Annotated in this window: 47 protein-coding genes and 4 pseudogenes (1 of these 51 only partly in view); 11 read left to right on the top strand and 40 right to left on the bottom strand. The window is 65.9% G+C overall.

What is annotated here, in order from left to right; translation table 11 throughout:
* The 4 genes from rbbA to HZY77_RS07195 form a co-directional block, all read right to left on the bottom strand.
* Positions 1–837, bottom strand: the start of a protein-coding gene (gene rbbA / locus HZY77_RS07180; protein WP_296820165.1) for a ribosome-associated ATPase/putative transporter RbbA. It extends 1953 nt beyond the left edge of the window; 837 of the gene's 2790 nt are visible here — the first part of the coding sequence; its start codon is at positions 835–837; its stop codon lies off the left edge, out of view.
* Positions 834–1907, bottom strand: a complete 1074-nt coding sequence (locus tag HZY77_RS07185) for an HlyD family efflux transporter periplasmic adaptor subunit (RefSeq protein WP_296820168.1) — start codon at positions 1905–1907, stop codon at positions 834–836. The genes rbbA and HZY77_RS07185 overlap by 4 nt, the downstream gene beginning before the upstream one ends.
* A gap of 62 nt (positions 1908–1969) precedes the next feature.
* Positions 1970–2608: a TetR family transcriptional regulator gene (locus HZY77_RS07190; RefSeq protein WP_296820170.1), complete on the bottom strand. Its 639-nt coding sequence runs from the start codon at positions 2606–2608 to the stop codon at positions 1970–1972.
* A gap of 2 nt (positions 2609–2610) precedes the next feature.
* Positions 2611–2997: a hypothetical protein gene (locus HZY77_RS07195; RefSeq protein WP_296820172.1), complete on the bottom strand. Its 387-nt coding sequence runs from the start codon at positions 2995–2997 to the stop codon at positions 2611–2613.
* Between the two features lie 179 nt (positions 2998–3176).
* Between HZY77_RS07195 and HZY77_RS07200 the strand changes: the two genes are divergently transcribed.
* From HZY77_RS07200 to HZY77_RS07215, 4 genes are all read left to right on the top strand, one after another.
* A complete protein-coding gene (locus tag HZY77_RS07200; RefSeq protein WP_296820174.1) occupies positions 3177–3779 on the top strand; it encodes a TetR/AcrR family transcriptional regulator in 603 nt (200 codons plus the stop codon).
* 10 nt (positions 3780–3789) lie between these two features.
* Entirely contained in the window at positions 3790–5076 is a 1287-nt protein-coding gene (locus HZY77_RS07205; RefSeq protein WP_296820176.1) for an efflux RND transporter periplasmic adaptor subunit, read from the top strand.
* Positions 5031–8180, top strand: coding sequence for an efflux RND transporter permease subunit (locus HZY77_RS07210; RefSeq protein WP_296820178.1), 3150 nt, complete (start codon positions 5031–5033; stop codon positions 8178–8180). The genes HZY77_RS07205 and HZY77_RS07210 overlap by 46 nt, the downstream gene beginning before the upstream one ends.
* Positions 8173–9582 carry an efflux transporter outer membrane subunit gene (locus HZY77_RS07215; RefSeq protein WP_296820180.1) on the top strand — a complete coding sequence of 470 codons (1410 nt, stop codon included), beginning with the start codon at positions 8173–8175 and terminating at the stop codon, positions 9580–9582. Before HZY77_RS07210 ends, HZY77_RS07215 begins: the two co-directional genes overlap by 8 nt.
* 221 nt (positions 9583–9803) lie before the next feature.
* On the opposite strand, the gene HZY77_RS07220 is transcribed toward HZY77_RS07215, so the two are convergent.
* Together HZY77_RS07220 and HZY77_RS07225 are read right to left on the bottom strand one after the other, a co-directional pair.
* The gene (locus HZY77_RS07220; protein WP_296820183.1) at positions 9804–10895 is read right to left on the bottom strand and encodes an alkene reductase; all 1092 of its coding nucleotides are present in this window, start codon (positions 10893–10895) and stop codon (positions 9804–9806) included.
* Positions 10896–10927: 32 nt separating this feature from the next.
* The gene (locus HZY77_RS07225) at positions 10928–11770 is read right to left on the bottom strand and encodes a class III extradiol ring-cleavage dioxygenase (protein WP_296820185.1); all 843 of its coding nucleotides are present in this window, start codon (positions 11768–11770) and stop codon (positions 10928–10930) included.
* Between the two features lie 77 nt (positions 11771–11847).
* Between HZY77_RS07225 and HZY77_RS07230 the strand changes: the two genes are divergently transcribed.
* Positions 11848–12282, top strand: coding sequence for a helix-turn-helix domain-containing protein (locus HZY77_RS07230; protein ID WP_296820187.1), 435 nt, complete (start codon positions 11848–11850; stop codon positions 12280–12282).
* Positions 12283–12405: 123 nt separating this feature from the next.
* On the opposite strand, the gene HZY77_RS07235 is transcribed toward HZY77_RS07230, so the two are convergent.
* From HZY77_RS07235 to HZY77_RS17775, 15 genes and pseudogenes are all read right to left on the bottom strand, one after another.
* Positions 12406–13554, bottom strand: a complete 1149-nt coding sequence (locus HZY77_RS07235) for an ABC transporter permease (protein ID WP_296820189.1) — start codon at positions 13552–13554, stop codon at positions 12406–12408.
* Entirely contained in the window at positions 13551–14705 is a 1155-nt protein-coding gene (locus tag HZY77_RS07240; RefSeq protein WP_296820191.1) for an ABC transporter permease, read from the bottom strand. Before HZY77_RS07240 ends, HZY77_RS07235 begins: the two co-directional genes overlap by 4 nt.
* A complete protein-coding gene (locus HZY77_RS07245; protein ID WP_296820193.1) occupies positions 14671–16662 on the bottom strand; it encodes an ATP-binding cassette domain-containing protein in 1992 nt (663 codons plus the stop codon). The genes HZY77_RS07240 and HZY77_RS07245 overlap by 35 nt, the downstream gene beginning before the upstream one ends.
* Positions 16641–17060, bottom strand: a complete 420-nt coding sequence (locus tag HZY77_RS07250; RefSeq protein ID WP_296820194.1) for an HlyD family efflux transporter periplasmic adaptor subunit — start codon at positions 17058–17060, stop codon at positions 16641–16643. The genes HZY77_RS07245 and HZY77_RS07250 overlap by 22 nt, the downstream gene beginning before the upstream one ends.
* A gap of 54 nt (positions 17061–17114) precedes the next feature.
* The gene (locus HZY77_RS07255; protein WP_296820196.1) at positions 17115–17747 is read right to left on the bottom strand and encodes a biotin/lipoyl-binding protein; all 633 of its coding nucleotides are present in this window, start codon (positions 17745–17747) and stop codon (positions 17115–17117) included.
* A gap of 13 nt (positions 17748–17760) precedes the next feature.
* Positions 17761–18636 carry a TolC family protein gene (locus HZY77_RS07260; protein ID WP_363154494.1) on the bottom strand — a complete coding sequence of 292 codons (876 nt, stop codon included), beginning with the start codon at positions 18634–18636 and terminating at the stop codon, positions 17761–17763.
* Positions 18570–18938 carry a TolC family protein gene (locus tag HZY77_RS07265; protein ID WP_296820863.1) on the bottom strand — a complete coding sequence of 123 codons (369 nt, stop codon included), beginning with the start codon at positions 18936–18938 and terminating at the stop codon, positions 18570–18572. Before HZY77_RS07265 ends, HZY77_RS07260 begins: the two co-directional genes overlap by 67 nt.
* Before the next feature lie 120 nt (positions 18939–19058).
* Positions 19059–22337, bottom strand: a complete 3279-nt coding sequence (locus HZY77_RS07270) for an efflux RND transporter permease subunit (protein ID WP_296820198.1) — start codon at positions 22335–22337, stop codon at positions 19059–19061.
* A complete protein-coding gene (locus HZY77_RS07275; RefSeq protein WP_296820201.1) occupies positions 22337–23416 on the bottom strand; it encodes an efflux RND transporter periplasmic adaptor subunit in 1080 nt (359 codons plus the stop codon). The genes HZY77_RS07270 and HZY77_RS07275 overlap by 1 nt, the downstream gene beginning before the upstream one ends.
* Positions 23346–26210: a glycosyltransferase gene (locus tag HZY77_RS07280; RefSeq protein WP_296820203.1), complete on the bottom strand. Its 2865-nt coding sequence runs from the start codon at positions 26208–26210 to the stop codon at positions 23346–23348. Before HZY77_RS07280 ends, HZY77_RS07275 begins: the two co-directional genes overlap by 71 nt.
* Before the next feature lie 2 nt (positions 26211–26212).
* Positions 26213–26887, bottom strand: coding sequence for a hypothetical protein (locus tag HZY77_RS07285; RefSeq protein WP_296820206.1), 675 nt, complete (start codon positions 26885–26887; stop codon positions 26213–26215).
* 95 nt (positions 26888–26982) lie between these two features.
* A complete protein-coding gene (locus HZY77_RS07290; protein WP_076600375.1) occupies positions 26983–27930 on the bottom strand; it encodes a patatin-like phospholipase family protein in 948 nt (315 codons plus the stop codon).
* A 2-nt stretch (positions 27931–27932) separates the two neighbouring features.
* A complete protein-coding gene (locus tag HZY77_RS07295) occupies positions 27933–29603 on the bottom strand; it encodes an AarF/UbiB family protein (RefSeq protein ID WP_296820210.1) in 1671 nt (556 codons plus the stop codon).
* Entirely contained in the window at positions 29603–30469 is an 867-nt protein-coding gene (locus tag HZY77_RS07300; protein WP_296820212.1) for a DUF2934 domain-containing protein, read from the bottom strand. The genes HZY77_RS07295 and HZY77_RS07300 overlap by 1 nt, the downstream gene beginning before the upstream one ends.
* A 589-nt stretch (positions 30470–31058) precedes the next feature.
* Positions 31059–31184, bottom strand: a pseudogene (locus HZY77_RS17775) (TetR family transcriptional regulator); the annotation flags it as partial.
* Positions 31185–31322: 138 nt separating this feature from the next.
* On the opposite strand from HZY77_RS17775, the gene HZY77_RS07305 reads away from it, so the two are divergent.
* Positions 31323–31484 (top strand): universal stress protein, encoded by a 162-nt coding sequence (locus HZY77_RS07305; RefSeq protein ID WP_296820214.1) that lies wholly within the window; start codon positions 31323–31325, stop codon positions 31482–31484.
* Between the two features lie 36 nt (positions 31485–31520).
* Here the strand turns inward: HZY77_RS07305 and HZY77_RS07310 are convergent, their stop codons facing one another.
* The 9 genes and pseudogenes from HZY77_RS07310 to HZY77_RS07350 form a co-directional block, all read right to left on the bottom strand.
* Positions 31521–33482, bottom strand: a complete 1962-nt coding sequence (locus HZY77_RS07310) for a relaxase/mobilization nuclease and DUF3363 domain-containing protein (protein WP_296820216.1) — start codon at positions 33480–33482, stop codon at positions 31521–31523.
* A 450-nt stretch (positions 33483–33932) separates the two neighbouring features.
* Positions 33933–34533: pseudogene (locus tag HZY77_RS07315) on the bottom strand (S26 family signal peptidase).
* Positions 34530–35051 (bottom strand): DUF2840 domain-containing protein, encoded by a 522-nt coding sequence (locus HZY77_RS07320; RefSeq protein ID WP_296820865.1) that lies wholly within the window; start codon positions 35049–35051, stop codon positions 34530–34532. Before HZY77_RS07320 ends, HZY77_RS07315 begins: the two are co-directional and overlap by 4 nt.
* 20 nt (positions 35052–35071) lie before the next feature.
* A pseudogene (locus tag HZY77_RS07325) lies at positions 35072–35318 on the bottom strand (chromosome partitioning protein ParB).
* A 12-nt stretch (positions 35319–35330) separates the two neighbouring features.
* On the bottom strand, positions 35331–35969 hold the full coding sequence (parA, locus tag HZY77_RS07330; RefSeq protein WP_296820218.1) for a ParA family partition ATPase: 639 nt from the start codon (positions 35967–35969) through the stop codon (positions 35331–35333).
* Between the two features lie 265 nt (positions 35970–36234).
* On the bottom strand, positions 36235–37101 hold the full coding sequence (locus HZY77_RS07335; protein ID WP_296820221.1) for a replication initiator protein A: 867 nt from the start codon (positions 37099–37101) through the stop codon (positions 36235–36237).
* Between the two features lie 26 nt (positions 37102–37127).
* On the bottom strand, positions 37128–37424 hold the full coding sequence (locus tag HZY77_RS07340; RefSeq protein ID WP_296820224.1) for a helix-turn-helix domain-containing protein: 297 nt from the start codon (positions 37422–37424) through the stop codon (positions 37128–37130).
* A 128-nt stretch (positions 37425–37552) separates the two neighbouring features.
* A pseudogene (locus tag HZY77_RS07345) lies at positions 37553–38309 on the bottom strand (DUF2285 domain-containing protein).
* A gap of 369 nt (positions 38310–38678) precedes the next feature.
* On the bottom strand, positions 38679–39029 hold the full coding sequence (locus tag HZY77_RS07350; RefSeq protein ID WP_296820866.1) for a DUF2958 domain-containing protein: 351 nt from the start codon (positions 39027–39029) through the stop codon (positions 38679–38681).
* Between the two features lie 298 nt (positions 39030–39327).
* Between HZY77_RS07350 and HZY77_RS07355 the strand changes: the two genes are divergently transcribed.
* Positions 39328–39618: a helix-turn-helix transcriptional regulator gene (locus tag HZY77_RS07355; protein WP_296820228.1), complete on the top strand. Its 291-nt coding sequence runs from the start codon at positions 39328–39330 to the stop codon at positions 39616–39618.
* A gap of 65 nt (positions 39619–39683) precedes the next feature.
* On the opposite strand, the gene HZY77_RS07360 is transcribed toward HZY77_RS07355, so the two are convergent.
* The 5 genes from HZY77_RS07360 to radC all read right to left on the bottom strand — a co-directional run bounded on the left by HZY77_RS07360 (position 39684) and on the right by radC (position 45252).
* Positions 39684–39998: a DUF736 domain-containing protein gene (locus HZY77_RS07360; protein WP_296820231.1), complete on the bottom strand. Its 315-nt coding sequence runs from the start codon at positions 39996–39998 to the stop codon at positions 39684–39686.
* A gap of 774 nt (positions 39999–40772) precedes the next feature.
* Positions 40773–40985: a hypothetical protein gene (locus HZY77_RS07365; RefSeq protein ID WP_296820234.1), complete on the bottom strand. Its 213-nt coding sequence runs from the start codon at positions 40983–40985 to the stop codon at positions 40773–40775.
* 67 nt (positions 40986–41052) lie between these two features.
* The gene (locus tag HZY77_RS07370) at positions 41053–43107 is read right to left on the bottom strand and encodes a ParB/RepB/Spo0J family partition protein (RefSeq protein WP_296820236.1); all 2055 of its coding nucleotides are present in this window, start codon (positions 43105–43107) and stop codon (positions 41053–41055) included.
* Between the two features lie 93 nt (positions 43108–43200).
* On the bottom strand, positions 43201–44025 hold the full coding sequence (locus HZY77_RS07375; protein ID WP_296820239.1) for a DUF932 domain-containing protein: 825 nt from the start codon (positions 44023–44025) through the stop codon (positions 43201–43203).
* A 720-nt stretch (positions 44026–44745) separates the two neighbouring features.
* Entirely contained in the window at positions 44746–45252 is a 507-nt protein-coding gene (gene radC, locus HZY77_RS07380; protein ID WP_296820241.1) for a DNA repair protein RadC, read from the bottom strand.
* 401 nt (positions 45253–45653) lie between these two features.
* Between radC and HZY77_RS07385 the strand changes: the two genes are divergently transcribed.
* A complete protein-coding gene (locus tag HZY77_RS07385) occupies positions 45654–48302 on the top strand; it encodes an AAA family ATPase (protein WP_296820243.1) in 2649 nt (882 codons plus the stop codon).
* A gap of 114 nt (positions 48303–48416) precedes the next feature.
* Here the strand turns inward: HZY77_RS07385 and HZY77_RS07390 are convergent, their stop codons facing one another.
* From HZY77_RS07390 to HZY77_RS07410, 5 genes are all read right to left on the bottom strand, one after another.
* The gene (locus HZY77_RS07390) at positions 48417–49700 is read right to left on the bottom strand and encodes a hypothetical protein (RefSeq protein ID WP_296820245.1); all 1284 of its coding nucleotides are present in this window, start codon (positions 49698–49700) and stop codon (positions 48417–48419) included.
* A 13-nt stretch (positions 49701–49713) separates the two neighbouring features.
* Complete coding sequence (locus tag HZY77_RS07395) at positions 49714–50478, bottom strand: TIGR02391 family protein (protein WP_296820248.1); 765 nt, start codon at positions 50476–50478, stop codon at positions 49714–49716.
* A gap of 75 nt (positions 50479–50553) precedes the next feature.
* On the bottom strand, positions 50554–50856 hold the full coding sequence (locus tag HZY77_RS07400) for a DNA-binding transcriptional regulator (RefSeq protein ID WP_296820250.1): 303 nt from the start codon (positions 50854–50856) through the stop codon (positions 50554–50556).
* The gene (locus tag HZY77_RS07405; RefSeq protein ID WP_296820252.1) at positions 50840–51220 is read right to left on the bottom strand and encodes a type II toxin-antitoxin system RelE/ParE family toxin; all 381 of its coding nucleotides are present in this window, start codon (positions 51218–51220) and stop codon (positions 50840–50842) included. The genes HZY77_RS07400 and HZY77_RS07405 overlap by 17 nt, the downstream gene beginning before the upstream one ends.
* A 139-nt stretch (positions 51221–51359) precedes the next feature.
* Positions 51360–52562, bottom strand: a complete 1203-nt coding sequence (locus tag HZY77_RS07410) for a site-specific integrase (RefSeq protein WP_296820255.1) — start codon at positions 52560–52562, stop codon at positions 51360–51362.
* Between the two features lie 361 nt (positions 52563–52923).
* Between HZY77_RS07410 and rimP the strand changes: the two genes are divergently transcribed.
* The 3 genes from rimP to infB are packed head-to-tail and all read left to right on the top strand — an operon-like array spanning position 52924 to position 57629.
* Positions 52924–53352, top strand: coding sequence for a ribosome maturation factor RimP (gene rimP, locus HZY77_RS07415; RefSeq protein WP_296636833.1), 429 nt, complete (start codon positions 52924–52926; stop codon positions 53350–53352).
* Between the two features lie 21 nt (positions 53353–53373).
* The gene (gene nusA, locus HZY77_RS07420; protein ID WP_296661222.1) at positions 53374–54852 is read left to right on the top strand and encodes a transcription termination factor NusA; all 1479 of its coding nucleotides are present in this window, start codon (positions 53374–53376) and stop codon (positions 54850–54852) included.
* A 17-nt stretch (positions 54853–54869) separates the two neighbouring features.
* On the top strand, positions 54870–57629 hold the full coding sequence (gene infB / locus HZY77_RS07425) for a translation initiation factor IF-2 (protein ID WP_296820257.1): 2760 nt from the start codon (positions 54870–54872) through the stop codon (positions 57627–57629).
* Positions 57630–57671: the final 42 nt, after the last annotated feature.

Here is a 57671-nt window from a genome sequence, read left to right on the forward strand (position 1 = left end):
GCCGTCGGCCTCGGCGGGGCGCGGCGGGATCTCCACTTCCCGATAGTCCCGGCGCTTGTCTTCCGGCAACAGGCGGATGAAGGCGGCTTCCAGAGAGGCGGCGCCGGTGCGTTCGAGCAGCGTCGGCGGGGCGCCGGTCGCCAGTACCCGCCCGCCGTCCATCGCCGCCAGCCAGTCGAAGCGCGCCGCCTCCTCCATGTAGGCGGTGGCCACCAGCACGCTCATGCCGGGCTGGTTCGCGCGGATGGCGTCGATCAGCTCCCAGAACTGCCGCCGCGAGAGCGGATCGACGCCGGTGGTGGGCTCGTCCAGGATCAGCAGTTCGGGGTCGTGAATCAGCGCGCAGCACAGGCCGAGCTTCTGCTTCATGCCGCCCGAGAGCTTGCCGGCCGGGCGATACAGAAACGGGAACAGGCCGGTGGCACGGGTCAGCGCCTCGATGCGCCGCCGGCGTTCGCCGCCATCGTGGCCGAACAGCCGGGCGAAGAAATCGAGGTTTTCGCGCACCGACAGCGTGGGATAGAGGTTGCGGCCCAGCCCTTGCGGCATGTAGGCGATGCGCGGGCAGGTTGTGCGGCGATGGCCCGCATCGGCCATGTCGCCGCCGAGCACCTCGACCCGGCCGGTCTGGATGGCGCGCGCGCCGGCGATGAGCGCCAGCAGGCTGGACTTGCCCACCCCGTCCGGGCCGATCAGCCCGGCCATGCAGCCGGCCGGGACATCGAGGCTGATCGCATCGAGCGCGCGGGTCTTGCCATAGCGCAAGCCCACCTCTCGCAGTCGCGCCACCGGCGGGGCTGCCGGCCCGCTCTCCATCACGCGCCGATTCGCGTTCATTGCGGCAACCGGACCTGCATGTCAGGGGGCCAGTCGGCCTGCGGGTCGAGCCGCACGTAGGCCATGCCTGGCAGGCCGGTCTTGACCTGGTGCAGATGCCGCGCGAGCAGATCCGGGTCGATGCGCGCCTTGATGCGGAACGTCAGCTTCTGCCGCTCCTCCGCCGTTTCCACCGTCTTGGGCGTGAACTGGGCGACGTCGGCGACGAAGGAGATTTTGGCCGGGATCACGTATTGCGGGGCGGCATCGAGCACGAGCCGCGCTTCGGCGCCGAGCGCGACGCGGCCGGCCTGTTCCGTCGGCAGGAAGAAGGTCATATAGACATCGGTCAGGTCGACCATGTTCAGCACCACGCCGCCGGGTGACAGCACCTCGCCGGGCTGGGCGACGCGGTACTGGACTCGGCCGTCGCGCGGCGCCTTGAGCACGCTGTCGTCGAGATCGGCCCGGATGCGCTGAATGGTCGCCGCCACGGCATCCACCGCCGCCTCGGCGGCGATGACATCGGACCTGGCCCGTCCCAAGGCGGCTTGCGCGGCGGCCGCCTGCGCCTGCACGGCGCTTGCCGCCGCCGTGGCCGCCTGAAACGCGGCACGGTCATCGTCCAGCTTCGACACGGGAATAAAGTCTTTTGACGCGAGTTCCTCGCTGCGCGCGACCCGCCTTTGCGTGGCGTCGAGCTCGGCCTTGCGCTGCGCGATCAAGGCCTCGGCGGCCCGGTGCTCGGCTGCACGCTGGGCCACTTGGCTGCGCGCGGTCTCGACGCCGATGCGCCCCCGTTGCATCTGCGCCTCCGCTTCGCGCAACTGCGCCTCCAGAACGGCCGTGTCCATTCTCGCCAGTTCCTGCCCGGCTTGGACGAAATCGCCCTCCTTGACCCGTATCTCCCGGATCCGTCCGGCGGTCTTGGCCGCGATATCGATCTCGACCGCTTCGATCCGGCCGTTGCCCGCGGCAATCCCAGTCGGCAGGCCCTGCGGCTGGAGGAACTTCCAGACGAAGAAAGCGGCGGCGGCAAGCGCGGCAACGACCGCGATTCTCAAGGCCCACGTTCTGATTTTCGTTGTCATGGCTTGCCCCCTTCATTCATCTCATAAGCAACTCAGTTCGACGCGGATTCCGGCACCGCTGGTTAGCGGCTGTCCCGATCCGTGTCTCGCCCGCTGGCGATCGATCCGAACCATTGGTCGAGCAGGCGACCTCCCTTTTCCGACAGCGAAAAGGCGTGCGACTCCACATGCCATGTATACACCAGGCCGCGCACGAGACAGTGGAACTGTTCGTTGGCGGTGGTGGCATCAATCTCCGGCCGCAACTCGCCGGCCGCCTCGGCGCGGCGGAATCGCCGCAGGGTTTGGGCAGAGGCCGAGGCAAACATCTCCCGCATCATCGCGACCGGGTCGATGTGGCCGAAGACCTCGCAGCGATGGAACAGAATGCCATGCACGCGGCGAAAACGCGGTTCTTCCATGCGCCTGATGGCGAGCAGGCCGGCCCGGCGTATCGTTTCCAGCTCTCTTGCTGGCCGTTCGTTTTCCGGGATTGCCTCGACCAGTTCCTCGAAGGGCAAGCGCACGCGATCGAGCATGGCGCGGAAGAGTTCGCCCTTGTCCTTGAAATGCCAATAGAAGGCGCCGTGGGTCACGCCTGCCGCGCAGGCGATTTCCTGCAGCGTCGCGCGCGCCACGCCTTTTTCGTAGAACACGCGCTCGGCGGCGTCGATCATTGCCTCGCGGGTGAGGGCAGCCTGTTCAGNGGTACGGCGCGCCACGGCTACGGCTCCCTCGACCACCCGCCGCCCAGCGCCTTCAACAAGGTGGCGGCGGCCGTCAGCTGTTCGCGTCGGGCCTTGCTGAGCGCGAGTTCTGCATCCAGCGGGGTGCGCCGGGCGTCGAGCAGTTCGATGAAGCTGATCAGCCCCTCCTGGTAGCGAATGCTCAGGTTCTCGCTGGCGGCACGCTCGGTCATCGCCTCGAGCTTGGGGTCGCCGAAACGCTGCCACCATCGAGTCAATTGGCGCTGATGATCGAGGGTCATCGCGGCAGTGACCGGCACCGGCGCATCAATCTGAGGGCGTTTGTAGTCGGGTCCGATGGCACAGCCGGCAACCAGCACGCCGGCCAAAACGGTGACCCCGGGACTCGGGCTACGAAAGGACATACCTGTTCCTCCGCAAGGTTCTTTATTGGCTGCGGCCCACTCTTGACCGGCACCCATACATACCACACATACATTTACGTATGTATAATAGTATACATTGTCGATCACGAATCCAGTTAGCATTTCCGCCGCATATTTGACACTCGATACAGATCTATTCCGTAAAACCGCCCTCAATCATGAGCAACGACACCCACGAACGCATTCTCGAAGCCGCCGTCCAGGCGTTCGCGGAGGACGGCTACCGAATCTCCGTCGACGACATCGCACGCCGTGCCGGCGTCGCCAAGCAGACGCTTTATCACCATTTTTCCGGCAAAGATGAGCTGTTCGCCGAGGCCATCAAGCAGATGGCCGGCGAAATTCTCGTCTCGCTCGACCTCAGGGACGACGACCTGCGCCAGTCGCTGCTGCGCTTCGCCGAAGTGTTCCGCGAGAAGCTCCTCGGCGATCATGGCAGTGCCTTTCATCGCATGCTGATTGCCGAGGCGGGCCGCATGCCGCAGCTGATCCCAGCGGTTTACGCCGCGGGAACCGAGGAGACGCGGCGGATTCTNCCAACAAGCCAACAAGTGATCCGCGATGCAATGTCCGCCGGCCGGCTGCGCGAGGACGACCCTGCCTTCGCCACCGACATGCTGCTGAGCATGCTCACCGGTATGGAGCGCACCCGTCGCCTGCTCGCCGCCCGCAACCCCGAAGACGATGCGCCGGACCGTGCGGCCCGCATCGTCGATTGTTTCCTGCGGGCCTTTGCGCCCACCCCTGACACGCTTGATTGAGGACTTGCCAATGATCCCCCGCCTTCCGCGCCCCCGACTCCTCGCCGCCTTGATGATGGCCGCACTGGCCGCGGCCTGCGGCGACGACGCCAAGAACGCCGCCGCTCCCAAGGGTCAGGCCGGCGGCGCTCCTCCGCCACCGGAAGTGGCGGTAATGGCCGTCAGCTACGGCGATGCTACGCTCACGCAGGACCTGCCGGGCCGCCTGCAAGCCTGGCGCACGGCTCAGGTCCGTGCGCGGGTCGAAGGCATCGTCGAAAAACGCGAATTCACCGAGGGCTCTGACGTGCAGGCCGGGCAGGTGCTGTACCGCATCGACCCGCGCACCTACCAGACCGCGTTCGATGCCGCCAAGGCCGATGTTGCGGCAGCCAGGCTGCTGGTCGATCGCTACAAGCCGCTGCTGGAGATCAAGGCCGTCAGCCAGCAAGATTTCGACACGGCTTCGGCCCGACTGAAGCAGGCCGAAGCCGCCCTCGCCCGGGCGCAACTCGACCTGGAGAACACCCGGGTACCGGCGCCGATCGCCGGGCGCATCGGCCGCTCCCAGGTCACCGAAGGCGCGCTGGTCGGCCGCGGCGAAGCGACGCCGCTCGCCACCATCGAACAGATCGATCCCATCTACGCCAACTTCACGCGGCCGGGTGCGGAACTCGCCGCCCTGCGCGACGCCGTCAAGAGCGGCCAATGGAAGGAAGCCGAGCGCGACAGGGTGGAACTGGTGCTGGAAAACGGCACCGTCTATCCCCTGCCCGGCAAGCTACTCTTCTCCGACCTGGCCGTCGACCCGAACACTGGCGCGGTGTCGCTGCGGGCACGATTCCCGAACCCGAAGAAAGAACTTCTGCCGGGGATGTTCGTGCGCGTGCGCTTCGCGCAGGCCACGGCCGAGCGCGTCTTCCGTATTCCCCAGCGCGCCATCCAGATGAGCCCAGCGGGTCCGGCGGTGCTGATCGTCGACAAGGAGGGAAAGGTTCAACCGCGCCCGGTCACGACGGGCGGCATGAGCGGCAACGCGTGGATCGTCACCGATGGCCTGACCGAAGGCGACCAGGTGATCATCGAGGGCCACATGAAGGCGCGCCCCGATAGCACGGTAAAGCCGGTGCCATGGAGAGCCATGCCCGCCGGGGCCGGCGTGAAGGCACCCACCGCCTCCGCCACGCCCGCAGCAGCTGCCGATACCTCCGCGAAGCGCCGCGACGCGGCCACCGAAGCGCCCAAACCAACGCACTCCGGGGGAAATAAGCCGTGTTCGCCAAATTCTTCATCGACCGCCCGGTTTTCGCCTGGGTAATCGCCATTGTCATCCTGCTCGCGGGCGTCCTGGCCGTGCGGCAATTGCCGGTTGCGCAGTATCCCGAAGTGGCGCCGCCGGCGCTGGCCATCACGGCCAACTACCCCGGCGCGTCCGCCAAGGTGATGGAAGACACCGTGGTCGCCCTGATCGAACAGGAGATGAACGGCATCGAGAACCTGCTCTACATGGACTCCGCCTCCGAGCAGGGCGTCGGCACGATCAACCTCACCTTCCGCACCGGCACCAACCTCGACATCGCCTCGGTCGAGGCGCAGAACCGCATCAAGCGCGTCGAAGCCCGCCTCCCCGACGACGTCCGGCGCCTGGGCGTGACCGTCACCAAGACCCGGCGCAACTACCTGCTGATCTTTGCGCTCTATTCGCCCGACGAGAGCCTGAAGCGCGTCGATCTGGCGAGCTACGCGGCCGCGAACGTGCTCGATCCGATCCGCCGCGTTCCCGGTATCGGCGAAGCCCAGTTGTTCGGCTCGGAATACTCGATGCGCCTATGGGTGCACCCGGAGAAGCTCGACGGCCTCAAGCTCACGCCCGGCGACGTCATCCAGGCGGTCAGGAGCCAGAACGTGCAGCTGGCGGTCGGCGAGGTGAATCAGCCGCCGGCCAAGCAGGGCATGGAGTTTGCCGCGTCCATCGTCACGCGCGGCCGGCTGAGCACGGCCGAGGAGTTCGGCGACATCATCGTGCGCGCGCAGGCCGACGGTTCGACGGTTCGGGTCAAGGACGTGGCCGAGGTGGAGTTGGGCGCGCAGGACTACGCCATCAACGCCCGCCTGGACGGCAAGCCGACCGCCGCCATCGGCATCAAGCTGCAGCCGGGCGCGAACGCGCTGGACACGGCGGTCGCCGCGCGCGCCAAGATGGAGGAACTGGCCCGCTACTTCCCGAAGGGCATCGCCTGGGACGTGCCTTACGACACCACGCCGTTCATCGACATTTCAATCAAGGAAGTCGTGAAGACGCTGCTCGAGGCGCTTCTTCTCGTCTTCATCGTGATGTACCTGTTCCTCGAGAACTTCCGCGCCACGCTGATCCCGACCATCGTCGTGCCGGTTTCGCTGGTCGGCGCGGCAGTCGGCCTCTACGTGATGGGCTACTCAATCAACGTGCTGACGCTCTTTGCCATGGTGCTCGCCATCGGCATTGTCGTGGACGACGCGATCGTGGTGGTGGAGAACGTCGAGCGCATCATGACGACCGAGGGCCTATCGCCGCGACAGGCGACGCGCAAGGCGATGGATCAGATCGTCAATGCCATCATCGGCATCACCCTGGTGCTGTCGGCGGTGTTCGTGCCGATGGCCTTCTTCCCGGGTTCGGTCGGCGCCATCTACCGGCAGTTTGCGGTGACGCTGGTGCTGACCATGCTGTTCTCCGCGCTGATGGCGCTGACGCTGACGCCGGCGCTGTGCGCGACTATGCTCAAGCACGAGGCCGGCAAGGGCGACGTGCTGCCCTCCACTGGCTTCTTCGGCTGGTTCAACCGGGTCTTCGCGGCCACCACCCGTGGCTACGTCGCCACGGTGCGCCGCATGCTCGGTCGCCCAGGCCGTTGGCTGGCCGTCTATGGCGTCATTCTCGTCGCGGCCGGCTGGATGTTCGCGAAACTCCCCGGCGGCTTCCTTCCGGAAGAGGATCAAGGCTACTTCATCAGCATGGTCCAGCTCCCGCCCGGCGCCAATCAGGAGCGCACCGAGGCGGTGATCTCCGAGGCGGAGCAGTTCTTCCTCAAGCAGCCGGAAGTCGAACACACCATCGGCATTGTCGGCTTCTCGTTCATGGGGCGCGGTCAGAACACGGGCCTGATCTTCGTGCGCCTCAAGGACTGGAGCGAGCGCAGCGGCCCGGACAGCGCTGCCCAGGCGCTGGTGCGCAAGGCCAATATGGCGCTGTTTGGCCTGAAGCAGGCGATGATCTTCTCGATCAGCCCGCCCTCCATCCCCGAGCTGGCTGCCGTCGGCGGCTTCGACTTCCGCCTGCAGGACCGCGGCGGTCTTGGCCGCGAGAAGCTCAACGAAGCCAAGGAGCTGGCGATGCAGCTGGCGGGCAGCCACCCGGCGCTGACCGGCATGCGCCTCGAAGGCCANGCCCCCGGACCGCAGTTGCTGCTCGACATCGACCGCGAGAAGGCGCAGGCGCTGGGCATCGACATGGCCACGGTCAACGAGACCCTGCAGTCGCTGTTCGGCGTCGCCTACATCAATGACTTCGAGCGCCAGGGCCGCATCCTGCGCGTACAGATGCAGGCGGCCGCCGAGACGCGCACGCGCCCCGAGGAACTGCTGACGGTGCCGGTGCGCAACAGGCAGGGCTCCATGGTGCAGCTGTCGGAAATCGTGAAGCCGCGCTGGATCGTCGGCCCGCCCAAGCTCGACCGCTACAACGGCGTTCCCGCGCTCAAGCTCTCCGGCGGCCCGGCACCCGGCAAAAGCACCGGCGAAGCGATGGCGGCGATGGCCGAGGTCGCCGGTCAGATGCCGGCCGGCATCGGCTACGAATGGTCGGGCACCTCGTTCGAGGAAAGCCTGGCCGGTTCGCAGGCGCCACTGCTGTTCGCGGTCTCGCTGATCGTCGTATTCCTGTGCCTCGCGGCGCTGTATGAGAGTTGGTCGATCCCTTTCTCGGTGATCCTCGTCGTGCCGCTCGGCGTCCTCGGCGCCCTGCTCGCCGTGCATCTGCGCGGACTGCCGAACGACGTCTATTTCAAGGTCGGCCTGATCGCTATCATCGGCCTGTCGTCGAAGAACGCCATCTTGATCATCGAGTTCGCCCGCGAACTCAAGGAACAGGGCATGAGCACCATCGATGCGGCAATCGAGGCCTGCCGCCTGCGCTTCCGGCCGATCCTGATGACCTCGCTCGCCTTCATCGTCGGCGTCCTGCCGCTGGCCATCTCGACCGGTGCCGGCGCGCAGAGCCGCCACGCCATCGGCACAGGCGTCATGGGCGGGATGATCGCCGCCACGGCGCTTGCGGTTTTCCTCGTGCCGGTCTTCTTCCTCGTCGTGCAGCGTCTCTTCCCGGGCCATGCACGCCACCATCACGACGACGCTCCCGAAGACAAGGATGCGCATCATGCCTAAGCACCTTCCCCTGACGCTGGCCTTGGCGACCTCCCTGCTGGGCGGTTGCTCGTTCATGCCCGACTACTTCCGTCCGACCGCGCCGATCCCGGCGCAGTGGCCGGAAACCGCGCGCGCCGAGGGCGCCCGCCTCGCCGAAAAGCTCGACTGGCAGGACTACTTCCCGGACGAGCGACTGCAAACGCTGATTGCCGCTGCGCTGGAGCACAACCGCGACATGCGCATCGCCGTCGCCCGTGTCGACGAGGCCCGAGCCCTATACGGCATCCAGCGAGCGGACCGCCTGCCCACGATCAATGCCAGCGCCAGCGAAAACGCCTCGCGCTCCCCGGGCGACCTGCTTCCGGGGGATTCGACCGTTTCCCGCCGCTACGACGTCAACCTCGGCATGCTCGCCTTCGAGCTCGACTTCTGGGGGCGCGTGGCCAGCCTCAGCGAGGCCGCACGGGCGTCGTACCTGGCCACCGAAGAAGCGCAGCACGCCTTCCGCCTGTCGCTGATCGCCAGCGTCGCGGACGGCTACCTGAGCCTCAAGGAAGCCGAGGAACGCGCCGCCCTCGCGCGGCAGACCCTCGATGCGCGCGCGGAAACGCTGCGCCTCGTCGCCAAGCGCCGCGAGGTCGGCCTCGCTGGCGACCTCGATTACCTGCAGGCCGACGGCGCCTTCCAGTCGGCGCGTGCCGAACTGGCCAGCCTCGAACGGCAGCGCGCCGTGGCGCAGAACTTCCTGCAGGCGCTGGTCGGCACCGACCGATCCGACTGGCCGAAGGGCCGCAGCCTGACCGACCAGGGCATCGTGCCGGATCTGGCGGCCGGTCTGCCCTCCGAAATCCTGACCCGCCGCCCGGACGTCCTCGCCGCCGAGCAACGGCTGATGGCTGCCAACGCCAATATCGGCGCGGCCCGCGCCGCGTTCCTGCCACGCATCTCGCTGACCGCCGCTGCCGGCACCGCCAGCCGCGCGCTCTCCGGCCTGTTCGAGGGCGGCAGCGGCGCCTGGAGCTTCCAGCCGACGATCTCGCTGCCGCTCTTCGACTTCGGTCGGACCTCGGCCAACCTCGACCTTGCCAGTGCGCGCAAGGTGATCGCCGTGGCCGAATACGAGAACGCAATCCAGCAGGCCTTCCGCGAAGTCGCCGACCTGCTCGCGGCACGCGAGAAACTCGCGGAACAGCTGGCGGCGCAGGAAGCCTTCGAAGAAACGCAGCGCCAGCGCCTCGTGCTCGCCGAAGCGCGCTACAGCAACGGCATCGCCAGCTTCCTCGAAGTGCTCGATGCGCAGCGGGAAGAGTTTTCCGCACGGCAGGGCGTCATCCAGACGCGCCGCAACCTGTTGTCGGTTGCCGCACAGCTCTACAAGGCTCTCGGTGGGGGCACCCAACTGGAAGCAGCCAAGTCATGACCTGCCCTGGCCGGTAGCGCGCTCCGATCACGCTGCGCCAGCATTCCCGCCGAGCTCGCCGGCATGACGCATTTTCCGCTCGAAAGGCCGATGCGCTCACAACGCTGCCGGATAAGCTGCTGGCAGGGTTGCGTGAACAATCGCTGGCCGCGCTGCTTGCCGAATGACTGATCGCCCGGAGGTCGCCCGAGGCGACCGCCGGAGGGTGCGTCGAGAATGGCTCATACCGAATAGGTGGGATAGTCCGTATAGCCTTTTTCGCTGGGCGTATAAAAAGTGCCCATGTCCGGCTCGTTAAGCGGCAGGTTGTCGCGCCAGCGCCGGGGCAGATCCGGATTGGCCANAAAGGCGCGGCCCACCGCAATCAGATCCGCCTTGCCGGCATCGAGATCAGCCTGGGCGCGCCGGGGATCGTAGCCACCGGCCAGGATGGTCGGACCCCGGAAAGCCTCGCGCAGGGCATCCTTGATGCGCTCCGGCACCTCCGGCGCGCCCATGGCCGAGTGATCCACGATATGCAGGTAGGCGAGTCCGAGCTTGCCGAGCTGCTCGGCGAGATACGTGTAGTCCGCGTCCATCTCGGGATAAGGCGGCATGTCGTTGAACACCCCGTAGGGCGAGAGGCGGATGCCGACCCTTGAGGCGCCGATGGCTTCGGCCGCGGCCCTGGCGACCTCCAGCACGAAGCGGGCGCGGTTTTCGATGGACCCGCCATAGGCATCCGTGCGCCGGTTGGAGGTGGGGCGAATGAACTGTTCCAGCAGATAGCCATTGGCCGCGTGCAGCTCGATCCCATCGAAACCTGCCGCCATCGCGTNTTTCGCTGCGTGAACGAACTCCTCGCGGGTATCGGCGATCTCATCGAGACTCATCTTAGNGGGCACAGGATGCGGTTGCGGGCCGGCGCTGTCGGTGTAGATTTCTCCGGCGGCGGCGATTGCCGAAGGCGCCATCAACCGCGCACCGTCCGGCAGGTTGTTCGGATGGCCGATGCGTCCGGTATGCATGAGCTGAGCAAAGATTTTCCCGCCCTTCGCATGCACCGCGTCGGTGACGGCCTTCCAGCCCTGCACCTGTGCGTCGGAGAACAGGCCGGGGATGCGCGGATACCCCAGGCCGTTGGGCGAAGGGCTCGTGCCCTCGGTGATGATCAGGCCGGCCGAAGCGCGCTGGGCGTAGTATTCGGCCATCAGGGCGTTGGGGAGGTTGCCAATGGCGCGGTTGCGCGTCATCGGCGCCATCACGATGCGGTTCTGCAACTGATGGCCCGCAACCGTTGCCCGTGAGAATAAATCCCGATCATCACGACTCATGCTTTTACTCTCCTTTTGATGTTGATTTTGGATCATCCGAATTGGAAGGCGCTTTCCACCGCGCCCATGACGTGATCTTCCAGGGTCTTTCGTCCCCGATCCTCGCCCGCTGCGCCGGCCGCCACATGCAAGGGCAACAAATGCTCTTCGCGCGGGTGGGCATGGCGCGCGCCGCGGGCGCTCGCCCAGGCGATCAGGCGGCGGTTGCGCTCCCGAGGATCGGGGTGAGTCGCGGCCTCGCTCAGCCAGGCATCGAAATCCAGCCCCGTCACGCCCGGCACGCGCCCGGACATACCCGCCATCAGCGCCGGCATGTTGTGGAAGCTGTTGCCCGAACCGATGATGAGCACCCNCTCATCCCGCAGCGGTGCCAGAGCCCGGCCCGCGGCCAGATGCGCCTCGGGACCGAGACCGGCCTTGAGCGACATCTGAACGCAGGGAATGGCCGCCTCGGGAAAGGCGATCTTCAGCGGCACGAACACCCCATGGTCGAAACCGCGGTGCCCGTCGAAGGCGGTTCCGATACCTGCGGCCGCAAGCAGATCAGCCGCCCGTTCGGCAAGCGCTGGCGCCCNCGGCGCGGGCCAGGTGAGCCGGTAGGTATGCGACGGAAAGCCGTAATAGTCGTACAGCAGTCCAGGCGCCGGGTGGGTCTGGAAGGTGAATACCGGCGCCTCCCAGTGGGCCGAGATCGCCAGCAGCGCCTTCGGCGGCTCCGGCAGGTCCTGCGGCAGCCGTTCGAGGAAAGCGCGTTGGCGATCCCAGGCATCGGGCGGCTTCCAGTCCATGAAGAAGCAGGGCCCGCCGCCGTGGGNGATGAAAAGCGCGGGTTGGCGCACGGCTTCAGCCCGGCGGGCGTCGCGAAAATCGGCCATGGAACTCCCTTGTGGTTACTCCTGATTACCTGATGCATAATAAGAACCTGCATTTGACCGCACAAGGAGGCACGTTCATGTCACATGGTTACCGAGAAGAAACCGCCCGTATCTCAGAGGACTTGCACGCCCCGTTGCCTGCCCATGGCGGGAGCTGCCCGGTGCGCGACGTGCTCGACCGGTTGGGGGACAAATGGTCAGTGCTGATCTTCGTCACCCTTGCCCACGGCCCGATGCGCTTCAACGCGCTCGCGCGCGCCGTGCCGGACATCTCGCGCCGCATGCTCGCGGAAACCCTGCGCCATCTCGAACGTGACGGCCTGATCTGGCGCGAGGTNCACCCCACCACGCCGCCGGCGGTCAGCTACGGCCTGACCGCAGTCGGCGCCTCCCTCATGCCCCCGCTCGCCGCCCTCATCGCCTGGGCCGAAGAAAACCAGCCAAAGATCGCCGCCGCCCGCGCCGCCTTCGGGGCGCGAGCCGTAACGGAAGACCCCGAACACCTCGGGTAGATGAAACTTCGCCCCCAGTCCGTTCCCCTTTCTCCGTCCGGCGATCTCGCCTTGACCGGCACATCAAGAAGCAGGACAAGCTTGCACGGACGATCCAGGCACCCGGCTCGCGCCATGGCCTAGCTAGCCGAACTGCCGCCTGAACCTGCGCACGCCGAAGACGAAGATTCCGCCACCCAGCAGTGTCAGGCCCAGCAGCGAATCCCACAGCACCTCGAGCCCCGCGCCCTTGAGCAGGATGCCGTAGCCCATCTCGATGAAGTAGTAGAGCGGCGACAGGTACATCGCCTCGCGCAGTCCGGCGGGCATGGCCTCGGGCGGGGTCCAGGCGCCGGACAGGAAGATCATGGGCATGAGGATGAAGATTTCCAGCATCGCCGCCTGAGCCAGGTTGCGGCTCAGGGTGGCGATGTAGAGACCGAGCCCGGAGGTGGCGACGGTGTAAAGGGTGGTCACGGCGAAGAACAGCGACAGGCTGCCCTTGATGGGCACGTGAAAGATCGGCACCAGCACCCCGAACAGGGATACCGCGGTGCCCGCGAGGATCACCAGGGTCATGGCGATCACCTTGGGCAGCAGGATCTGCACCGGCGTAAGCGGCGAGACCAGCAGTTGCTCGATGGTGCCTCGTTCCTTCTCGCGCACCGCGGCGGCCGCCGGCAGCATGATGGCGAGGATGGTGATGACCACCAGCAGTTCCGCGATGGGGATGAACCACTGGTCGTTCTGGTTCGGGTTGTACCAGACGCGGTGCCGGTCCTCGATCATGGGGACATGGCCCAGGCTTTGCTCGCTCACCCCCAGGCGATCGAGTGCCGCCTCGAAGCCGTAGCGGCCGATGATCTGCGCGCCGTAGTTGGCGGCCAGCGTGCCGAGCACGGTGTTGCTGGTGTCCACCAGCACCTGCACGTCGGTGGGGTGGCCGCGCAGCAGGTCGCGCTGGAAGTAAGGGGNGATGTCGAGCACCACCAGCGCCTGTCCCTGATCCAGCAGTGCGAGCCCCTCGCGGCTGTCCTGAATCTCTCCTCCCAGCCGGAAATAAGGCGGGCGGAAGCGGTAGATCAGCTCGCGGGAGGCGGCGCTGTGGTCGGCATCGTGCACCACCACGGTGGCATGGTTGAGTTCCAGGCGCACGTTGCGGGTCAGGTAGATGTCGGCGGTGAACAGGAAGGCGATGGCGAACACCAGGAAGCCGTCGCGGGAGAGCTGCAGCAGCTCCTTGACCGTCATCGCGGCCAGCCGCGACCACCAGAGTGTCAACCGTGCGTTCATGCGCGCGGCCGCTTGTGAAAGAACTGGAAGCTGATGAGCCACAGCCCCACCGCGTAGAAGACCAGCGCCAGCACCCGGTCCCAGAGCTGTTCCAGGCNCGCCCCCTTGAGGAAGCTGCCCAGGGCGATGTCGGTGAAGTACATGGCGGGAAACAGGTGCGCCTCGAACTGCCCCTGCGGCGTCATGGAGGCGATGGGCACCAGCAGGCCGGAGTATAGGACCGAGGGAATGATGGTCAGGATCACGGTCAGCAGCATCGCCGCCACCTGGGTGCGCACGATGAGCGAGGCGAGCAGGCCGATGCCCGTGGTGCAGGTGACGTAGATCGCCGAGGCGAAGAAGAAGAACAGCGGATCGCCCTTGAACGGCGCGCCGAACAGTCCGGTGGCGAGCGCCCACAGAATGAGGCTGTTGACGATGGAGATCCCCACGTAGGGCAGCAGCTTGCCGGCCAGGAATTCGCCGCGGCTGACGGTGGAGGCGTAGATGTTGTAGATGGAGCCGTTCTCTTTCTCGCGCACCACCCCCAGAGCGGTGAGGAAGGGCGGCGCCACCATCAGCACGAGCATCATCAGTGCCGTGGCGATCGACCAGGTGCTTTTGAGCTCCTGGTTGTAGAGGTAGCGCAGCTGCACCCCGACCGGCTGGGCGAGCGCCGCCGCCCGCTCCGGCGCGACGCCGAACCGGCGGCTGATATAGGCGGCCAGCAGTTCGCCGTTGAAGGCCGCGTTGATGGCGATGACGTAGCCCTTGCTGGTCGAGGCGCGAAACGGGAAGGTGCCGTCGATCAGGCTCTGCACCGCCGCGTGCCGCCCCGCCATGAGGTTCTCCTCGAATTTCGGCGGAACCACGATGGCGAAACGGATGCGGCTGTCGGCCAGCAGGGGACCGAGCTCGCGTTCGCTCTTCACATGGCCCCGGTAGTCGAAGTAGCGCGAGTCGATGTAGCGGTGGATGTAGTCGCGCGAGAGGGCGCTCCTGTCATGGTCCACCACCGCGAACGGGATATGCTCCACGTCGAGCGACAGGCCATAGCCGAAGATCAGCATCAGCGCAGCGGGCACCACGAAAGCCAGCGCGAGAAACAGGCGGTCGCGCACGATCTCGCGCCACTCCTTATGGGCGAGCGCCGCGATCCGCGAGAGGTTCATGGCCGCCGCTCCTTTTTTCCAACGCCGTGATCCGGTAGACGAACACATCCTCCAGGGAGGGCACGCGCGGCGTGACGCCGGCAAGCCCGATGCCGCCGCCGGCGAGGATGGCCTGAATCTCGCGCGTCGCGGTGTGCGCATCGCGGGCGAGCAGATGGATGTGTCTGCCGAACAGCGCCACGCCCGCGAAGCCGGCCTGCGCGAGCAGCGCCATGGCGGCCAGCGGCCGGTCGGTGGCGACCTCCAGCAGCTCGCCGGCCTCCTCGCGCAGGGCCTGCTTCAGCGCCGCAGGCGGGGCGTCGGCGACGATCCGCCCGGCGTGCATCAGGGCCAGGCGGTCGCAATGCTCGGCCTCGCTCATGTAGTGGGTGGTGATGAGGATGGCGACCTGCTCCACGCGGGCGAGATGCACGAGGATGTCCCAGAAGCGGCGCCGGCCGATCGGGTCCACGCCCGAGGTGGGCTCGTCCAGGAACAGGATGCGCGGCCGATGCACCAGGGCGCAGGCGAGCGCCAGGCGCTGGCGGATGCCCAGCGGCAGGCGGCCCGCCAGCTGCCGCTCGCGGCCCGTAAGCCCGGTCAGCTCCGCCACCTGTTCGATGCGCTCGCCAGCCGCGTGCCGCGCTACGCCGTAGATGCGGGCATAGAGGCGCAGGTTCTCCAGCACGCTCAGGTCCTGATACAGGGAAAACGCCTGGGAGGTGTAGCCGATGCGCGCCTTGATCGCCTGCGCGGCAAAGTGCATGTCGGCCCCGGCCACCCGCCCCTCGCCATCGCTGGGCGGCAGAATGCCGGTGAGCATCTTGATCAGCGTGGTCTTGCCGGCACCGTTGGCGCCCACCAGACCGAAGATATCGCCCTGATGGACGGTGAAGCTCGCGCGATCCACGGCACGGAAGCCGTCGAAATCCCGCGTCAGATCCTTGGCGAGGATGGCGACATCGTCGCCAGGCGGATCGCCGTCGCCGGCCCGGGGTTTGGCAACGACCCTCTCCTCGACCAGCCGCTGCCGGCGCAGGAGGGCGACGAAGGCGTCCTCGAGATCGGGCGTGGTGGCGTGCAGGTCCCGCAGAGACAGTCCCTTGAGGAGCCCGGCTACCGTGCCGACGGCGGCTTCGGGCGCCGCGTCGTCCACGAACACCCGCAGCCGCGGCCCCACCGACTCCGCCTGCGCAAGGCTGGCCTGGATGCGGTCCAGCGCCTCCACCTGCGGCTCGGCCTCGAGTTCCACCACGCTGCCCGGCGTCCGGGCCCGGATCGCATCGGGTTCGCCGCTCGCAAGCACGCGCCCGCCGTGCATCAGGGACAGGCGGTGGAAGCGCTCGGCCTCGTCCAGATAGGCGGTGGAGATCAGGGCGGTGATGCCTTTCTCGCGCAACAGCTCGGCGAGGATGGCCCAGAAATCCCGGCGCGAGACCGGATCGACACCGGTGGTGGGCTCGTCCAGGACGATGAGCTCCGGCTCGTGGATCAGGGTGCAGACGAGGCCGAGCTTCTGCTTCATGCCGCCGGAGAGGTGTTTCATCGGCCGGCCGGTGAAGCGGTCGAGCCGCGTCATGGCCAGGAGCTTCGCCTTGCGCGCGGCAATCTCTGCGGCCGGCACGCCGCGCAGGCGGGCGAAAAAGTCGATGTTTTCTTCCACCGACAGCTCGGGATAGAGGTTGAGGCCCAGGCCTTGGGGCATGAAGCCGAGCCGGCCCTTCACCCGCTCGGCCGCCGCCTCCGAATCGATGCGGGTGCCGAACATTTCGATCGAGCCCTCCTCGAAGGCGAGCACCCCGGCGACGGCCTTCATGAGGCTGGACTTGCCGGCGCCGTCCGGCCCGATGAGGCCGTAGAGCTCGCCGCGCCGCACCTCGAGATCGACCCCGGCGACCGCCGCCTGCCGGCGATAGCGCTTGCCGAAACCCTGCACCCGGACGGCCGGCGCGGGCGTTAGCGGCGCGGCTTCGCCCATGGGGTGTCCTCGCGCCAACGGATGATGGCATCGGCCGGCAGCCCCGGCGTGAGGCGGTGCTCCGGGTTTACATCCAGATACAGCTTGACCGCATAGACCAGCTTGACCCGCTCGTCCGGTGTTTGCACCTCCTTCGGCGTGAACTCCGCCCGCGCGGCGATGTAGCGCACCGTGGCGGGGAACGGCCGGTCGGGGAAGGCGTCGGTGTACACCCGCGCCGGCAGCCCCAGGCGCACCTTGCCGATGTCCTTCTCCGGCACATAGGCCTTGAGATAGAGGCGGTCGAGATCGACGATGTCGAAAAGCGGCGCACCCGCGCCGACCACCTCGCCCGCATTCACCAGACGCTGGGTGATGATGCCGTCGGCAGGCGCGACAATGGCGAGATCGGCGAGCACGCTCGGCCTCTTTCAGCGCGGCCCGCGCCTGATCGAGCTGGGCGGCCAGGGCCTTCACTTCATCCTTTCTGGCGCCCAGCCGTTCATCGCCCAGACGCGCCTGGGCGAGCTGCCTTCCGCCACGCGCACGGCCTCTTCGGCCGAGCGCGCCTGGTTGGCCGCGACCTCGGCGGCGAGCGCCATCTGCTCGTAACGGTGCCGATCCACCGTTCCCGCCTCGGCCAGCCGGCGGAAGCGTTCGGCATCCCGCGCCGCCTGCTCCGCGCTGGAGTGGGCCGAGGCGAGCTGCGCGCGGGCATGGGCGAGGTTGGCCTCGGCGGTCTGGATCGCCAGGGGCAGGTCCTTGCGCGCGACTGCGAGCGCCGTCTGCGCCGCCCGCCATTGCGCCTCCATGGCGCTTGCCGCCTGGCGGGCCTGATCGAGCCTGGCGCGGACCTGGGCATCGTCCAGGCGGGCGAGCACCTTGCCCTTCTGCGTGCTATCCCCTTCGCGGGCAGGGAGATCAGCCACCTTACCCGGCATCTTTCCGGCGACGGCATAGTGATCGCCCTCGATACGGCCGTTGGCTTGGATCAGTCCATCAGGCAGCGGCGGCGTGCGCAGCCAGAACCACCAACCCGCGACGGCGAGCAGGGCCAGCACGGTCAATCCGGAAACGAGCCCAACGAACGGGATGTTCTTCTTCACGCTGGCTCCCTCTCTAAAGATCGCCCACGGCACGCTTCAGTCGCAGTCCAGCCAGCGCGGCGTCATAGTGCGCGGCGGCGTGATTGGCCTCGCTGTTGACGCGCAGGGTTTCGGCGTCCAGCACCTCGGTATGGGTGGACAGGCCGTTGGCATAGCGGTCGCGCACCACGCGCAGGTTTTCCTCGGCCTGGTCGATGGCCGAGCGGGTGACCTCGATGCGCTTTCCCGTTTCCTCCACGTCGAGCCAAGTCTGGCGCACCTGCAGGGCGACCACCGAGGCGAGCTCCTCGCGCTGCTCCGTCAACGCTGCCGCCTGGCGCTCGACCGCGCCGGCGCGGTGACCGGCCACACCGCCATCGAACACGTTCCATCGGGCTCCCAGGGTGACCATCCACTGCCCTTCATGCACCTGATAGCGGTTTTGCTGGTAGCCATAGCCGCCGGACAGCGCAATCTGCGGACGATTTTCTCCGCGCACGGCTGCCGCCTGATGGCGTAAGGCCTCGATCTGTCCGGCCAGCGCGGCCAATTCGCTGCGCTGGACGAGCGCCCGCTCGGTCAAGCGCGCCAAGGGTACCCGACCCGCATCGGGGGCCAGTTCATCCAAGCTGACGGCCTGGTCAAGCGGTCGCCCCAGCAGCCGGTTGTAGGCCGCGCGGGCCAGATCCAGGGCATTGGCCGCCTGCAGGGCCTTTTGCCGTGCATCGGCCAGGGCGACCCGCACGGAGAGCAGGTCGCTCCTGGCCACCATGCCCTGCTCGTGCAGGTTTCCCACATCGCGAGCATGGGCCGACAGACTCTCGACATGGCTTTCGGCGACCTTCAGCATCCGGCCGGCGCGCAGCCCGTTGACGTAGGCATCGGCCACGCGCAGCTTGAGGTTCTGCACGTCGGCCGTCTCGCCCAGCCTCGCCGCCTCCAGGCCCGCCGCCGCCGCATCGATGCCGCGCTCGATGCGGCCCCGGTGTAGAGCGGCAGGGTCGCCATGGCCTTGTAGGCGGCGCTGTCTTGCTGGGCCATCGGCAGCTGCAGCGACTGGCCGAGCAGGTCGGCCCTGAACGCCGGCGTCTTGTCGAGGGCGATATAGCCTGCCTCCAAACTCACGCTGGGCAGGCTGCTGGATCGGGCAGCCTCCAGCAGGCTCTCGGCGGCGCCGGTGTTTTCGCGCGCCGCCTTCAGGCCGCGGTCCACGGCCAGGGCGGTGTCCCATGCCTGCGGCAGGGATTCTGCAGCGGCGTTGCCCGCGAGCAGCGCGGCGGCCAGGCCTGCCAGCGGCAGCAGGCCGCGGAGTCTTTGGGTGATGAGCGGAATTCACGTTGTTCCTTCTTTTGTGGCCGCTTCTTTGCGCTGTTTGTGGCGCAGCAGCAGATAGAGCAGCAGGGGCACGACGATCAGGGTGAGCACAGTGGAGACCAGAGTGCCGAAGATCAGCGAGATGGCCAGGCCGCCGAACACCGGGTCGGCGAGCATCACGGCGCTGCCCAGGACGATGGCCAGCGCCGTCAGCAGGATGGGACGCAGGCGCACCGCACCGGCTTCGAGGATGGCTTCGCGCAGGTCCATGCCCTGGCGCCGGTAGTCGAGCACGAAGTCGATGATGAGCAGCGAGTTGCGCACTACCACGCCGGCCAGGGCGATGATGCCGATCATGGAGGTGGCGTTGAACGGCTGCCCCATGAGCCAGTGTCCCGGAAAGACACCGGCCAGCCCCAGGGGGATCGCCGCCATAGCGACCAGCGGCAGGCTGAAGGACTGGTAATAGGCCACCAGCACCAGGAAGATGAAGGTGATCGCCAGCCCCAAGGCGCCCAGCATGTCGCGGTAGGTATCGAGCGTCATGCGCAGTTCTCCATCCCAGTGCAGGCGGGGGCCGTCCAGGGTATCCGGCGCCACCGGGTTGAAGCGCAGGTTGCCGGTGGCAAGGCGGCTGCCGCCGGCCAACGCCAGGCCGTCCAGGCGCCGGTCGAGATCGAGCACCGCATAGACGGGGGCGGTGGATTCGAGCTCGCCGCCCACGAAGGTGACGCGCTCGCCATCCTTGTGCAGGATGGGCCGGTCGGCCCGGGCGGGCGCCACCCGCACCAGTTCCGACAACGGCACCCGCTGGCCCTGCCGATTGGTCAGCGACACCCGCGACAGCAGTTCGGGGTCGATCTGGTGGCTGCGCGGGATCTGCAGGCGAATGGGCACGGGGTTCTTCTCGCCTTGAACATGGGCGCGCCCCAGCGTCTCGCCGTCGATCAGGCGGCGCAGCGCGACGGCCGCGTCGGCGACCGTCAGCCCGGAGAGCGCGGCCTTTTCCCGGTCGACGGTCAGGCGGTGTTGGTACACATCCTCGACCTCGGTGTCGGTGACTTCGACCATGTCGTAGGTTCGCCCGAAGGCCGCCTTGACCTGCCCGGAAAGCGCGCGCAGTTGCTGCGGGTCGGTGCCGTAGATTTCGGCCAGCACCGTGGCGCGCACCGGCGGCCCCGGCGGGTCTTCCACCAGTTGCACGGTACTGCCGGGGAAGCGCGCGGCGATGGCCTGCACCGCGGGACGCAGCTCGCGAACGATATCGATTGAGGTCTTGTCGCGCGCCGTTTTGTCCCGGAGGTTGACGCGGATTTCCCNCACATGCGGCCCCTGCTTGCTGCCGGCGCCGCGCAGCAGGCCATTGAAGTCGATCACGCCGGCCTGGCCGATCCAGCTCTGGTAATCGCTCACGTCGGGGTTCTGGCGCAACAGGGCACCAATCTCGCGGGCGAGCCGGTCGGTGGTCTCCACCGGGGCGGTCTCCGCCAGGTCGAGGGTGATGTTGAAGGTGTTCTTGTCGTCCTTGGGCATCATCGCCATCTCGACGCCGAACCAGGCCTGCGGTCCGCTCAAGCCGGCCGGGCGCACGAACTGCCAGATGGGTTGGAACAGGGACAGCGCGATCGCCAGGGCGGCCAGCAGGAAAACGCCCCGCCGTCTGGACGGACTGTCCACCAGGGGCGCCATGAGCGCGTGGTAGAAACGGTGCAGGCGGTCCCGGGTGTCGTGGTCCTCCAGTTCCCGTCCCTCGCCGGGTTTCAGCCAGCGGTTGGCCGCCCAGGGCACCACGGCATAGGCCACCAACAGGGAGGCGGCCATGGCGACGGGGACGTTGAAGGCCACCGGATAAAAGTACTGCCCCGACATGCCGGAGACGACCAGCAGCGAGCCGAACACCAGCATCACCGCCAGCGTCGCCAGGTTGGTGGGGGAACCGATCTCGTTGACCGCCTGCACCGTGGCCCGCGCCTTGTCCTCCTGGCCGAGGCGGGCGTAGCGGCGGTGGATGTTCTCGATGACGACGATCGCGGCATCGACCAACAAGCCGAGCGACAGGATCAGCGCGAACAGGGAGACGCGGTTGATGGTCAGGCTCCCGAAATAGGCCGCGCCCAGGGTGAGCGCCAGAATCAGCGGCACCGTCACGCCCACGATCAGCGCCTCCTTCAGCCCCAGGAAGACGGCGGTCACCAGGAACACGGCCAGCACGGCGATGCCCAGGTGCTCGATCAGGCCGTTGACGGCGGCGTCCGCCTTCTGGCCGTCGTTGCGGGTCACCACGAGCTCGACGTCGGCCGGTACGAATTGCACCCGCATCCGCTCGATGCGGGCGAGCACCTCATCAGCAACGACCACGGCATTGGTGCCGGCCTTCTTGGCCACAGCCAGTGTCACCGCCGGCATCTCCGCCTGCTGCACCTTGCCGAAGCGCGCATCGGCCGGACCGAAGGCCATGCGGCTCAGTTTATCCCGCTCTTCGGGGCCGTCGACGACGCGCGCCACCTCGCCCAGGTAGATGGGGCGGCCGGCGTGGTTGCCGACGATCAGGCGCCCGAGCTCCTCCGCCGAGGCGAGGAAGCCGTCCAGGTACACCTGGCGGTTCTCGCCCTGCTGCACCACCGTGCCCAGGGNGGCGGCGACGTTGCCCGCGCTCAGGAAGGCGCGCACCTGGTCCAGCGTCACGCCAAAGGACTGCAGGCGCTGCGGGTCTAGTTCGATGCGCATCTCCCGGTCGCGGCCACCCTGCACGAAAGTGGTGGATACCGCCTCCAGGCTGCGCAGCCNCTCCAGCATGCGGTCGGCCAGCCGCTTCAGCGCATAGTCGTCATAGCGCTCCGAGGCCAGAGTGACCGTGACGATGGGCACGTCGTCTACGTCCACACTGCGGATGAGCGGCTCCATCGCCCCGAGGGGCAGGCGGTCGCGCTGGCCGAGCACGCGGTCGTAGAGCTTGACCAGGGATTTCTCCTTGTTCTCCCCTACCTTGAACTGCANCATCAGCACGCCCAGCGAGTTCATTGCCGTGGCGTAGGTGTGGTCCACCCCGGNGATCTGCTTGACGATACCCTCCAGTGGCCGGATCACTAGTTCCTCCACCTCTTCGGNGGAGGCGCCGGGCAGGGCCACCCGCACCTCGGCGCCGGGCACCACGATCTGCGGGTTTTCCTCGCGCGGGGTGAGCGCCATTGCCAGCAGGCCCAGCAGCGCACAGGCGAGCATGAACAGCACGGTCAGTTTGGAGGAAACGAATATCTCGGCCAGGCGTCCGGCGCTGTTGAGTCTGCGGTCGGTCATCACGGCGCCTCCGCCGGCATGACGCGGTCGCCGTCGCGCAGGGCGGGCTCGACCGCTGCCACGAAGCGCTCGTCGGCTGCCAGACCGGCGCTCACCTCGACCCGGTCGGGCCATTCGCGGCCGGTGCGCAGCCAGCGGAACAGCGCCCGGCCCTCGCCGTCCAGCACGAAAACGCCGGTGAGCCCGCCGCGCTCGGCCAGCGCCCGCCGCGGCACCACCGGCGAGGGGCTTTNCCCGACCGTGAAGACTGCGCGGCCGAACATCCCCGGCATCAGCCCTACCGTCTCTGGCAGCGCGATCTTGACCTGGTAGCTGCGAGTAACAGGATCGCCGGAGGGAATCACCCGGGTCACCGTGCCTTCCAAGGGCGTGGGCAGGCGGTCAAGGCTGACCACCGCCGGCTTGCCCTCGCCCATGGCGGCGACCTGGCCTTCCGCCACGAAGGTCTCGAACAGCAGGCCACGCCCCGACTCCACGGTCAACAACGGCATGCCGGGCACAGCGAGATCGCCGGCCCGTTTCAGGCGGGCCACCACCGTGCCGGCCACGGGGCTGACGATTTCGGCATAGGCGCGCTGGGCCAGCGCCGTGTCGAGACCGGCGCGCGCCTGGTTCAGGGCCTCGCGGGCGGCGTCAAACTTCAGGCGCACCTTGCGCATCTCGTTTTCCGAGACGCTGCCGCGTTCGAACAGGCGCTCGAATCGCTCGAGGTCAGTCTGCGCATCCCGGAAGGCGGCCTCGGCTGCGCCTTGGGCCGCGCGCGTTTGGCGGATGCCGCCTTCCACGTCCGCGGCATCGAGGCGGGCAAGCACCTGGCCGCGCCGCACCCGTTCACCCTCCTGCANCTTGATCTCGCGGATATAACCGCTCAGCCGCGAGGCGACCTCGACGCGCTGATCGGACACCACCGAGCCGACCGTAGTGTACTCGACCGGTGCACTGGCGCTCGCCGTCATGACCGGAAGATTCCAGGTCTTGGCGTCGATTTGAGTCGGGGCCTCCGGCGCTTTACCGCATCCGGTCAAGAGAGCGTAGAGCGCCAGCGGCGCCATGTGTGTGAGCAGGGTTTTTCTTTTCATGGGGCGGGTTTTTCCGATTGGACTTTAAATGGTGATTAGCAGGACGCGGGCCAGCCATTCTGCGGACGCGGCCTTGTCGGTGCCGCGAGTGTTGCGGCGGCCGGTGCGGAGCGGCCTCGTAGGCAGCGCGCTCCGGCTGGGGCATCCGCATCTGAAACTGTTTGCCGAGCTGATCGGCACCGAATGCCGTTGTGCTGCCGAAAGACAGAAGAGCGCCGGACAGAACGTGCGAGAGCCACATTGAATGGGGGCGTGGTGAAGGCAAGTTACTTCTCTCTTTGCGGAAATACACCTGGGCAACGCGGCGAGCAAACACCACCTTTGNACGCCACCAAACATGCAGCGATGTCCGCACTCTGTCGGTCCACGAAGCGCCCGNGGGCAACAGCTCCCGTCCCAGCACCGACTCGAACGCCCGTAGCTGCGCCAAGTAGACCTGGACGTGACGCAATTCGAAGCGCTGCGGGTCGATCTGCCCGTAGTCTTCCACGAGCCGGTTGAATAGCGCGCGCAGCCGGTCCGCGCGAAGACGGAGCAGACCGTCTTCGGCATGCTCCGTCGCCAGCCGGGCGAGTTCGAGTCCCCGATTGACGAGCGCGTCAAACCCCTTGATGGCAGGGCGACCCTCCAAGCGCCCGATCCGCTGGAACGGAAGTTCCAAGTACACCGCGAGCACACGCCGCAAGTCGGCGAGGATCGCCTCCTCCAGTGCCAGGGGAGGACGCTCGACAAGCGGGATATCCTCGGTTCCCGATGCCGACCGGCAGGCCCGCAAGTCCTCGACATAAAGCCGGGAATCGCTGAAATACCCAGTGACCTGTCGGGTTGTTGCCTGCTCAAGCTCGTCGCGAGACGCGTCGCTGAGCACGCGCGCCATCGAGCGCAATGGCTGCCACATCGAGAGCGGAAAACGGGAAAAGCGATAAGGCGCCTGAGTTCCAGGCAGCAAACGGTAGGCGATCAATTCCTCCTGCAACGACGGGTCTTCTTCGAACCGTGCTCGGATGCCCTCGAACACGTCCAAAGGCATGCTCGGCAGCCCTATCCGGTTGCCGAGGGAGCGGCGGCCATAGCCACCGGCCGCAAGCATCTGCGCCACGACGTCCGCGCAATTGAAATCGCTCCGGTGCCATTGCAGGCTGCCATCCCGGAACGCGCCTTCCTGGCGGCGCGCCTCGGCCACCATCGCGGCGCGGCTTTCGGNGGGAACGCCCCGGACGCGCAAACCGAGCGTCTCGCGGCCGTAGGCCATGCCATAGGTGTTGGTATGAACTTGCGATGGGGACGGACGAGTGACACCGTACAAATAGTCCGCAAGGCTCACGTGCTGGAGAAAATTTGGATCGACGGAAGGGTCCGCGATGTAGTTCGCGCTATAAACGACGCCCTCGATACGGATGGCAAGGTGTCCGAACGGATTTTCGCGGACGATCCGCTCCGGCGTCTGCGAGGTCGCGTAGGAAAGCAGCAACTCGACCTCGGCCGATGACTCGGCGTCGAGTCGTGCGAGCGCTGCGTCGATGCCGAGCACCGGCGCGCCATCTTCGACCCCGTAAGTCGGCAATGGATATACGGGATCCTCTGCGTCGTCCAGTGCGAACCGGGCGATGCTGACGATGTTCGTCCGCTCTCTGTACTGCCGTTGGGCGGTGAGGATTTCTTCCCGTCGGACCGGATCGGAGAGGATTTCCTCGACCAGTCTTCCCGCGTCTTCCGCATTGCCAGCAAAACTGGCCAGCCCTTGGCGCACGAACAGGGCGGCGTTCTCGCGCTCGTGGCCGCTGATGACATCGAGGAGGATGGTCGGCACGCCGATCGTGAACGCTTCCGCCAGCGTCAGTCCTCCCGCCTTGGTGATCAGGACGTCGGCGGCGCCCATGTACGCAGTCATGTCGGATCGTGGCACCAGTCCCACGACCTTCAGTGTTAGCCGCGACGGCAGGCTCCCGCGCAGTTCCTTGAGCCTGGCACGCAGGCTCGCGTTCGCGCCACATGCGGCGATGATCTGCAGGCTGCAGGGAACATGACGCATCACGCTGTAGATGAAGTCGACATAGTCCCNCCGGCCTTCCTTGCCGCCCGCGAGCGTCAGGGTGGGAATGTCCGGCGATAACCCGATACACGCGCGGATGTCCTGGCGAGCGACTGCGGACACCGCCTCGACCTGCACCGGCATCCCGCTGGTGATTACCTTGTCCGGTGGCACGCCTGCCGCCAGCCAGCGCGATTCCAGTTCCGGGTGCGCCAGAAAGGTGCGATCGATCAGCTTGGAGATACGTGGAAAGTAGCCCTCGANAAAGTCCGTATGCAGCCATCCGATTCTTCGATTGGCCAGGAACCCCTNTTCGCGCAGCGTTCNCAGCACCTGGGCAGCGCCGTAGTGGGTCGACAGGATGACGTCCGGCGCCTGTTGGGTCAGGTAGGCGTGAACTTTCCNCTCCGGGTAGTCCGTGGGCAGCATCGACAGCGAGGGAATGCGGTTGCCTCTGGTTTGCATCGCGTCGAACAGGCTCTCGAAGCACTCGGGCAAGTTGCTGGCGACGAACCAGTACAGGCGTTCGTCGACGCGCCGCCAGAGCGGGTGCATGAAGGCGCGAATGTCCTGCAGAACCACCTCGGTGTTCCGGGATTGCCGATGTATCTCCGCCCTTATGGCTTGGGCAGCACTGATGTGCCCGTAGCCGATCGACGAATAGAAAATGACGATCTTCTTCGGTGGCAAGGACGCGTCCATTTTCATTCCCTGCTGGCTTGTCACGCGGGCCGGCTGAGGGTTGGGGCTCATTAAATTCATGATTACTTTTCACTGCCTCCAGCCTCGATGCTGGCAGCGATCCGTTCAGCCAGTTCGAGTGGACGGCCGTTCCCTGTGGCCGTCGCAAGGGTGCGCGCCTCCTGCGTCGCCTGACGGCACAGGTCGCGCGCTGCGCACAGGAGGGCGGTGCGTGCCTCGCAGCGCTCCATGGCATTGGCTTCTTGCAGCAACACGTGGCTCGCCACGAGGGTTTCGCCGTAGCGCCGAGCGACGCCGGCGAGCGGTTCCGGGTAGCCCGCGAGCGCAGCCCCTGTGGCACCGGCCGCCCCGCCCAGCGGCGCCGCCAACCGTTGACGGGTTCGCACCCACTGCGTCGGGTCATCGACGCCATCTCGCGCCAGGCTCAGATTCGCGGCCTCCAATTCCGCGGCACGGTTGACCGCATGAGAAATCAGGGCGAGGACTTGCAGGTCAGCGCAGCGCACCAGCAGGCGGAAGGCCCCGGTGGTCAAGTAGTCGCCCGCCAGCACGGTGGCGGCGTTGCCGAGATGCGCGGATGGGCCGCTCGCCGCATCGACGTGGGCATGCAATTGCTGCAGGCTGAGATGGATCAGGTCCAAGGCCGTGCCGGCATCGATGCCCGCCTGCCCGGAATGAAAGCTGCTGGTCACCAGCGCCCGGATCGGAATCTGCTGGCCTGACAGCAACAGGCGCAAGGCAAGCTGGACGGGGGTGCCTCGCAGGTCAGGGCGCCTGCAATGGCGGCGCGGACGCCCGTCATCACAGCCTCGGGAAGTTCATGGGATGCCTGTCAGTCATCAGTGGGCGCTCCTGCCCAGCGGGCCAATTGCTGCGCCGCGCTGCGGTAGCCGATCTCGATGATTTCCTCGGCGCGGTCGAACTCCATGAAACGCACCGCACCCAGCGGCGGGCGGATGAGGATGTCCGGCTTGTCCTGCCGCAGGCTGGCCTGGGTCATGCGCGCCTGCATGATGTAGATGGAGCTCAGCAGCACATCGAAGATGCCCGGCAGCGGTTCCGGCTCCTTGTGCAGCCAGGCTTCGAACTGGACCAAGCCGGGGTTTGTTCGGAGGCTTGCCAGCAGGCGCGCCATGGCCTGGGTATGGAATGTTCCCTGTGAGTTCGAATCTGGGCGGGATACCCGGCTCGCCACGATGTCGTGGTTGAGGTCGACGGCGATGACCAGGCCTGCGCCCATGGCACGCACCACACTCACCGGCACCGGGTTGACCAGACCGCCGTCGACGAGAATGCGGCCGTTGCTGCGCACCGGCGTGAAGATGCCGGGCACCGAGATGCTGGCGCGCACCGCATCGATCAGGTCGCCCCAGGCGCACACCACCTCCTCGCCGCTCATGATGCAGGTGGCCACGGCGCGGAAGGGGATCGGCAGATCCTCGATGCTTGCGGCCGCCACATGGGCGCGTACAAAGTCCGCGATCTTCTGGCCGTCGATCAGCCCGGAACGGGGGAGAACGGGGTCGAGCATGCCGACGATCTGCCGCCAATCGAAGGCGCGAAAACGGTCGGCCAAGCCCCCGATCTTGCCGGCGGCATATACCGCGCCCACCACCGCGCCTATGCTGGTGCCGGCGACCAGATCGACCTTGATCCCGGCCTCCTCGATGGCACGCAGCACGCCGATGTGCGCCAGCCCGCGCGCTGAACCGCTGCCCAGCGCCAGGCCGACCTTGCGCGCGGGCGGATTGGGAACGGTTTCGGGTGCTGGTTTCGCCATCTCTAGCCCTTGCCGCCACGCCAGATGGAGAACAGCACCCAGATGCCGCCGATGACGGCGGCGATGAAGCCGAGCAAGCCGAAAGATGGCAGGCCGGGCTCGCGCTCGACGGTCATGACGATGGCCGAGCCGATGATCAGGGCGGCGGTGACGACGCTGATCGCCAGGCGGCTGGCGGCGCGGTCGAGACGGTCGCCGAAATGCTTGAGGGGCAGGACCTCGACTTGCACCAGGAGCTTGCCGCGCCGCGCGGCGCGCAGGAGCTGGCGCAGGTCTTGCGGCAGCCCGGCGACGAGGGCAAGCGTGTCGCGCAAGGCGCGCCAGCCGCGCCAGACCAGGGCGCCGGGCGCGGCGTGGGCGAGCAGCACCTGTTCGAGAAACGGGGCGGCCTCGCCCGCCATGTCGAAGTCGGGGTCGAGCTGGCGTCCCAGTCCTTCCAGCGTGATGAAGGCCTTGATCAGCAGCGCCAGGTCGGGCGGCAGGGCGAGGCCGTGCTCGCGCAGGATGGCGACCAGGTCGGAGAGCATGGCGCCCAGATCGAGGTTCTTGAGCGGCACGCCGTGATACTGGTCGACGAAGGCATCGATCTCGGGCTGCAAGGTCTCGCTGTCGATCTGGGCGCCGCCGCTCCAGTCCAGCAGCACTTCGGCCACCTTCTCGGCATCGTGGCTGACGAGACCGTGCAGCAGCACGGCCAACTGATAGCGGCGCTCCTCGGAGAGGCGCCCGACCATGCCGAAATCGATGAAGGCGATGCGGTTGTCCGGCAGGTAGAAGACGTTGCCGGGATGCGGGTCGGCGTGGAAGAAGCCGTCTGCGAGCATCATCTTGAGCACGGCCCGGGCGCCGCGACGGGCCAGCAGCCTGCGGTCGAGGCCGGCCGCGTCCACGGCGGCCAGGTCGCGGCCGGCAATGCCCTCGACATAGTCCTGCACATTGAGCCGCCCGCCGGTCCACGGCCAGTGGATGCGGGGAACGACGATCTCGGGGTGGGCGGCGAAGTTGGCGGCGATGCGCTCGGCGCTGCGGCCCTCGGCGGAAAAATCCAGTTCGCGGCGCAGCGACAGGGTGAAATGGCGCACCACCTCCCGCGGCCGGTAGCGGCGCAACTCGGGCGCCTCCGCCTCGACGATCTCGGCGAGACGGGCCAGCAGGCGCAGGTCAGCCTCCACGATCGGCCGGATGCCGGGGCGCCGCACCTTGAGGATGACCGCCGTGCCGTCAGCCAGCCAGGCGCGATGCACCTGGGCCAGCGAGGCCGCCGCCAGCGCCTGCATCTCCAGGCGCGGAAAGATGGCCTCGGGCGGCTCGCCCAGGTCCTCGGTCAGCTGCGGCAGCAGCTCGGTGAAAGGGATGGCGGGCGCCGCATCCTGCAGCTTGCTGAACTCGGCGATCCATTCCGCCGGGAACAGATCGACGCGGGTGGCGAGGATCTGCCCCAGCTTGACGAAACTCGGCCCCAGCTCCTCCAGCGCCCGGCGCACGCGGGCCGGCGGCTCCAGCCGCGCCAGTTCCTCCGGTTCGTGCCAGTGCAGGGCGCGGCCGGCACGTTCCAGGGCGCCCGCCATGCCGATCCGCCGCACCAGATCGCCGAAGCCATAACGGATCAGGACAGAGGCGATGTCATGCAGGCGGCCCAGGTCGCGGACGGCGCCGATCGCTTGCCATAGCATCAAGCGTCCTTGTCGGTATCTTTCGATTCCAGGCGGGCAGCGATGCCCTGGAGCAGGCCGGCGGCCAGACCGGCAAGCAGCGCGGCTTCATGGCGCACGACCTCCGTCCCTCTCTTGGCCTGCTCGCGCGCGCCTGCCGTAACGGCGTGGGCCAATTGATCGAGCGCGATCCGGGTACGTTGGCCGACGGCCGAGCCACTGCTGCGGGCATGTTCGGCAAGCTCGGTGAAGGTGGCCTGGACGACGCCCCGGGTATTGCGCGCGGCGTCCTGCAGCGTTTCGATGAACAGCGTCTGCAGGGTGGCCAGCTCGTCCACCGCCCGCTTCAGCCCCTGCCGGGAGAACTCGCTGCTGCGACCTGCTGCTTCCTGAATGGCCAGCTGAGCGGCCTCCGCCGCCCCGGCCAGCGCCTCGTCCAGACCGCGCATCGCCTCCTTCAGCGCTTGTCCGCCGGGCTCCCCGAGCGGCGCGGCGCCTTCGCGGGCGCCTTTGACCACGGCCGCCGTCACGCGTTTGAGTGCATCGGTATCAAGATGCCCGCGCGTGAGCGCATCGAGCGTGATCGCGCGCACCTGGGCGGCGATCGCGGCCGGGTCGGTGGCGAGGGCGCCTTGTACGCGTTGCTCGATTTCCTCTGGCGTCATCGAGGGAAGACGTCCCTGCTCCTTGAGCATCCGGTCGATCTCGGCCTCGGCCTGCAGCCAGTCCTCCGCCACGTTCCCGCCCACAAAGGCGCGCTTCTCCGCGCGAAAATAGGCGGCCTCCGCGATCATTCGATAGCGCTCCTCGGCGGTGACGGGCGGATTCTTCTCCGCAACGGATTCCGGCGCCGCATTCGAAGCGGAGGTGGATTTTGCCTTGGCCATGGTCGCTGCTCCTTTTCAAAGTGAGAGTGTGGAAAATCCGGCGTGTACGGGGCCGGGTATCGGTATGAGCTTGTCCAGGAGCCCCATCCTCAGCGTGCCCCCCATCGGCTGCGGCCAGGCTCCTTCGCAGCAGTTCGCATACGTGGCGTGCCAGCACTTCGGGGTTGTCCTGGTGGGGCCGGTGTCCCGGCATGAACTGACGGGTTGCACCGGTCTGGAAATGGAAGATCACCAGGCCAAAGATCGACATCGCAAGCAGGTGGGCATCCTGATGCGGGTCCAGTTCGCTGGCGAGATCATGGACGGCGACGAACATGTCCCTGAATACATGTTTGGCCAAGGTGCTCTGACGCGCCTCGTCGCTGTCCAGAAGTACCCACTGCACCAGCCGCAGAAAGTCCTTATCCGTGGCCATCATCCGGGCGAGCCCGGCCACAAAGCGCTCAAGCCTCCCCATGGNGGTACCGTCGCCGGCCAGCATGTCTTTCAGCGCGGCCTCTCTTTCCCGGAATTCGTAGGCCACCGCATCGAGATAGAGCTGGTCCTTGTCAGCGAAGTGGTAGTAAAGCGCCGCCTGGGTGAGGCCGACGGCGGCAGCGACATCGCGCATCGAGACGCCGTCATAACCGTTCTGCGCAAATAGAGGCGCCGATAGTTCAAGAATCTCTTCCCGCGTTTTTCGCTTGGGAATGCTTATCATCACCGGGTTCCCCATGAACACATCCTGATAAAAATTCTAACGAACGTTTAGTATGAATATATTAGGTATTATCACCTGTCAAGGTGAAAGGGAGGACTCTGGTGTTGGCCGGCTTCAGTTCAAGATATCCGTTCCGATTTGGTTGTTCTGGGAATGCACGGTCGCCGAGGCTTGGATTGGCTTCTGCTCGACAGCAACGCTGAGCAAGTCGCCCGTATCGCCCCCGTACTCGTCATGCTGGTGCGTGACAAGCGAGCTACCGCCGAACCTGGAGTCGTATCGCAGGCTGTACGGGATGCGAGCTCGATACCTTGACGCGATTCTGTGCCCCAACTCCTATGGCGGCAGGCGCTATTCAGATCGACATCCCCGTTTACGGCCGACCTCCCACGACACGCCATCTCCGCGCACTGTCGCGGCAAGCTGTTGCCCCAGCCGCAGCTCGATCACCGGCCGCCATGGCACAAGCGAGAAACCCTTGCCGTCATCGAGCATCGCGTAGCGCCTACTGGCGAGCATGACGCTGCGCCGGTAGATGCCAGCCACACGCTGCCCCTCGGACACCGGCCGATGCTCCAGGCTGGTTTCCGCCGCTATGTCCTGCGCAGCCTTTGCCAGCTCGCGCCCGCGCAGCGTCGCCAACAGGTTGCGCGCCAGGATCACGCGTTGGCCGCGCCGCTCGGCCAGCCCCTGCCCGGCCAGGAAGTCGACGCGCTGTTGCAGTGCGTCTTTGACCTCGCTGCCAAAGCCCAGGTCGCCCAAGCCCTTGCCGCCACCGATCAACTGCTGATCCAGCCAAGTCGCCCCGATCACGCGGGCCTGCCGTTCGATGGGCAGGTGTGATTTCAACTCCACCGCCACGCCGTCGCCCCGGCGTTGGGCGTCGTACTGGCGGCCTCGTTCGGCGAAGTCGTCAGGCACGCGCCAGACGCCTTCGGCCATGCGCTCCACGATGCCGGCGCGGCGCAGGGCTTCCAGCCGGCGCACGTGCGCCGCCACCGCCTCGCGTGGATCACGGTCGGGCGTGGCCTCGCCTTGGGCGAGCGCAAGGTGATGGTCGGTGCGATAGATGCCATCCACTGACACCGCGGCGATGTTTCGGTCGGCCGTGCGCACGTCGGTCGAGCCTTTCACCTCGACCACCGAACCGGTCGGGTACTGCTCCAGTTCCGAACGCGGCGGCAGAGCAACGTAGTGCGCCTTGCCGTCGATCCCGTCGATGACCAAGTAGCCTTTGTCGTGTAGTTCGTCGGCCAGCCCTTTGGCGGTTACGCGGCCGATGACAATGGTTCGGCCTTCCTCGCCAGGCTGGAACACGACCAACTCGCACTGCTTGCCGCTCATGGCGCGCTGCATGGTACGGATGATGTCGCCGCGCTCGCCCATGGATCGCAGGGTCGGCTCGGCCTCGGCGTGGACAGCCCACACGCCGGGCTGTTGCTCGGTCGCCAGCCCCATGCGCTGCAAGCGTTGCAGACGGCCAATCAGCATCTGCCGCTGGCGTTGCAGCCGGGGTTCGGCCAGCGTCTCCGGCAGCACCAGACCGTCCTTGGCCTCACGCTGCAAGGTGCGGTCCAACCCCGTCCACCGCTCCTGATCGACTTCGCGCTGCATGGCACGCTGGATCTCCAGATCGGTGCGCGGCCCCAGCCACTCGGTCGCCAGTTCGGCGGCCCGGCGGCGCATCCCGTCGGCGATGTAGTCGCGGGAAATGATGAGGTCTTTGCCGGTGTCGTCCTTGCCGCGCAGGACCACGTGGGTGTGGGGGTTGTCGGTGTTCCAGTGATCGACGGCCACCCAATCCAGTCGGCTACCCAGATCGGCTTCCATGCGTGCCATCAGGTGCCGGGTATAGGTGCGCAGGTCGTCGAGTTGTTCGGCGTCCTCCGGTGAGACGATGAAGCGGAACTGGTGTCGATCCTCGCGCCCCCGTTCCTCGAAGGCGGCGGTATCTGCCGCGTCGGTCGTCGGGCCGTAGGCGTGGCCCGGCCCGCCCTGGCGATCGACTCCTTCGCGCTCGATGTAGCGCAGGTGCGCAGCGGTCGAGTGCGACCCGGCCTTGGCCAGATTGACCAGGCGCGCCTTGATCGTCAAACGCCGGGCGTTGGGCGTGAGCGAGGCTCCGGCGAAGCGCGCCGCGACGTGGCCGCGCCCCAGCCGGGAACCGGGCCGCTGGCCGGCTTTGCCGATCGTCTTGCCGAGCTTGGCGCCGGCCTTGTTGGTTTGGCGCAGTACCTTGTTGATGAAGGCATCGCTGCGCTGTTTCGGCGTGCCGGGACGGATGCGAAAGCGGTCGTCATCGCTGCGGCTCATCGGGTGGCNTCCATCCAAGAGCGGCGCAGTCCAGCGGGCAAAGCACGCACTTTCGCCAATGCCGATGCGGCATTGCGCACTTTCGCGGCACGCTGCTGCCCCCTGGCGCGTGCCGCGCCACCCCATGTGCAGACAGGATTTTCAAGCGGCAGGGTGCCGCGACCNTTTATCTTGCCTTCCGCCTTTCCNCCTCGCTTTCGCTCAGGGCGTCGGCGGCCCGGCGGCGCTGCGCTGCTCGCAGCCAGCGTGCCGGCGAACGCGGCAATGGCCACCGGCCGGGCGTGTTCGAGGTAAGACGCCTGCACGTGGGAAGACGGCGCCGAATGCTGCGCGAAGTGCGGTGCGAATGCACCCGCANNAGGCATACGCGATGACACGACGGCGGCCAGCGGAACGACACGTCGGATGGCACGATGAAGTGCACGGAAATGTGCAGCGAATCGGTAGCCATCATAGGCGTGTTTCCAGCCAGACCGGATGCGCAACACCGATCACGGTGGATGCGGCAATCGGCCCGAAGTACCGGCTGTCGAACGACGCCGGGTTGGTCGCGCTCAGCAGGAACAACTCGCCGGGATGAAGCTGCCGGCACTGCTGCCAGGATGGCAGCGGCCGGCCCATGCGATCAGCAGGCAAGACAGCAGCCACCGGCGCGCCGTCGATGCGCACGCTGCGACCGACGATGCACACCTCCTGCGGCGCCGCCGCGCCCACGCGCTTGAGCAGCGGCACGCGCGTCGGCAGGTAGCCGCGTCGGGCGGCCAGTGCGGCGGCGTCGGCCGGAAGCTGGGCCAGCACGATGCTGCCCACGGACAACGGACGTGGCAGCGAGTCGGCTCGGCGGTCGAACGGTTCGACGCGATACCAGCCGACCGCCACGCTGTCGGACGGGTTGTAGATCAGGCGCGGCAGCGGCGACACGAAGGACGCCCAGGTCAGCGCAGCGAGGCCACAGGCGGACAGGCCCGCCAGCGCAATGCGAGTGCGCATGCGCGNAAGGAGAACGCGGCGCCGTTCCCGTGGCGTTGGCGGTCGTGGAAGCCGTGGTCATGGCAGCGCCCTCCCGGCCAGCCAGACCGCGTGTCGTTCGGCCGTGTATTCGGGCAGCGGCAGGCGTGCAGAGAGCCGGTTGCCCAGCGTGCGCCAGTACGCGGGCGACACGTCGATGGCGGCGATGCCCAGCGCCTCGATGGCGTCGATCCGTGCCAGCACAGCGCGCACGGCCGCCTCGCCCTCGGCATGCAGTAACAGCTGCGCACCGGGCAGCACACCGGGGATGCGCTGCGCCACGTCCAGCGGCGTGCAAGCCTGCATCACCATGAGCTGCCAGCGGATCGTCCCGTAGTCGTTGGCCTGCCAGCGGATGCGACAAAACACCGCGCCGGGCGGGAACATCGCAACGCGCCGCCAGCGGTCAAGCCGGATGGTGCGCGCCGGTTCGCCGAAGCGCAGATAGATGTTGATGCGGTGCTTGATGTGGGCGAGCGATACGCGGGTCAGCGGCGCAGCGCTGGTCCGCCCGGCGAGCACTGCGAGCGGCGGCGCAATCGTCGGTGACGTAGCAGCCATGGCCGCCAAAGCGTGAGCTTTCATGGCGTGTTCTCCGGGAACTCGCGTTCCAGCAACCCGCGCAGCAGCTCGGCCACCGTCACNGCCTTGCGTGAACGCCGAGACCTTGATGCGCGCACGCATCGCGGGCGTGATGTCGAGGGTCAGGCGCGCGGTGTAGAGGTCGCCTTTCTGGAGGTCGGTGCCTTCGCCCTGGCGAACCCACGCTTCGGCGTGCGGGTTCGCTGGCGGACGTGCGCCGATGCCGACGCGCTNTGCCGCGCGCATATCGTTCTGCAGTCATGTCGGCCACCGCAGCAGTTCATCGACCAGCGCGGCGATCTCGCGCGTGGCGGCGCTGTCGGGTGCCGTCTCGCGAGCCAGCCGACCAGCGGCCACGCTATCGGCGAAGACGATGCGCTGGTGCACCTCCGAACGCAGTGCGGGCAACGGCTGGTCGGCCAGCGCCTGCCGTGCTTCACGACCAATGATGGTCGTGCTGACGCGCCGATTGATGGCGAAGGCCGCGCGCAGCGCAGGCCGGAACACTTGCGCCTCGCGGATCAGCGCCACCATCTCGGCAGACGCCCACAAGTCATAGGGACTTGGCTGAACCGGGATCAGCACACGCTCGGCCGCCAGCAGTGCCGAGCGCGCCAGCGCGGCAATGCGCGGTGGGCCGTCGATGACGACGTGATCGGCCCTGCGTGCCAACTCGGGCGCTTCCTGGTGCAACGTCTCTCGGGCGAGGCCCACGGCGCTGAACAAGCGCGGCAAGCCCTGTTGGGCGCGCCGCTGCGTCCAGTCCAGCGCCGAGCCTTGCGGGTCGGCGTCCAGCAGAACGACTTGCTGGCCGCGCAGCGCCAGTTCGCCGGCGATGTGCGTGGCGAGCGTGGTCTTGCCCACGCCGCCTTTTTGATTGAGCAAGGCGATGATCATGGCGCGGCCCTCCTTGCTGGAAAGCCGGGTTTTCTTCGCCGTGCGAAGCGCTGCGCGCCGTGCCGTTTGGCGGTTATCCACCGAAACGACGCGCTGTTTTTATTAGTTAAAGAATTTAAGTTAGGGAAGTTAGAGGGGCCGAAGACCCGCACCGCTATTGGCTTTCCGGCTGTTTCGCACGCCTGATAGCACGATAGGGACACGCCCGATAGCACGATACCCGGCACGACTGATAGCACGAGGCCATTCACAGCTTTTCCCCGAGTTATCCCCGTGCCGTCTGCGGCACGGGCCGGAAGGTCAGCAGTTCGGCCCCGTCCTCGGGCATGCGCACGATGCCTAAGACGTAGCCCGGCATCGACTGCCGCACCACCAGTGCGCGCAAGTCGCAGGCGAAGTCGTAGGGCTTCGCCGTGCTGCCCGACTTGCGGTGCAGGTGCCGGAAGTCGAACTGCCAACCGCCCGGCTGCTTGCCGCCGTGCTTGCGCACCAGGCGGTACAACCAGCGTTCGATGCCGCCCGTGAGCTTGAAATACGCCGGGTCGATGGTAAGCACCAGGGCGGCGTCGAGCACGCCCGCGTAGAACCAGTCCGGCAGGATCAGTTCGATGCCAAGCGGCGTGCCGCGAGCATCGGCCATTTCCTTCCATTCGTTGATCCACGAGAAGCGATGCAGGCGCCGCCCGGTTGTCTCGCGGATGGAGGTGGCCACGGTGGTCGATTGCAGGCGATCCAGCGCGGCTTTGAGGCGCTGGTAGTCGCGCAGCGAGGTACCGCGCCCGATGAAGCGCAATATCTCGTAGGGCGTGGCGTGCATCAGGCGCGATGGGCGGATGCCCGCGTCGCGCGCTTCCACGATCTGGCTGGCCGCCCAGATCAGGATGTCGGCATCCCAGATCGTGGCGATGCCGTGCTCCTGCGTCCCTTCCACGCGGATCGTCACGCCGCCGGCGCGGAAGTCGATCGGCTGGACGCGCTTCGACTTCGCCAAAGAGAAGAACGGAAAGGCCATCAAGTCCTGACTGTCGCGCGGCGCCATGTCGCCCGGCAGCGCGCGGAACAGGTCGAGCTGTTCCCGCTCCTGCGCTGGTCGCTGCCCCAATGATCGGGGCGGCAGCGAAGGGCTGGACATGGCGATGGCCACCGGCGAAGCGCCGATCAGCGCGCACGGCTGTCGGCCGAGTGGTGCTCGGCGTATTCGGGGTCGGACGTGGCCTCGAAGCTGCGCTGGTCGGCCCAGGCGTCGAGGTCGGCCACCGCGTACATGACGCGACGGCCGAATTTGCGGAAACGCGGGCCGCCGCCGATCACGCGCTGTTTTTCCAGTGTGCGCGGCGACAAGCGCAGGTATTCGGCGGCCTCGTCGTTCGTCAGGTAGCGTTGGGGTTGAGCTGTGGCAGCGGGTTGCGGCTGGGTGGAATGCGCGGCAGCAGGCCGCAAGGGAGCGGGTCGCATTGGATAAGCCTCCATCGGTCAGGACAGNNCCCGGCCGCACCAGCGCGGCCAGATGGAGGCAGTCTCAAGAAAGGGATGCGTCCCGTTGAGGGTCGTTTTGCAGTGGATGCGAAACGACCCTGCTCAAGTCATTGNAGTCGAGCCAGGCGGCGATAGCCGCCGCGCATCAGCGTCAGGCCGCGTCGCACNCAGACGGCGCACGCGGGAGCGCAGGCCGCCATCGGCATACCAGCCATTGACCACTGCATCGGTACCGAACAACCCCTCGGCGACCTCACGCAAGGACGCCCCCGCCAAAGTGGCGTCGAGTGCCTGCAGGGTGTGTAGCTCCTGCAACGCAGTCGGCGCAGGCCGTGGCCGAGCCGCTGATGCGGGCGTGCCTTCGGNGGCCACGGCCAGCTTGTCCAGTTCGCCCCGGAGCACGCAATGGCGCGCGCAAGGCATGTCACACGCGCGGATGGCATAGACGTAGGCCATGCCATCCTCCAAGCTCGGCGCCAGCGTCAGGCGCAGGCAGTAGCCGGGCCAGCGCGTGGCGAGCATCAGGCGTTGGCCATCGTGGACGAGATGCTTTTGACCGGGAATGCGCCAGAACTCGAACGCGACGGCATCCGGTGGCGGGTCAATGTCCGGGTGAAGCTGCGCTGCGCAGGGATGGCCGGGAAACCAGGCGGGATGCGCGTCGCGCGCATCCAAGGCCGGGTCTTCCAGCATGCGCAGTCCCCAACTGTGGGCAGCGTCCGGTCGGCGGCGACGGCGCAGCCAGTCGCGGCGGTAGTCGGGATGACGGCGCAAATACTCCCAGGCCAGTGCCAAGTCATCCAGGTGCAGCACGTAGAGATACGCGGCAGTGGGATACCAGGGTTCGGCGCTTCGATCAGCCATGAGGCAACCTCCTGTTGACAGGGATCGTCGCCACATCGGCACGCTGGAACTACGCCATCAAAACCTCAACGCGCCACCAGCAAAGGGATAAACTCAAGCTGTAACGAGCGGTGTCAAGACTGGTTGGCTCCGAAGTCTTACGTGGATTGTCCGAATGCGACGGCTGCGCAGCCCGGAAATGGGGCGCAGCACCGGACACCCTGCCTCAAGTCACGCAGTGCATCATGCCCCTTTCGGTCAGGGCTGCACCGCCTTGGCGCAAGAGTGGCGATCCAGATTGCAAACGTCATAAGCCAGACCGAAAAAGACACAATGCGCCGCAACGGCCTGTGTCTGGATGGCCTGCGGCAGCGGGGCCATGAGGTTCGATCAGTCGGGGATCGAGCCGTCGATCTGTGCCAGCCGGACGTACTCCGATAGCGGTCGCGATGCGCGGAAATACAGGTCGCGTTGGATGGGCCGTTGACGCGGCCCGACGATGCCAGCCAAGTCGGACAGCTTGACCATCCCCAATTCCGGCATACCGATGCCGAGGTCGATGAGGCCCCAGGCCGTATCGCCATCAGCTGGGTCGAGCGCAGCCAACAACCAGGTTGCGTGCGCATCCGGCGTGAACAGCCGCACCACGGGCGACGGGTCGATGCTCTGGCCAGCGGCACGTGCCGCGCCGTTGGCGAGTAGTTGCGCGCGCTGGTCGGCGGTGGTGAGCGGCTGGGTCATGGTCAGAAACACCGAAAAACCAAGAATGCACGAAACCGCTTTTCCCCGAAAGCGCGGAAGCACCAAACCGGATGTGCGTCTTCGTGTGCAAACACGGATACGCAAGCCTTCGAATCCGTACATGCACGGAAACGGAAAAGCGGAATTGCGCAGGTCAGTGAAGGCACGGATACGGCTTCCCGGTTCTGTCGGAATCCACAGATGCGGTTTTCCGCAAAAGCACGGAAGCACGCGAAACCCGGCAAATGAGTTAAAGATAACGTGGTTTTAATTGTCTCGAAATTAGACGCTTCTGTCCATGCAGAAGCGTTCCGTTCAACCCGGCCGACCGGCCGGTGTCACTACCTTCGATGCCGAGTTGGCGCAAGCCTTCGGCGCGGCGGTACGCGCGCTGCGGGCAGAACGGGGAATCGCGCAAGAGTCGCTGGCGAATCTGGCGGGCATCGAGCGTTCCCACATGGGAAAGATCGAACGCGGCGAGCACATGCCCACGCTGGCGATCATCTTCAAGATCGCCAGCGCGCTTGAATGCAGTACCGCCGTGCTGATGACCGAGACCGAGAGCCAGCTCGCGGCGGCCAAGTCGTAGCGGTTGCTGTGCTGCGATGAGCAGCACAAGGCCCCGCCACAATGGGCGGGGCGCTGGGACGGCCGTCAGGCCGCCTGCGGCTTGCTGCGCGACCAGATCAGGTTGTGCGTGCCGTCCTCTTCCTCGATCAGGCGGGCATAGATCGTCGCCGGGAACGTGGGATCGTCGAGGGTCACGGACACGTAGGGCCGTTCGGCCTTGCTGACTTTCTTCCACGCCGCGCCGATGTCGTAGCCGCCTGCCGCCTGGACGCGGAAGTCGGGGGCGTTCTCGCTTTCCTTTTCGTTGGGGACGAGCTTGACCTTGATGTTGAGCGTCAGGGTGCGGATCGTGCCAGTGAAGCCGTCTTTGTCTGCGGTAAAGGTGCCGATAGTGGCCATGATGTTTTCTCCTTGCGGGTTAACCAAGGTCGCGCCCATCGCGTCCTTGTTGTGATCCGTCAGGCGGGNGACGGGCGGGCTGCACCGCTTGCGGCCGAAACGCAGTGGAGGACCGGGAGGCGCAAAGAATTTGTCCCGCGAGGAATGCGCCGAACGCAGTGACTGCGCAGGGAANNATTGTTTGCGCCGGACGGTTGCGGCCATGAAGCCCGAGGCGCAGCCGTGCCNCCGCCAGGATTCACGACAAGCCAAGGACGCATGGGCCGACCGCCCCGCAGGAGACAGGGCGGCCTCGGCATCCCCGCCGGGCGGCTTCATCGGCTTGGCCCCTGATGCGGGCAAGGTNNTCATCACCCCAACGGCAAGCGGAAACGCCCCTGTTGCATCATGCGGCAGTAGGTTTGAGGTGTGGCGTGGAAGCTCCATGGCAAGGCCGTTCGGTGTGTCGGGGAACCGTCCCGCGTGACGTTGTGGCGACGNAAAACCGCCAGCCTCGTGGACAGCACGCATTTGCACAACCCAGCACAGCATGCTGGAGCGTAGCCCCCTGCCCCGCCCGTTGCGGGGCCACGACGNAGGATGCCGGCAGCGTGCAACGCTGCTGCACACTGGTCGTTCCCCGCACAAGATCACTTGTGCGCGCCACGTCGCTGCCTGATCGAAGGCGGCGACGTGGCGGTTTTGCTCTTGGTGTTGAATCAGGTCGCGGCAGGCCGCTGCCGCGATCTGATTNNTCGACAACGGCCCCAGGGCAATGCGCTGGGGCTGCCACAGCTATTGCTTTGTCTCGATGATCCACCACACCGCACGCGGCAAGTGCTGGCCACTGATGGGGTGAATGTCGGTCAGGTCGGCGATGGCCACCCAGCCGCTGGGTGGACGGTAGCCGCGCACGTCGCCATCGCCATGCCAGCGGCGGGCGCGTACCGTGCCGGGGGCATAAATCGCCGCCATCCGTGGGCGGGGATGTGAGGTCTGGTTACTCATGAGGAATGCTCCGGGGTTGCCGAAGCGCCCCGGTGGAAGCCGGGGCGCTTGCTGCCTTTCCTTCGGGTCACGCGGCCAGCGCGTGGGCGTGCGCTTCATCGTCGGCGGGTTCGGCCTCCGGCTCGTCATCCGCCCCGGCCTGCGGGCCTCCCTGCGGCGCGGCGCTGTCGGAGCCTTCGGCCTTGAACATGGCAGGCATCCAGCCCATGCCCTCGGCCAAGCGCTCGGCCTCGCTGGCAATATCGCCTTTCTTGAGCTTCGCCAGCCGGGTGACGTGTGCCGGGGCGAACTGACCCACGGCTTCCAGAATCGCGGCCTTCGGCACGTGTTGGAAATAGCCCTCGGCGGTCGGCTTCCACCATGCAGCCATGTCCAGCCCCACGGCCTGCGCCAGTTCCGCGCCGGGTTGACGCAACACAGCGCGGGGCGTTACCACGTCCACCGTGGCCGCGACGCAAACCGCGAGCAGCCGCACCAGTTCGTCTTGCTCCATCGCCAGCAGCACGGCGAACAGTTCGGCGCTGTCCTCGGGCAGCTTGTCGCCCCAAGCCAGCCGCACCTCGCGCAACGCCACGGCGGCGGGCGATTCCGGCCAGTCCGGGGCAATGCCTTCCAGCCGGTTTTGCACAGTCAGCCGCACACCCACCGGCAGGTCGTGGCTGTAGTGCCTTTCCTGCAGGACGGTTTGCACCATGCCATGCACCAGCGCGGCCAGTGCCACCTGTGGATGCCTGGCGACTTCGATTTGAAGCGCAGCGGTGCGATGCGCACTCAAACGCTGCGCCAAGCGGTCGGACAGGCTCACGGTTTTGGGCGGTTCCACGCCCTCGACTTCGTCGTCGCTCGCGCTCTCGCCTTCGGCGAAACCCTGCCGCAGCCGTTCCAGCGTGCGCAGCGCCTTGGCCTCGGCCTCTCGCAGCAACCCGCGATAGATCACGCTCTGGCCTTGACGGTCGATGGTGACGATGGCACCAGCCACGGCGCGCACATCCGGGGTGTAACCTTGCAAAGCGTCCTCCACGGTTTGCAGTTCTGCGGCCACCTGTTCGCGGCGCTGTTCCAGCGGCCCGGTCTTGTCCTCGTCTTCGGCGTCGTAGACTTCTTCCAGCTCGGCGTCGATTTTGTCGAGTCGGGTTTGCAGCGAAGCGATGTGGCGGGCCTCGCGGGCGGTCGGCTCGCGGCGCTGACGCGGGGCGTTCTGGAACGCCTGCCGCTCGGCATGGCCCAAATGCGGTACAGCTTCCACCCATGCCCAGCCCTCGGCGCGGATTTCCTCGGCCAGCGCGTCCAGCTTCTCGCGCACCAGCGTTTCCAGCAGCGGCGCATCGGCCAGATACGTGCCGCTGTCGTCGTCGGCGAACAGGTCGCGGCGAATGCGACCGCCCGCCGCCGTGTAGGCGTCCAGTCCGACGAAGCGCACCAGCGGATGCGTGGCGTCGATCTCGCGTTCGGTCAGGCGCTCGCGCAGCGCGGATGCGCTGCGCTGCCATTCCGGCGCNNCATAGAACGCCGCCTCTTGTGCCTTGTGGTCGTCGGTGATGGTCAGGGCCATCAACTGTTCCAGCGTGACGGTCCCAGCCCGGTAGTCGGTCATCAGGCGCGGCGAGACGTTACCGAGTTTCAGGCGGCGCTGTACCACCAGCGGGGACACGCCAAAATCGGCGGCAATGTCTTCGACGGGGCGGCCTTCCTTGACCAGCGCGGCGAACGCCTCGAACTGGTCGGCGGGGTGCATAGCTTCGCGCAGCACGTTCTCGGCCAAGCTCACGGTGCGGGCCGATGCGTCGGCCACCAGCAGGCACGGCACCTCATGATCGGCGGCGATGCGCTTTTTCTTCGCCAGCAGTTTCAAGGCGGTCAGGCGGCGATCACCGGCCACCACTTCATAATGCTCGCCATCGGCGGCGAGGATGACGACAAGGTTTTGCAGCAAGCCCACGCGGGAAATGCTCGCGGCCAGTTCGGGGATGGACAGGCGCGGATTCTTGCGCACGTTGCGCTTGGAGCGGCGCGCCAACAGCCGCGANNGCGGAACCAGAATCAGGTTCTTGGTCGGGTCGGCCACTTCCAGCGCGGCGGCGGTTTCGATGGCGCGGACTTCGGTTTGGGTAACGGTGTTCATAGTGATGACTCCTGAAGGAANAGAGAAAACGAAACGGGGATGGATACGAGGGGCCAGCACGCGGCGCAGGCCCTCCGGGTCGGGGTCAGGCTTTCAGGCTTTCAACTGGCGCAGGCCATCGGCCAGCAGCCACAGGGCGCGGTTCAGGCGGATGCCGTTGTCGATGCCCTGCACGGGTCGGGTGGTCTGGCGGCGACCGTTGGCGGCGCGGGCGAGCAGGCCGCCTTTGATGAGGTTTTCCTGCGTGCGGTTGAACACGCTCCACAGGTCGGCGCGGCTGTCATCGGAGCGGCGCGGCATCAGGATTTGGCTTTCCGTGATGGGCGCGGGCTTGTCCTCGTCGTACTTGAGGGCCAGCGCGGCGCGGGCGAATACTTCCGATTCCCCGGTATCCAGCGTGATGGCGCGCATGGCATCGCGGGATTCCTGCGCCCGGTCGAAGCCGTGCAAGACTTCGTAAGCACCTTCGATCACCTGCGCGGCCACGTCGCCCTTGTGAGGTACGCGCACATCCGCCACGGTATCGCCGCAGACAAGGCCATTGCTGCACACGAAGCGGAACATGCCGGCAAGCATCTGATAGCTGCTCGTCCCGTCGTGCGAGTTCAGCAGGATGATTTCGTTGGCCTCGCGGCCGTTGATCTGGCTGGCGTGGCGCAGCCGGATCATGTGCTTGGTGTAGTCGCGCCGGTCGTCCTGCCGAACACGGGTCTGGCACACCATGAAGGGCTGGAAGCCTTCGCCTCGCAGTTCCTGCAAAACGGTAGCGGTCGGGATGTAGCTGTATCGCTCCGAGCGGCTTTCGTGCGGGGCCTCCGCGAAGATGGACGGGGCCACGGCGCGGATTTGATCGTCCGACAAGGGGTATTCCGAGCGCAGCACCGGGGAACGGGAAGCGAAACGGGTTGCGAGTTGCATGGTCTTTCTCCTGACAAAGGGTTTGCTGTTGAAACCGCACACCGGATTCCTAGATTCGGAGCCCGCCTTTCGGCTTTCCGGTGGGGTCGGCGCGGAGACCTGGGCCGGCCTCGTTGCCACCGTCTTTCCTGAGTTCATCGCCCGCGACGGAAAGGAGCGCGCGGACGGGCTCCGTCAAGGAGGAAAGCGCCGGGTTGGTGCGGCCCGCAGCGCAGCGAGGACACGGCCCGGCGCGCCTTGACGGCACACGGCCGCGGGCTACAGTCGCGGACAAGGTGATGAGCGAAGGAAGACGGCTGGACANGGCAACCGGCCGCAGCTGGCGCAAACCCCACGCAAGCGAAGCGCGCAGGCCCGGATCAGGCATCCGGGCCGAAGGCGTCAGCCGAGCGGAGCGAGGGAACGATGGAAGCCTGACTGGGGCGAGACGCCGCAGGTGGCTCGATGCGCAGCACGACAGCGCGCCCGGCCGTGCCTCNNCCTGGCCGGGGACGCCCATATCAATCAAAGCAACTCGAACTCCATGCTCTATGTATCGTCGCCATGCCGTAGTCCNGGCCGATCCGGCGCAGCCGGTTCNGGCCCGGCTTTGAGGGGCGCCAAGCAACGCGCGGCGGGGATGGGCCGCAGGGCCTTCCCTGGAGGGCAAGCGCAGCACGCAGCGCCGAAGGCGTGAAGAGATCGACGCCGGGCGCAGCAAAAGGGCCGAAGCCCCTGGGGTCAGAGCAGGCCACGCTCGGCGAATGACGTCGTGGCCTCGCCGCCGACGACGATGTGATCCAGCGTGCGCACGTCTACCAGCGCCAGTGCTTCCTTGAGGCGCTGAGTCAGCAGCTTGTCCGCCTGGCTCGGCTCGGAATTCCCGCTCGGATGATTGTGCGAAAAGATCACGGCCGCCGCATTGAGATGCAGCGCCGTTTTCACGACTTCGCGGGGATATACCGATGTCTGGTCGATGGTGCCGCGGAACAGCTCAACGTATTCGATCAGACGGTTCTGGCTGTCGAGGAACAAGGCAGCGAAGACTTCGTGTTCGAAACTGGCCAGCTTGGTGCGCAGGTAGTCCTTGACCAACGCCGGCGACGTGAACAGCGTTCCGCGTGGAATCTTCTGGTCGATGACGTACCGGGCCGCTTCCAAAATCTGGTCAGCGGTAGCAGGCAGATAACGCCCCTGGTCGTCACGCACCAGCAGCGAGGAATCGAGAGACAGAGAAAGTTGCGACATGATCGTGCTCCGGTTGCTCGGGCGGAATTGCCCGGAACCGGCTCCAGCACGGCGCAGCGCAAGCAGTCAGGGGTCAGCGACGGCCGCCAGGACGCAAGCGCGCAATACGCGCGCAGCCCTTGACGGCGAGAACGCCGTGATACGGTGAAGGGAACAGCAAGACCGCCCCACCCCGCCCGCAGAGACGACGGATGGGCAAGCGCAGCGCGCAGGCCCACGGGGCCGGAGGCGTCAGGGATCAAAGCCGGATGGCCGCGACTCAACACGAGGCGCGGGGCGCAGCCCGCGAGCCCGACGGCGGAACGCCGGGACGCTATGACGGCTCGGAATTCTCCCCAATGGAACACAACGTAGTTAAACTGGCGTCATATCAAGAAAATAATTGAAGCAGGGAGGGGCTCATGGCGATATTGCAAGAAATCTTGGTTTGGACGCAGGGGCTTCCGGCATGGCAAAGCGATGCAGTTGCTCGACTGCTGGCGAAACAAGCGCTGACGCCGCAGGATCATGAGGATTTGTATGCCTTGCTCAAGCTGGCCCACGGAATTCCAGACCCCAAGAATCGCCAATCCCAGCCGCTAACTGCCGATCAAATTCCAGCACAGGTCGAGGCGACCACGCATATCGAGCTGCGCGCCATCAAGAATCTGCGCAACGTCAACGCAATTGCGGAAAATCAGCAGTTGGCGGTTGGTCCGGTCGGTATGACTGTCATATACGGTGATAACGGCTCTGGCAAATCAGGATATTCGCGTGTTCTCAAGCGTGCCTGTCGGGCGCGCGATCAATCGGAACCCATCCACCCCAATGCCAATTTGCCAGGAGCCAAGGCAGGCAATGCCCAAGCTTCTTTCGATATATCCATTGATGGCGCTCTCAAAGAGGTAGTCTGGCAACAAGGGAAAGAGGCGCCTCCAGAGCTTTCGTCTTTCGCCATCTTCGACGCACATTGCGCGCGTGCCTATTTAGATAACGAGGATGACTTCTCATACGTGCCGTATGGTCTGGACGTATTCGAGGCACTCGCCAAGGTATGCCAACAGCTTAAAACGGCCATTGAGGCTGAGCAAAAGCAGTCGGCGGTGGACCTCACCGCATTTGCGCATTTACANGGGGAAACCGCCGTCGGCAAGCTGATCGCGGCGCTCTCTGCAAAAACCAGCACTGCGCAGATCGAAGCTCTCGCCGCGCTCAAGCCAGAAGAACTTGAGCTGCGGGAGACGCTGGAGAAAAGTCTCAAAGAGAACAACCCGAAGGAAAAGGCTGGTCTCTTGCGCTTGCGCGCGCGNCGTGTCGCGGCAATCGCCAAAAATTCTGCCGAGAAAGGGCTCGTGGTTGGCCCTCAAGCCGTCGTCAAGTTGAAGGCGCTGGCCGAAGCTTTCCGCACGGCACAGGCTGCTGCAGCCCTCGCAGCGAAGAATTTCAAGGAAGGGGAAAACCTGCTGCCGGGGACTGGCGGAGAAGCGTGGCGGGAACTGTTCGACGCAGCCCGTAAGTTCGCGCTGGAAGCTCATCCAGACAAACAGTTCCCCGATTTGGGAGCAGACGCTGCGTGCCCGCTGTGTCAGCAGCCGCTGGCTGCAGGCGCGAAACGGTTGCTGCGATTCGAGGCGTTCATACAAGCGGAAGCGGAGAAGACGGCCCAGGCGCGGCGCCAAGCGCTCGCTGCCGAGTACCTTCCGTTTGCCGCCTCGGTCATGGCGTTGAACCTCGATGAGGCGACGCAGGCGGAAATAGAAGAAATCGACCCACCTCTGGTTGCCGACACCAAGGCTTTCGAGGCCGCACTGACGGTTCGACATGAAGCGATTAAGGCCGCGGTCGTCTCCCATGACTGGACGGGGCTGGATCAGGCGCTGGTCAGCCCGGCTGAACGGTTGCAGGCGCTCGCTGACAAGCTGAACGCCGAAGCGGAGGCATTGGAGAAGGCCTCGAATGAAGAAGCCCGCGCTGCATTGCAGAAGCAACTTGGCGAGTTGGACGCCCGCGTAAAACTCAGCCAGGTCAAGGAGGCAGTGGTTACGGCGGTGGCGAAGCTGGAACACCAGGGAAAGCTGAAGAACTGTCTAACCGCCGTCAGGACAAACGCCATATCCATCAAGGCGTCGGAACTGGCGGAGAAAGTCGTCTCCAAGGATCTGGCCGATGCGTTGAACCGCGAATTCAAAGCCCTGGGCGTGGGAAGCCTGAGCGTTTCTCTGCAAAGCCGTGCCGACCGAGGGAAAGCGCTGCATAAGCTGAAGCTACAGCTACCGCAGGTACGTAGTCCAGGTGAAATCCTGAGCGAAGGCGAGCAACGCGCCATCGCGATCGGCTCGTTCCTTGCCGAGGTAGGGTTGAGCGGTGGCAAGGGAGGAATCGTCTTCGACGATCCTGTGTCATCCCTCGACCACCGTCGGCGCGAGCGTGTGGCCAAGCGTCTTGCTACTGAAGCAGTACAGCGGCAGGTCATCATCTTCACGCACGACATCTATTTCCTCTGTCTGCTGGCCGAGGAGGCGAAGCAAGTGGGCGCCGCGGTGGTCACGCAAAGCCTGACGCGGCGCGCTGAAGGCTTCGGCATAGCGGACCCGGAATTGCCGTTCGAGGGGAAGAACGCCAGCAAGCGCATCGGTGCGCTGAAAGCACAGCAACAGGTCATTGCCAAACTACACAAGGAAGGCAACGAACAGGAGCATCACCGGCAGACCGTTGATGCGTACTTCCGCCTGCGCATGGCATGGGAGCGAGCGGTGGAAGAAGTCCTCCTGCGCGAAGTCATTCTCCGCTTCCGCAAGGGCGTGGAGACACAGCGACTCGTCGGTGTGAGTGTGGACGATGATGACTATGCGCAGGTCAACGCGGGGATGAGCAAGTGCTCCAACTACGCCCATGACAAGGCGATGCTGGGTGGCGTTGCTGTTCCAGACCCTGACGAACTGCTCGCAGACATCCTCGCGCTGGAAAACTGGCGTGCACAGGTGCACAAGCGTTCGGAAGAGACCGCCAAGAAGCGCAAGGCCGGGCCGCCGGTTGCCGCAGGGGCCGGTATGCAAGGCGCGCCAGCCTGAGCCAACCGGATCGTGCATTTGCCGGACGAGTGGTCGCACTGCTGGGCCTCTAAGTGCGCTCGCCTTATCGTCTGCTGTGACCGACCTACCAGGACCGCACGAGCGTCAAGGTGGTCACGTCTCTTGGCTGATTGTTGCGTGATTGCGATGCAGGTCCGAAACCACTGCGATCAACCTGTTGATCGGTTCGGCCAGCCGTTTCGGCAATACGCGGTGCTGGGTATGGGTTTTCAGGTCGGGGAGCCAGCGATGCGCAACCCACACGTCTTCTTCGGGGTGGTTGTTGTCCACGCCGTTGCAATACTTGTAGCCAACAAGCGCATCAGTGTGCGACAGCAGGATGCGCGCCATCGTCATGTGGAAGCGATGGGCCTGGAGATCCGCCGGGCCTTTGGGGCGCGGTAGGGTCAGCCGCAGGCATCGCTGGCCGTTGAACTCACTCCAGTCGGGGCCAACGACCTGTCCCGCGCGTTCCAGCATCTTGCGTGACTGTTCGTTCTTGCCATTGACCAGGGCAACGGCAACCGTACCCTTCGGGTACTCCAGCTTTTCGGCGAGCAGGTTCATCCAGCGCACCAGCTTGTTCAGGGTCTCATCGTTGGCAAACACAAGAAATTGATGCCGCTGTTCGTCGTCAAGAAACGCCGGCAATTGCGCGTAGAGGGNGTACAGCAGGTCGTGGAGATAGATGTAGGTCTGCCGGCGTCCTTGCTCGTGGCTCCGCGTGGTCGCGGTCAATACCTGCTGCGCCCACTCGGGCGTGAGTTCGTCCAGCGCCATCTCGGTGATGTCGATGGAGATCAGCGGAAATCCGAGCGACTTCCCGATCAGCGCCTTGCGCCCGTCGAAAGCGTGGCCGAGTTCGATTTCAACGCCGCCCAGCACCATCGGCTCGGCCTGGACCGGCGGCCCGAGCACAGCAACGTCGAGCCGGAATTTGCTGCCGAATGGCGTCTCCAGGGGATGCTCGGTTGCCACCTGGTCGGCGCCGAGCAACAAGTTGCCTTCCAGCGGATAGTCCGACGCATCCGCATCCTTGAACGCCCAGGGCATCGCAAGCCCGGCATTCAAGCGTCGGGAGAGTTCGGCTGCGACAAGTTCTTTCGCCCGGAGGTGTTCGGGACTTTCCTGCACGGCGCGCCACCGGCTGGCTTCTTCATCGTCGAAGTGCGCTTTGGGGTTGAAGGTGTGCTGGGCAGGAAGCACCCGGAAATGGGATCGCCGACGCAGCTTCCCGCTTTCAAAGGAGGNGCTGACCCATGTCACCATCTGCCGTGATGCGCCGGGAGATACCAGGGGCCACAGCTTGCGCGCATGTTCCCGGCTGCGAACGTCGCGCGCGGCGATCGTGGTCTGGAAAATCCCTTTGCGAGAGAAGACAACGATCGCCTCGTCCATTCTTGTCTTTCCCTTATGGCGATACGGCAGCGACTTTCGTGGCGCCATCCAGCTTGCGGTGAATCAGCGATACCAGCGTCAGGATGTCCAGTGCGTCCTGCTCGGACATGGGCCAATTCGTCTTGGGTGCGTGGGCCAGCGGATTGCGCACGGCGCCAAACAGGCCGATCAGCAGATTGGCAAAGCCTTTCTGCTCGCTCTTTTCGGACTCGGTGGTGAGCGGTCCCAAGGTGAGAACGGGCTGCTGGCCCGCGAATGCCTTGTTCACCAGGTCGGCGCCATCGCCGTTCAGGCCCGACAGCAGGCGAATCCGCTCCGCCACGCCTTTCGTTGCCTCAAACACGGCATGGAAATAGTTTTCGTCCAGCAGCTCGGCACGGCAGTAGTTCAGCACTTCCGCGTGGACGACGCGGCTTTCCAGCGCGGCCTTGAGTCGTCCGGCTCGGGCGCGCGCGGCGTCAAGCGTCGTGGCCTTGTCGGCGTGCCCGACCTTACCGTCTTCGCGCACGTAGAAGCCGGAGAAGGCAAGGACAACATTGAGTTCGTCGCGCCGCCATGCAAAGGTCGCAGGGTCGCGAGCGTAGTTCACCGGGTTCATCGCGCGATTGATGAACATGATGAGATGGTTGCCGATCTGGTGATGGTTCTGCGCGCTGGCCAGCGCATTGAACAGCCGCTTCCACTTGGTCATGCCGGGCGACGTGTCGGCGATCTCGATCTCTTGCAGCAATCGCTCGATCTGCGTTCCGCTCAGGCCGCGCTCTGTATCGACGAGCACGCGGCACGCAGCTTCAAGATGCTGTGAGCTGAAAGGGTCAATTCGCGTCGCCAATGCCTGTCCCCTCGCCAGGCATCAGATGATGGCCTGCAAGCCCTTGTCGGCGATGACGTTGAGCAGTTTGAGCGCTGGCCCCGTGGGATGGGTTTCGCCTTGCTCCCACTTGCGCACGGTCGAGGCCGACGTGTGCAAATGAAGAGCGAACACCGGCTGGCTGAACTTCAAGGCTTCGCGCAAGCGTTTGATGTCGACAGCACTGAACTCCCGCACCGGCGGCGGGCAGATCGCGTCGAACTCGCGCATCGTCACCTTGCCGATCGCTCCCGCTTCGTGGAGCGCGGCCAGGTCGCCACGCAGGGATTCAATGATCTTGCTCACAATGCACCTCCAATAAAACGCCCGACTGCAACGCCTTCGACAAAGCTTCGGCGGACAGTTCCAGGAACACCTTGCCGGCGAATTGCAGCGCCTTCCTCTCGTCCTGCGTGATGTTCGCCTTGTCGCTCTTGGNGAACCCATGCAGGAACACGTAGCGGCTGCCGATCCTGGCCGACAGCAGCGTGCGGTAGCCGCCGCTCTTGCCGCCGCCGGAGCGGGCAACCCGTTTCTTGTAGAAGCCACCCAAGTCCGCGTCAATCAGACCGCTTTCCATCTCCTGAACCGCTTTGCACAAGGCAGCATCGGACAGCCTTTCGCCCGCCTGCCACCGCGCAAAATCCCTTCGCTTGAGGATGCGCGTCATCTTGACCTCCAAACTATACCCGTAACGGGCACACTTTTCCAGTCCCCGGAACGATGCACGGGCGGGGAGGGAAGCCGGGCCGATTGGCGTGGCGGCAACACGACAATCGGGGCCAACATGGCGGGGCGCTGGTCGCCGATCATGTGGTCACCTCTTTCAGTTCTTGGCGCGTGCTGACGACCGACTTGCGCCGGCTGGCCACCAACTCGGCTGCCTTACGCACCGGGTCGTCCTCGGTGTGAACGTAGCGCATGAACATCGCCACAGTCTTGTGTGCGGTCAGCGCCATGCCGACCTTGACGGGGATGCCGGAATTGGCAATGTCGGTCGCCGAGCGGTGGCGGATGCCGTGGGTGCCAACCTTAGGCACGCCGGCGCGATNCAGGATTCGGCGCCACGCCTGGTAGTAGGAATGGGGGCCGAGCGGTTTGTCATGGTCGAGGATGGCCGGGCATACGTAGGGCGAATTGCCGTAGCGAGGTGCGTTCGTCAGCAACCGGCGGGCTTCCTCGCTCAACGGCTTGGACATATCGCCCGTCTTGCTGTCCGGCCAGACAACCCGGCCATTGGGCAAGTCGAGCCAATCCCACTGCAATAGCAGGATCTCCGACATGCGGGCCGCGAACTCGAATTGCAGCCGGACGGCCAGCAGATAGATCGGATGTTCCAGCCCCTCGGCCTCGGCTTTGTCCAAGTAGGCGAACAGGCTGACCATCTGCTCGTCGGTGATGAGGCGGGTCGAACCTTTCTCCGGGTACTTGGGTACGTGGCGGCAAGGATTGGAGCCGTCGGGCCGGTAGCCCCACAGTTCGGCCAGGTTGAACATCTTGCGGACCAGCGACAGCACGCGGTTGGCCTGCGTGGGAGACTTCTCCATGCGCTTCATCAGCGCCGTGATGTCGTGGCGGGTAACCTCGTGGACCTTCTTGGTTCCGAAGGCTGGGATGACGAAGTTGTCGATCTGGTACTGGTAGCTGTCCTGCGTACTCGGCTTGTTGTGCAGCTTGGAGTGGTCTTCCATGAACCGGCCGCACAGTTCCTTGATCGTCGGTGCCTTGCGGGCCTCGCCCTTGTCGTGGCCAGGGTCGCCGCCGCGCCGGACTTCGGCCAGCCAGTCCTGCGCCAGCGACCGCGCCTGTTCGACGGTCAGTTCGCCGAACTGGCCCAGCGCCGGCTTGCGACGCACGCCGGAGTTCGTTCGGTACTGAAGCATGAATACTTTGCGGCCGGTTGGTGTAACCTTGCACAAGAAGCCCGGAACAATCGTGTCCCGGAGTTCAACGTCGCAGGTCTGTGCCTGAGCCGCGTCAACAACGCTTTTGGTTAGCTTGATCTTTGCCATTTGGCTCTCCTAGAGTCCCCGATTCCAGGAGCCGGCTAGGAGCCAAGCGAAAGAGAACCGGGGCGGTTTGCATCGCGCACCGGCATATGATCAAGGCATTGGCTCTACGGAAAACCTGCCACAGCAAGCTGTATCCAAGCCCGGCGTTACCCCGGTGCGGACTCCATGCTCTGGCTTAAAATCCCTCGCCAGCGATGGCGTACCGGTTCGATTCCGGTTCCGGGCACCACCTTCCGGTTCACCGGCCCGAGTGGTATAATTTTTGCGCTTTATTATTAACACGATGGGCGGTTCGCCCATTTTTATTTGTGCTGCGCCACGTCCTGACCGGGTCGTATAGCGGCACGACAATGGATTTGCGATGATGGATCTACCCACCCGCCTGGAGCCTGTACTTGCCGGACTCGGTTACGAGCTGGTGATGCTGGAGCGCGCCGGGCGAGGTCTGATCCGGATTTTCATCGACAAGCCGGGCGGCATCACGATCGACGACTGCGTCGCGGTGAGCAATCACCTGACCCACCTGTTCACGGTCGAGAACATCGACTACGACAGGCTGGAGGTGTCCTCNCCCGGTCTCGACCGGCCGCTGGTCAAGCCGCAGGACTATGCGCGCTTCGCCGGCGAGCCGGTGACGCTGAAATTGCGGGTGCCGATGGACAACCGGCGCCGCCTGAGCGGCCAGCTGGTCGGCCTGGATGGCGAACTGGTGAAATTGATCGTCGACGGCTCGGAAGTGTCGGTCGACTTGAGAAATGTGGATGCTGCCCGTCTGAAACCCATGGTTTAGGCAAGGCAGGCTGGAGGGAATATGAGCCGTGAAATGTTGATGCTGGCCGATGCGCTGGCACGGGAAAAGAACGTGGACAAAGAGGTGGTGTTCGAAGCGCTGGAGCAGGCGCTCGCCTCCGCCACCAAGAAACGCTTCAAGGAAGAATCCGACGTGCGCGTGTCGATCGACCGCGAGACCGGCGATTACGAATCCTTCCGCCGCTGGCAGGTCGTGACCGAAGCCGATCTGGAGTCCGAGGGCTACCAGATCCTGCTGATCGACGCCCAGGACAAGATTCCCGACATCGAGATCGGCGACTATATCGAGGAGCCGCTGGAGAACGTCGAGTTCGGCCGCATCGGCGCCCAGGCCGCCAAGCAGGTCATCCTGCAGAAGATCCGCGACGCCGAGCGCGAGCAGATCATCAGCGACTTCCTGGCCCGCAAGGAACATCTCGTCAACGGCGTGGTGAAGCGCATCGACCGCGGCAACGCGATCATCGAATCGGGGCGCGTCGAAGGTTTCCTGCACCGCGACCAGATGATCCCGCGCGAGAACCTGCGCGTTGGCGACCGCGTGCGCGCCTACCTGCTGCGCATCGACCGCGGCGCCCGCGGCCCGCAGGTGGTGCTGTCGCGCACCGCGCCTGAATTCATCATGAAGCTGTTCGAGCTCGAAGTGCCCGAGATCGAGGAAGGCCTGCTGGAGATCAAGGCGGCCGCCCGTGACCCCGGCCTCCGGGCCAAGATCGCCGTCGTCTCGCACGACCCGCGCATCGACCCGATCGGCACCTGCATCGGCCTGCGCGGTTCGCGCGTCACCTCGGTGACCAACGAACTCGCCGGCGAACGCGTCGACATCATCCACTGGTCGGCCGACCCCGCCCAATACGTCATCAATGCCCTGGCGCCAGCCGAAGTCAGCTCCATCGTCGTCGACGAGGACAAGCACAGCATGGACGTCGTGGTCGACGAGGAGCAGCTCGCGATGGCGATCGGCCGCGGCGGCCAGAACGTGCGCCTGGCATCCGAACTGACCGGCTGGGAACTCAACATCATGTCGCGCGAAACGGCCGAAGAGAAACAGTCGGCTGAAAGCGGCAAGACGCTCGCGCTCTTCATCGAGAAGCTCGATGTGGACGAGGAGGTCGCCCAGATCCTGGTCGACGAAGGTTTCTCCACGCTGGAGGAAGTCGCCTACGTGCCGCTCAACGAGATGCTCGAGATCGAGGCCTTCGACGAAGACCTGGTCAACGAACTGCGCAACCGCGCTCGCAACGCCCTGCTGACCGCCGCCATCGTCGGTGAGGAGCAGGTCGAGGCTTCTGCAGGCGACCTGCTGTCGCTCGAGGGCATGGATGCCGAAACCGCACGCACGCTCGCCAGCAAGGGCGTCCACACCACCGAGGATCTGGCCGAGCTGGCCGTCGATGAGCTGACCGAAATGGCCGCCATGGATGCCGAACGTGCCAAACAATTGATCATGGCCGCACGCGCGCCCTGGTTCGCCCAAGGCTGATACGCCACGAGGACTGCATGAACGTTGAACAATTTGCCCAGGAACTGAAACTGCCGCCCCAGTTGTTGCTTGAACAGCTGAAGGCGGCGGGCGTCAACAAGAACGATGTAATCGACTCCGTCACGGAGGCGGACAAGGCACACCTGCTCGACTACCTGCGCAAGATGCACGGTGGCGGCACCGAGACCGGCAAGACCAAGATCACCATCACGCGCAAGCAGACCGGTGAAATCCGCAAGACCGACAGCACCGGCAAGTCGCGCACCATCACGGTGGAAACGCGCAAGTCACGCACCTATGTCAAGCGCGATGCCGCCGCACTGGTAGCTGAAGCCCAGCCGGTCGCCGAGCCGGCCGCCGAAACTCCGCCTGTTCCGCAGGTCGAGGTGCCGGCCCAGCCTGTGGCGGAGCGCAAGGTCGAAGCCCCTGCCCCCGAGCCGGTCGTTGAAACCGCGCCGCCTGCGGCCGTCGAGGCTGAGCCTGTTGCTGCCGAGCCCGCTGCCGCTCCCGAGCCGGTCGCCGAAGCCGTGCCGCCTGCGGTCGCCGAGACCGCTGCAGAGCCCGCACCGGTGGTGAAGAAAACCACTCGCATCAAGAAGGCCTCGATCCTCAACGAAGCCGAAGTCAAGGCGCGCGAAGAAGAGACGCGCCGCCATCAAGCGCTGCAGGAACGCCAGGCTGCGGATGCGCGGGCTCGCGCCGAACGCGAAGCCCTGCGCAAGCAGGCCGAAGCCGCACGCGAAGCCGCCAAGCTAGCGGAAGCCCAGAAAGTCGCTGCGCCTGCCGCCCCCGCCGCACCGACGGAAAAGACGCTGCACAAGCCAGACAAACCCAGCGCAGCCAAAGGCGCCAAGGGCCCGGACAAGAAAGCCGGCGGTACCTGGAAGGACGAAGCCGCGCGCCGTAANGGGGGTCTCAAGACCCGCGGCGGCGCTGCGCCTGACGCAGGCTGGCGCGGCCGCAAGGGCAAGTCCAAGGGTGGCCACGAAGAAACCACCTTCGTTGCACCGACCGAACCGATCGTACGCGAAGTACTGGTGCCCGAAACCATTACCGTCGCCGAACTGGCCCACAAGATGTCGGTGAAGGCCGCCGAAGTCATCAAGGCGCTGATGAAACTCGGCAGCATGGTGACGATCAACCAGGTACTCGACCAGGAAACGGCCATCATCGTGGTCGAGGAAATGGGCCACATTGGCAAGCCGGCCGCGCTCGATACGCCGGAAGCCTTCCTGATCGACACGGGCGAGACGAGCGAGGTGGAAATGCACGCCCGCCCACCGGTCGTCACGGTGATGGGCCACGTCGATCACGGCAAGACCTCGCTGCTCGACACCATTCGCCGCACTCGCGTGGCGAGCGGTGAAGCCGGCGGCATCACCCAGCACATCGGCGCCTATCACGTCGAGACCGAGAAAGGCGTCATCACCTTCCTCGACACCCCGGGTCACGAAGCGTTTACGGCGATGCGGGCGCGCGGCGCGAAGGCGACCGACATCGTGGTGCTGGTCGTGGCAGCCGACGACGGTGTCATGCCGCAGACGATCGAAGCGATCCATCACGCCAAGGCGGCCAACGTCCCGCTGGTGGTGGCGGTGAACAAGATCGACAAACCCGAGGCCAACCCGGAACGCATCCGCCAGGAACTCGTCGCGCAGGGCGTCACGCCCGAGGAATGGGGCGGTGACACCCAGTTCGTCGAAGTGTCGGCGAAAGCGAACACCAACATCGACGGCCTGCTCGACGCCATCCTGTTGCAGGCCGAAGTGCTGGAACTGCAGGCAGCCTCCGATGGTCCCGCCAAAGGTCTCGTCATCGAAGCACGCCTGGACAAGGGCAAGGGCCCGGTCGCCACCCTGCTGGTGCAATCCGGCACGCTGCGTCGCGGCGACATGGTACTGGCCGGCCAGGTGTTCGGCCGTGTCCGCGCCATGCTGGACGAGGCAGGCAAGACGGTGACCGAAGCCGGTCCGTCGATCCCGGTGGAAATCCAGGGTCTGTCCGATGTGCCGCAGGCTGGCGAGGACATGATGGTGCTGCCGGACGAACGCAAGGCGCGCGAAATCGCGCTGTTCCGTCAGGGCAAGTTCCGCGACGTGCAACTGGCGAAAAAGCAGGCCGCCAAGCTGGAATCGATGTTCGAACAGATGGGCCAGGGCGAAGTGCAGCATCTGCCCATCATTCTCAAGTCCGACACCCAAGGTTCCTACGAGGGTCTGGCGCATGCGCTCGGCAAGCTGTCGACCGACGAGGTCAAGGTCAACATCATCCACAGCGGCGTCGGCGCCATCACCGAATCCGACGTCAACCTCGCGCTCGCCTCCAAGGCGGTGCTGATCGGCTTCAACGTGCGCGCCGATGCAACGGCACGCAAGCTGGCCGAATCCAGCGGCGTGGACATCCGCTACTACAACATCATCTACGAAGCCGTGGATGAAGTGAAGGCTGCGCTATCCGGCATGCTGGCGCCCGAGAAGAAGGAATCGGTCATCGGCACGGTGGAAGTCCGCCAGGTATTCGTCATCTCCAAGGTCGGCACCATTGCCGGCTGCTATGTGACGGATGGCATGATCAAACGCAACGCCGGCGTGCGCGTGCTGCGCAACAACGTCGTGATCCACCAGGGCGAACTCGATTCGCTCAAGCGCTTCAAGGACGACGTCAAGGAAGTCAAGGCCAACTTCGAATGCGGCCTCTCGCTGAAGAACTTCAACGACATCCAGGAAGGCGACATCCTCGAAGTGTTTGAAGTGGTGGAAGTGGCGCGCAGTCTTTAAACGCGTGAGGCGTGAGGGGTCAGGAGTGAGGCGCGATTTCCG

It is taken from the genome of Thiobacillus sp., assembly GCF_013693775.1.
GTDB lineage: Bacteria > Pseudomonadota > Gammaproteobacteria > Burkholderiales > Thiobacillaceae > Thiobacillus.

Excerpts from the sequence above, each read along its gene's own strand:
- HZY77_RS07185 (WP_296820168.1), bottom strand. The coding sequence starts at position 1,907 with ATGACAACGAAAATCAGAACGTGGGCCTTGAGAATCGCGGTCGTTGCC.
- HZY77_RS07195 (WP_296820172.1), bottom strand. The coding sequence starts at position 2,997 with ATGTCCTTTCGTAGCCCGAGTCCCGGGGTCACCGTTTTGGCCGGCGTG.
- HZY77_RS07205 (WP_296820176.1), top strand. The coding sequence starts at position 3,790 with ATGATCCCCCGCCTTCCGCGCCCCCGACTCCTCGCCGCCTTGATGATG.
- HZY77_RS07215 (WP_296820180.1), top strand. The coding sequence starts at position 8,173 with ATGCCTAAGCACCTTCCCCTGACGCTGGCCTTGGCGACCTCCCTGCTG.
- HZY77_RS07245 (WP_296820193.1), bottom strand. The coding sequence starts at position 16,662 with ATGGGCGAAGCCGCGCCGCTAACGCCCGCGCCGGCCGTCCGGGTGCAG.
- HZY77_RS07290 (WP_076600375.1), bottom strand. The coding sequence starts at position 27,930 with ATGGCGAAACCAGCACCCGAAACCGTTCCCAATCCGCCCGCGCGCAAG.
- HZY77_RS07295 (WP_296820210.1), bottom strand. The coding sequence starts at position 29,603 with ATGCTATGGCAAGCGATCGGCGCCGTCCGCGACCTGGGCCGCCTGCAT.
- HZY77_RS07300 (WP_296820212.1), bottom strand. The coding sequence starts at position 30,469 with ATGGCCAAGGCAAAATCCACCTCCGCTTCGAATGCGGCGCCGGAATCC.
- HZY77_RS07305 (WP_296820214.1), top strand. The coding sequence starts at position 31,323 with ATGCACGGTCGCCGAGGCTTGGATTGGCTTCTGCTCGACAGCAACGCT.
- HZY77_RS07310 (WP_296820216.1), bottom strand. The coding sequence starts at position 33,482 with ATGAGCCGCAGCGATGACGACCGCTTTCGCATCCGTCCCGGCACGCCG.
- HZY77_RS07320 (WP_296820865.1), bottom strand. The coding sequence starts at position 35,051 with ATGGCTGCTACGTCACCGACGATTGCGCCGCCGCTCGCAGTGCTCGCC.
- parA (WP_296820218.1), bottom strand. The coding sequence starts at position 35,969 with ATGATCATCGCCTTGCTCAATCAAAAAGGCGGCGTGGGCAAGACCACG.
- HZY77_RS07335 (WP_296820221.1), bottom strand. The coding sequence starts at position 37,101 with ATGTCCAGCCCTTCGCTGCCGCCCCGATCATTGGGGCAGCGACCAGCG.
- HZY77_RS07340 (WP_296820224.1), bottom strand. The coding sequence starts at position 37,424 with ATGCGACCCGCTCCCTTGCGGCCTGCTGCCGCGCATTCCACCCAGCCG.
- HZY77_RS07350 (WP_296820866.1), bottom strand. The coding sequence starts at position 39,029 with ATGACCCAGCCGCTCACCACCGCCGACCAGCGCGCGCAACTACTCGCC.
- HZY77_RS07355 (WP_296820228.1), top strand. The coding sequence starts at position 39,328 with ATGCAGAAGCGTTCCGTTCAACCCGGCCGACCGGCCGGTGTCACTACC.
- HZY77_RS07360 (WP_296820231.1), bottom strand. The coding sequence starts at position 39,998 with ATGGCCACTATCGGCACCTTTACCGCAGACAAAGACGGCTTCACTGGC.
- HZY77_RS07365 (WP_296820234.1), bottom strand. The coding sequence starts at position 40,985 with ATGAGTAACCAGACCTCACATCCCCGCCCACGGATGGCGGCGATTTAT.
- HZY77_RS07375 (WP_296820239.1), bottom strand. The coding sequence starts at position 44,025 with ATGCAACTCGCAACCCGTTTCGCTTCCCGTTCCCCGGTGCTGCGCTCG.
- radC (WP_296820241.1), bottom strand. The coding sequence starts at position 45,252 with ATGTCGCAACTTTCTCTGTCTCTCGATTCCTCGCTGCTGGTGCGTGAC.
- nusA (WP_296661222.1), top strand. The coding sequence starts at position 53,374 with ATGAGCCGTGAAATGTTGATGCTGGCCGATGCGCTGGCACGGGAAAAG.